Below are 56216 nucleotides of genomic sequence, written 5' to 3'. Positions count from 1 at the left end.
CGATCCAGAACGTCTACCAGCAGGAAGCCTTCAAGGTCAGCGACACGGAATACGACCTGCGCACCGTCAGCACCGTGCTGACCGCGCATCAGGATCCGCATGCCGCCAAGTGCAAGATGTAAACCAGCCCTGGATGCGCCGCGTGCAAGCGCGGCGCATCCGTCTTTTCGATGAGTGCCCCTAAATCATGATGCTTCTGTTCGAGCAATTCCTGAACGGCCTGCAAATCGGCCTGCTGCTGTTCCTGCTGGCCGCCGGCCTCACCCTGGTCTTCGGCATCATGGACCTGGTGAACCTGGCGCATGGCTCGCTCTATATGATGGGCGCCTATTTCGCCGCGGTCTTCACACAATGGACCGGCAACTTCTTCCTCGGCGCGCTGCTCGCCTTGCCGGCCGGCGCCCTGCTCGGCATCGCCGTCGAAGTGGTGGCGCTGCGTACGCTTTACACCCGCGACCATCTCGACCAGGTGCTGGCCACCTTCGGCCTGATCCTGTTCTTCAATGAACTGGCCCGCCTGATGTTCGGCGTCGGCGGCATGACCATCGCCCTGCCCGAATGGCTCAGCGGCCAGATCATGGTGCTGCCCGGCCTGCCCTATCCGTCCTACCGCTTCCTCATCATCGTCGTCGGCTTGCTCTGCGCCCTCTTCCTCTATGTGCTGGTTCAGCGCACGCGGCTCGGCATGCTGATCCGCGCCGGCGCCTCCAACCGCGAAATGGTCGGCGCGCTCGGCGTCGACATCAAACTGCTGTTCACCCTGGTCTTCGGCCTCGGTTCGGCGCTGGCGGCGCTGGCCGGCCTGATGGCCGGTCCGGTCACCACCGTGCAGATCGGCATGGGCGACAACATCCTGATCCTGGCCCTGGTGGTGATCGTGATCGGCGGCATCGGCTCGATCCGCGGCGCCTTCATCGCCGCCATCGCCATCGGCATCATCGACACCATAGGGCGCGCCTTCCTGCCCAATATCCTGGGCACCGTCCTCAATCCTTCGGAAGCCGGCACGCTGGCGACCGCGCTGTCCTCCATGCTGATCTACATCCTGATGGCTGCCGTTCTGGTGTTGCGTCCCGCGGGCCTGTTCCCCGCACCCGGCCGCTGAGGAGCTTTGTCCGTGTCCGTACCCGCTGCTCAGCCGAGCCCCAGCACATCGCGCAACATCACCACCCTGGTCGGCCTGATCGTCCTGGCATTCCTCGGCCTCGTGCCGGTCTTTGCCGTTGTCTTCGACGATCCCTTCCTGCTGACGCTCTTCACCCGCATCGTCATCATGGCGATCGCGGCGGTCAGCCTGAACCTGATCCTGGGCTATGGCGGCCTGGTCAGCTTCGGCCATGCCGCCTATATCGGCATCGGCGGCTATACCGTCGGCATCCTCGCCTTCCATGGCGTGCATGCCGCCTGGATCCAGTGGCCGCTGGCGATTGTCATCAGCGGCATCGCCGCGGCCCTCATCGGCCTGCTGTCGCTGCGCACCAAGGGCATCTTCTTCATCATGATCACGCTGGCGCTGGCCCAGCTGGTCTACTACATCGGCAACGGCGCCTTCGCCTATGGCGGCGACGATGGCCTGACCATTATGAAGCGCTCGGATTTCGGCGGCCTGATCGACCTCAACCACAAGCCGAGCTTCTATTATCTCTGCTGGCTGCTGCTGGCCGTCACCATCTATCTCTGCCATCGCGCGGTGAATTCGCGCTTCGGCATGGTGCTGCAGGGCGCCAAGTCGAACGACCGCCGCATGGCCACCATCGGTTTCCCGGTGCATCGCTATCGCCTCACCGCCTTCATCATCGCCGGCATGGTCTGCGGCCTCGCCGGCGTGCTGACCGCCACCTTCACCAATTTCATCAGCCCGGCGATGATGCACTGGAGCCGCTCCGGCGATCTCATTGTCATGGTGGTGCTGGGCGGCATGGGCAGCCTGTTCGGCCCGCTGTTCGGCACCGTGGCCTTCCTGTTGCTGGAAGAAATCCTCTCGAGCTGGACCGAATTCTGGAAGATCGTCTTCGGTCCGATCCTGGTGCTGGTGGTGATCTTCGCCCGCGGCGGCATCGATGGCGCCATCCTGCGCGGCCAGACCGGCAAGCTGATGGCCGGCTTGGGCCTGTTCTACATCGTCTATGGCATTCATCTGGTCTATGAGCGCGACTGGCTGGTGCCGGCGCTGATCTTTGCCGGCGCGCTCGGCCTGCTCGCCCTGTCGATCTGGTGGGAGCAGCGCCAGCGTGGCGATGCCGCGGCGGCGGAGGGCCACGGCCATGACTGAGCCCATGCTGAAAGTCCCTGTTCTCAAAGTAGATGGTCTGGTCAAGCGCTTCGGCGGATTGACCGCGACCGACAATCTTTCGCTCGATATCCGCGCTGGCGAAATCCATGCGGTGATCGGCCCCAACGGCGCCGGCAAGACCACGATGATCGGCCAGCTGATCGGCGAACTGCGACCCGATGCCGGCACCATCCATTTCATGGGCCGCGACATCACCGCGCTGCCGGTGCATCTGCGCTCGGCACTCGGCATCGCCCGCTCGTTCCAGATCACCTCGATCTTCCCGAACTTCACCGCGCTCGATAACGTCGCGCTCGCCGTGCAGGCCCATGATGGCCATTCCTTCCGCTTCTGGGCCGCCGCCCGCGCCGATCGCAGTTTGCGCGACCCCGCCATGGCGGCGCTGGAGCAGGTCGGCCTGGCCCATCGCGCCGATGTCATCGCCAGCGTGCTGAGCCACGGCGAACATCGCCAGCTGGAAATCGCCATGGCGCTGGCCACGCGGCCGAAGCTGCTGCTGCTGGATGAGCCGATGGCCGGCATGGGCCCGGAGGATTCCGCCCGCATGGTCACCATGCTGGGCCGCATCAAAGGCAGCGTCACCATGCTGCTGATCGAACACGACATGGACGCCGTCTTTGCCCTGGCCGACCGCATCACCGTGCTGGTCTACGGCCATGGCATCGCCACCGGCACGCCCGACGAGATCCGCCGCAACGAACAGGTGCGCCAGGCCTATCTCGGCGACGAAGCGGAGGCTGTGTGATGACCGACCTGCTCACCGTCGACGCCATCGACACCTTCTACGGCCGCAGCCAGGTGCTGTTCGGCATGTCGCTCAGCATCAGGGCCGGCGAAGTGGTCACGCTCATGGGCCGTAACGGCATGGGCAAGTCCACCACCATCCGCTCGATCATGGGCATGACGCCGGCCGCACGCGGCCATATCCGCTTCCGCAACGACGAAATCCGCGGCCTGCCCTCCTACCGCGTCGCCAAGATCGGTGTTGGCCTGGTGCCGGAAGGCCGTCAGATTTTCCCCAACCTGTCGGTGAAAGAGAATCTGATCGCCACAGCCGCCAACCGCAGTGGCACCAGCAATCCCTGGCATTACGAGCGCGTGGTCGAGCTGTTCCCCCGTCTCGCCGAGCGGGTGAATAACATGGGCAACCAGCTCTCGGGGGGCGAGCAGCAGATGCTGGCCGTCGGCCGGGCCCTGATGACCAATCCGCATCTGCTGATCCTGGACGAGGCGACCGAAGGCCTCGCACCGCTGATCCGCCTGGAAATCTGGCATTGCCTGGAGCGCCTGAAACAGGCCGGCCAGGCCATCCTGGTTGTGGATAAGAACGTGCAGGCCCTGACCCGGCTGGCCGACCGGCATTACGTGATCGAAAAGGGCCGCGTGGTCTGGCAGGGCAATTCGGCCGAACTGAAGGCCGCCCCCGATATCCAGCACCGCTATCTCGGCATCTGAATTTCATCTTTGGCCCCATGGACACCGGGGGCCAGCCGCAGCAAAGTAGGCGCCGCGCGGGGCCGTGATCGGGGGATACCGGCCCGCCGCCCGAGGGGAGCGGTCATGTATCACGACGACCTGCATCATGCAGCGGAACTCGCCCACGCGGCGGTGACCAGCATGACGCGGTTCGGCATCGCGCCGACCCCGATCAACTTCACCATCTGGTACGAATACCACGCTGGCCGTGACCCGGCCCTGAGCCGCGCCATCGATGCGCTGCTGGCCTCCAGCAAGCCGTTCACGCCCGACACCACGCTGCAGCTCTACGAGGAATTCCTCAATCCGGCGCGCATGCTGCGGGCTTCGCGCGACACCACCGAAAAACTGCAGCAGGCGATGGAAGAACTGCGCAGCTTTGTCGGCGCCGCCGAGGAAGACACCCGCTCCTACGGCGAGAAGCTGGAAGATTTCTCCGACAAGCTCGACAGCCACGGCAACGGCCCGGCCTTCGGCTCGCTGGTCGGCGCCATGCTGCAGGAAACCCGCAGCATGCAGGAGCGCAACCAGTCGCTGGAGGACCGCCTGGCCGAGACGACGGCCGAGGTGCAGCAGCTGCGCGAGCATTTCGAGCAGGCCCGCCGCGAGGCGCTGTCGGACAGCCTCACCGGTCTGGCCAACCGCAAGAATTTCGAACAGACCCTGACGCTGTTCACCAAGGCGGCGCAGGACAGTCACGAGCCGCTCTGCCTGATGCTGCTCGATATCGATCATTTCAAGCTGTTCAACGACCGCCATGGCCACCAGACCGGCGACACCGTGCTGCAACTGGTGGCCCGCACGCTCAGCGACAATGTGAAGGGCCAGGACCTGGCCGCGCGCTATGGCGGCGAGGAATTCGCCCTGCTGCTGCCGCGCACCCGCGCCGACCAGGCCGTCAAGCTGGGCGACAATATCCGCGCGCTGATTGCCACCCGCAAACTGGTCAAGCGCGCCTCGGGCGAAGAGCTTGGCCGCATCACCATTTCGGCCGGCGTCGCCGAATACCGGGTGGGCGAAGCGCTCAGCGCCTTTGTGCAGCGCGCCGATGGCGCGCTCTACAACGCCAAGAACCACGGCCGCAACCGTGTGCTTGCCGCAACGGAAACCTCCAGTCTAACCGAGACGGTTCTCCGCTCCTGACAAATCGGCTAGCGTTGCCTCCATCAAGGGAGAGAAACGCATGGCTTGGACCACGCTCATTGTCGAGAAGGCCGATGGTATCGCCACGGTCACCCTCAACCGCCCCGAACGGCTGAACGCGCTCAGCACCGACCTGATGGTCGAACTGGGCCAGGCGCTCGCCGAGATCGAGGCCGATGCCGCGATCCGCTGCCTGCTGCTCACCGGTGCCGGCCGCGGCTTCTGCTCCGGTGCGGACTTGGCCAGCGGCGACCTCATGAAGGATGGCGGTCCGCCCGATCTGGGCCAGGCGCTGCATCAGAACTATCACCCGGTGATCCGCAAGCTCGCCGGCTTCCGCATGCCGGTGGTCTGCGCCGTCAACGGCCCGGCCGCCGGCGCCGGCATGAGCCTGGCGCTGACCGGCGATATCGTCATCGCGGCGAAATCGGCCAGCTTCCTGCAGGCGTTTGCCAATATCGGCCTGGTGCCCGATGCCGGCAGCACCTATTTCCTGCCGCGGCTGGTCGGCTCGGCCCGTGCGCTCGGCCTCACCATGCTGGGCGAACCGCTGCCGGCCGAGACGGCGGCCGCCTGGGGCCTGGTGTGGAAATGCGTCGACGATGCCGCCCTGATGGATGAAGCCCGCAAGGTGGCGCAGAAATTCGCTTCGGGCCCCACCATCGGCCTGGGCCAGATCCGTAAGCTGATCCGCCAGTCGGCCAGCAACGGCCTCGATGCGCAGCTGGAAGCCGAGCGCGAATCCCAGGTGATCGCCGGCCGCAGCCGCGACTTCATCGAGGGCGTGATGGCCTTCCTGCAGAAGCGCGCGGCCAAGTTTACCGGCAAGTGACGATGACGCCGCAGGAGCTGGCCGATGCTATCGGCAAGGTGGCGCATGAGCGCGATCTCGCGGCCCAGCGGCTCGGCGTCGAGCTGCTGGCGATGGCGCCCGGCGGCTGCACGCTGCGCATGACCGTACGGCCCGACATGGTGAACAGCCACGGCACCTGCCATGGCGGCATGATCTTCACGCTGGCGGACTCAGCCTTCGGCTATGCCTGCAATTCCTTCAACGCGGCGACGGTGGCGCAGCAATGCGACATCACCTTTTTGCGGCCGGTGCCGGTCGGCACGGTGCTGACGGCGAAGGCGGAACTGAAATCGGCCTCGGGCCGCAGCAGCATCTACGATATGACAGTGACGGATGCGGACGGCACCGTCATGGCGGTGTTCCGTGGCCTCGCCCGCATGGTGAAAGGTGAAACGCTGCCCGGCGCGGCAGCGGCAAAGGCCTAGCGCCAGCGGCGCGCGGCGCCGACGACCCGGCGCGAGGGCGGCGGCACGGCAGTCTTGGCCGCACGCGCGACTTCCAGGGCGGTCTTCGCCCACTCCACCGCCTGTTCGGCATCATCGACCAGCTCGGCCGGCATCTTCCAGTAGCTCATCTGCACCGGCTTGCCCTTGCCGTCATAGACGAAGGGCTCACAGCCCTTGTCCTGGTAGGCCTTCTGGCTCTCGGCGTCGGCCTTCAGGTAGATCGTATCGTCATCCACCAGACCGAACATCACGCCACGGCTGTATATCCCCGCCCCGCCGAACATGCGGCGGACTGCAATGCCACCCAGCGGGGCGAACAGCTCCTGGACGAACTCGATGAAGTCGGGACTCGCGCTCATGGGGCGGCAGACTAGCCAACCCGTTCGCGCCGGCCAAGAGCGCTTTGACCGCCTGCGGCACTTTTGCTAATCTCGCTGGCGATGGGGATGGAGTCCCCCGATAACCGCCGCCGGCCCACCTGAAACAACCAAGGGCCCGGTCGCTGATGGCTCCTACCGCAAGTCGATGGCGGTGGGAGTCTGTCCGGAATACCCCCCCTCCGCTCTCGATCACAAAGACCAACGCCGTCCCGTGGAGCGGCCATGACGATGGAGCGAGGAATGATCGGGTATTTCTATATTGCTGCCGGCGGCGCGCTCGGCAGCATCGCCCGTTACTGGATGACCGAAGCCGTCGACGCCCGGCTGAACGCCGATTTTCCCTGGGGCACCATCCTGGTGAATGTCAGCGGCTCGTTCGTGATCGGCGCGCTCGGCGCGCTGGCCTTTGGCGAAGGACGCTGGACGCTGAGCGATGGCGGCCGTCTGTTCCTGATGGTCGGCATCTGCGGCGGCTTCACGACATTTTCCAGCTTCAGCCTGCAGACCCTCGTGCTGCTGCGCGAGGGCCTGCTGCTGCGCGCCGGCGGCAATGTGGCGCTGTCAGTGTTCGCCTGCCTGCTGGCCACCTGGGCCGGCCTGGCGCTGATGCAGGCCCTGAAAGGCGGCGCCTGAGGTTTACTGTTCGACGAAGGCTTTCTCGATCACGTAATGGCCGGCGCCGGTGGTGCTGCCCTCTTCCCACTTCAGGCCGTCCAGCATCTCGCGCATTTCGCTCAGCATCTGCGGGCTGCCGCAGAGCATCAGGCGGTCGGTCTCGATGTTGAGCGGCGGCAGGCCCAGATCGCTGAACAGCTTGCCGCTGCGGATCAGGTCGGTGATGCGGCCCTGGTTGCGGAAATCCTCGCGCGTCACGGTCGGATAATACAGCAGCTTGGCTTTCACCTCGTCGCCGAAGAACTCGTTCTCCGGCAGCTCGCGCGTGATGTAATCCTGGTAGGCCAGTTCACCCACGGTGCGCACGCCATGCACCAGCACCACGCGGTCGTAGCGCTCGTAGGCTTCATGGTCCTTGATGATCGACATGAAGGGCGCGAGGCCGGTGCCGGTGCCCAGCAGATACAGCGTCTTGCCCGGATGCAGGTTGTCCTGCAGCAGCGTGCCGACCGACTTGCGGCCGACGATGATCTTCTCGCCCACCTTCAGATGCTGCAGCCTGGAGGTCAGCGGGCCGTCCGGCACCTTGATCGAGAAGAATTCCAGATGCTCTTCGTAATTGGCGCTCGCCATCGAATAGGCGCGCAGCAGCGGCTTGTTGTCGACGATCAGACCGATCATCGCAAACTGGCCGTTGATGAAACGGAAGGTCGGATCGCGGCTGGTGCGGAAGGTGAAGAGATTGTCGGTCCAGTGATGGACGAAGGTGACCGTCTCCTCACGCAGATTGCCGCCGGGCTTGAGCAGCGGATGCGAGGGCGTGGCAGGAACGACGGCGGCAGCAGCGGAAGATGACATGGGCTTGAAATCCGTTTGGGGGGCAGCGCGGGATACTACGGGGCTGACCAGAACTCACGGCCTAAATCATATGTACACATATAATATGGTTCCGGCCGCTTGAACAGCGCATATTTCGCATTCCACGGCCAAAATCAAGGTTTAGTCGGAATGCACAATAATGCAGTGTTTAAAAGCGCGCCTTCGTACCGGCGGCGGCACCATATTATTTTAAGTATAAAATAATTCTGAGGCCGCGCAAGCAGGTTTTAACCGCACCAGCCGCAGCTTTGCCGCCATGCAAATAGGCCTTCGCGCAAAGCGCAATGGCGGAGGGTGTCGGTTATTGTGAGGCTTCCTTACCGGCCCTTCTGCTTGCGCCAGGCTTCGAAATCCACCTTGGTCTGCGGATCGGTGGCCGGATAAAGCCCGCGGATCGAGCGGCCGCCCAGCACCTGCTCGGTGACGAAATCCTCAAACGCCGTCATCTCGACGGCTTCGGTGGCGATCTCGTCGGCGATCTCCGCCGGGATCACCATGACGCCATCGGCATCGCCGACGATCACGTCGCCGGGGAAGACCGCCGCATCGCCGCAGCCGATCGGCACGTTGATGTCGATGGCTTCATGCAGCGTCAGGTTCGTCGGCGCAGAGGGACGGCTGTGGAAGGCCGGAATCTTGAGCTGCGCGATCTCGCCGGAGTCACGGAAGCCGCCATCGGTCACCACGCCGGCCACGCCGCGCACCATCAGGCGCGAGATCAGGATCGAACCGGCCGAAGCGGCACGCGCATCCTTGCGGCTGTCCATCACCAGCACGGCGCCGGGCGGGCAGATCTCCACCGCCTTGCGCTGCGGATGCTCGGGATTCTGGAACACCGTGATCGGATTGCGGTCCTCGCGCGCCGGCATGTAGCGCAGCGTGAAGGCCTCGCCCACCATGGTCGGCAGCGACGGGTTGAGCGGCACCACATCCTGGATGAACTGGTTGCGCAGGCCGCGCTTGTAGAGCGCGGTGGCCAGCGTCGGCGTGCTGACGGTCTTCAGCTTGGCAAGGGTTTCGGCTTTGAGAGTCACGGGAAGGTCCTTCTTTTTTAAAAACTCAAGACAGCGTCGCGCCCTGGGTATCCACATACAGCGCATAGAGCGACTGGCTCGAGGCCATGAACAAGCGGTTGCGCATTTCGCCGCCGAAACACAGATTGGCGCAGCGTTCGGGCAGCGCGATGCGCCCGATCCCCTTGCCGTCGGCGTTGAACACCATCACGCCGTCCAGATCGTCGCTGCCCATGCCCCAGCCGCACCACAGATTGCCGCCGGTATCGACACGGAAACCATCGGCCGTGCCGGCACCGCAGTCGATCAGCACCTTGCGATTGGTGAGCGTCTTGCCGCCCACCACGTCATAGGCATGGATCAGGCGGTTCGGCGCGGCCAGCGACTCAACGATATAGAGCCGGCTTTCATCGGGCGAGAAGGCCAGGCCGTTCGGCCCGTTCAGGCCCTCGGCCGCCACGCTCAGATCGCCGGTCGCCGGATCGAGGCGGTAGACATGCTGCGGTAGCTCGGACTGCCCCTTGCGGCTTTCGTAATTGCTGTTGACGCCGAAGATCGGATCGGTGAACCAGACACTGCCGTCGGATTTCACCACGATGTCGTTCGGCGAGTTGAAGCGCTTGCCCTCGAAGCGGTCGGCCAGCACGGTGATGCTGCCATCGTATTCCGTGCGGGTGATGCGGCGCGTCTGGTGCTCGCAGGTGACCAGCCGGCCCTGGCGGTCGCGCGTATTGCCGTTGGCGTAATTGCTGGGCTTGCGGAAGACGCTGACCGCACCGGTCTGCTCGTCCCAGCGCAGCATCTGGTTGTTCGGGATATCGCTCCAGATCAGGCAGCGCTGGTCGCCGAACCACACCGGACCTTCGGCCCAGCGAAAGCCGGTGGCCAGCCGTTCGACCGCCGCCGTGCGCAGGCGCAGCTTCATGAAACTGTCGTCCAGCACCTGCACGGCCGGATCGGGATAACGGGCCGATGGTGTCCACATCAGAAGATGTCCGGTTCGCGCACCGGCGCACCGAAGCCGGTTTCGAGGAAGTCGAAGTCGCAGCCCTGGTCGGCCTGCTTGATATGCTTGCTGAACATCCAGCCATAGCCGCGCTCGTAGCGCACCTCGGGCTGCTGCCAGGCCGCCTTGCGTTTTTCCAGTTCAGCGTCGGACACATCCAGCGTGATGGTGCGCTTGTCGACATCGAGCGAGATGATGTCGCCATTCTTCACCAGCGCCAGCGGTCCACCGATATAGGATTCCGGCGCCACATGCAGAATGCAGGCGCCGTAAGACGTGCCGCTCATGCGCGCATCCGACAGCCGCACCATGTCGCGCACGCCCTGCTTCACCAGCTTCTTCGGGATCGGCAGCATGCCCCATTCCGGCATGCCCGGACCGCCGAGCGGACCCGCATTGCGCAGGATCAGGACGTGATCCGCCGTGACGTCGAGATTCTCGTCATCCACCGCCTTTTTCATCGACGGATAATCGTCGAACACCAGCGCCGGGCCGGAATGCTTGAGGAAACGCGGATCGCAGGCGCTCGGCTTGATCACGCAGCCATCGGGCGCCAGGTTACCCTTCAGCACCGCCAGCGCACCCTCGGCATAGATCGCCGTCTCCACCGTACGGATGACATCATCGTTATGCACGGCAGCATGGGCGATATTCTCGGCCAGGGTCTGGCCCGTCACCGTGACCGCGTCCAAGTGCAGATGATCCTTGATGCGGGTCATCAGCGCCGGCAGGCCGCCGGCATAGAAAAAGTCCTCCATCAGATAGTCTTCGCCCGAGGGACGGATATTGGCGATCACCGGAACTTTACGCGACGCGATCTCGAAATCGTCCAGCGAGATATCCTGGCCGGCGCGGCGTGCCATGGCGATCAGATGAATGATGGCGTTGGTCGAGCAGCCCATGGCCATGGCGACGGCGATGGCATTCTCGTAAGCCTTGCGGGTCTGGATCACCGTCGGCACCAGGTCTTCCCAGACCATGTCGACGATGCGGCGGCCGCAATCGCTGCTCATGCGGATGTGGTTGGCATCGGCGGCCGGAATGGAGGAGGCGCCCGGCAGGGTCATGCCGATGGCCTCGGTGATCGCCATCATGGTGGCGGCCGTGCCCATGGTCATGCAGGTGCCGTAGGAGCGCGCGATGCCGGCCTCGATGTCGTTCCATTCCTGGTTCGAGATATTGCCGGCGCGGCGCTCGTCCCAGAATTTCCAGGCATCCGAACCCGAGCCGAGGATCTTGCCCTTCCAGTTGCCGCGCAGCATCGGCCCGGCCGGCAGGTAGATCATCGGCAGGCCGGCGCTGGTGGCGCCCATCAGCAGACCCGGCGTGGACTTGTCGCAGCCGCCCATCAGCACCACGCCATCCACCGGATGGCTGCGGATCAGCTCCTCGGTCTCCATCGCCAGCATGTTGCGATAGAGCATGGTGGTGGGCTTCACAAAGCTTTCCGAGACCGAGATGGCCGGCAGTTCGATCGGCAGGCCGCCGGCCTGCAGCACGCCGCGCTTCACGTCTTCGACGCGATGCTTGAAATGCGCATGGCAGGGGTTGATGTCGGACCAGGTGTTGACGATGGCGATCAGCGGCTTGCCGGTCCATTCGACGCTGGCATAGCCCATCTGCATGATGCGCGAGCGGTGACCGAAACTGCGCAGGTCGTCCGGCGCGAACCAGCGGGCGGAACGGAGCTGGTCTGGGGTCTTCTTCTTGCTGGCCATGGTTTACTCGTCAGAAAAAGAAATAGGGCGGACATGATGTCCGCCCCGGGGACTGCCTTCAATTACTCCGGCGTGATTTTGCCGACTTCGATCACGGTCTTCCAGCGGGCGATCTCGGCCGTCAGGAAGGTCTCGAACTCCTTGCCGGTGTTGGCGACGACATCGAAACCGATATCGTTGAACTTCGCCTTCATGTCCGGCGCGGTCAGGCCGGCGATCATGTCCTTCTCCAGACGGGCGCGGACGGCCGGCGGCAGGCCCTTGGGCGCAGCCGCTGCCTGCCAGGAATAGACTTCCACATCCTTCACGCCGGCTTCGGCCATGGTCGGCACGTCCGGCAGCGCGGCATTGCGCTTGTCGGCGGTGACGGCCAGCGCCTTCAGCTTGCCGCCGCGCACATGGTTGGCGATGGCGCCCAGATTCTGGAAGGACACATTAGCATGGCCGCCGATCAGGTCGGTGATGGCCGGCCCGCCGCCCTTGTAGGGCACATGCACGCCCTTGGTGTTGGTCTTCTGCAGGAACAGTTCGGCGGTCAGATGGTCGGACGAGCCGGTGCCCGACGAGGCGAACGACACCTTGTCCGGGTTCTTCTTCAGATACTCGATCAGCTCGGCCACGGTATTGGCCGGGAAGCCCGGATAGGCGACCAGCACATTCGGGGTGCGCACGGCCACCGTGAGCAGGTCGAAGTCCTTCAGCGGATCGTATTTCAGATCCTTGAACAGCGCCGGATTGATGCCGAAGACGCCGATCGAGCCGACCAAGATGGTGTAGCCATCGGGTGCGGCCTGCTTGAGCAGCGTGGCGCCGAGCGAGCCGTTGGCGCCGGCGCGGTTATCCACCACCACGGTCTTACCCAGGCTTTCGGTCAGCTTGGACGCCAGGTTGCGGCCGGCGATGTCGGACGAACCGCCCGCCGGGAAGGGCACGATCATGGTGACGTTGCGGTCAGGATATTGCTGGGCCAGCGCGGGGCTGGCGACAGCCAGCGCGAGGGCAGCCGCCCCCATCAGGGATTTCAGGATCATGGTCTCGTTTCCTCCAAGGTTCTTTGTTTATGAGTCGGATCAGACCACTAATGCATTAGTGCGTCAATTGCCGAACCATGCTAGAAGCCTGCCATGACCGTGGTCGTCACCCCCTTCGCCCTTACCCCGCTCCGGGACAAATCCCGGCAGGCCGCCCCGCAGGTCTTCGATCACCTGCGCGACGCCATCATCAATCTGGACCTGGTGCCGGGCACGGTGCTGTCGCGCCAGGAACTGCAGCTGCGGTTCGGCCTCAGCTCCACGCCGATCCGCGATGCGCTGATGAAGCTGGCCGAGGAAGCGCTGGTCGATATCTTCCCGCAGCACGCCACCATGGTGAGCCGCATCGACCTCGATCATGCCCGCCAGGCCGCCTTCCTGCGCCGCTCGGTCGAGGTGGAAACCGTCCATACGCTGGCCAGCGCGCCCGATACAGGACTGATCGAACGCCTGCGCCAGACCCTGCGGCTGCAGCAGGCCTTCGGCGACAATGGCGACCTGGCGCAGTTCGATGCGCAGGACCGGCTGTTCCATCGCCAGATGTATGAGGCGGCCGGCGTGCCGGACCTGTGGGCGCTGGCGCGACGCAACAGCGGCCATATCGACCGCCTGCGCCGCCTGCATCTGCCCATGGCCGGCAAGGTGCACCAGATCATGCGCGACCACACCGCCATCGTCGATGCCATCGCCGCCGGCGATCCGATGGCCGCCAGCCGCGAAGTGCGCGCCCATCTGTCGCGCTCGCTGGCCTTCGTGGAAGGCATCCGCGCGCAGTATCCGGCCAGCTATTTCCGCGACTAGTTCAGCCGCGCCAGCCCCGAGGCCAGCATCGCCAGGCCGGACGCGGTCAGCAGCCCGAGCACGATGCGGCGGAAGGCCTGCTCGCTGATGCCGATATAGAGCTTTGCGCCGAGCAGGCTGGGGATCAGCATGGCCGGCAGCACCACGGCCAGCAGCGGCAGGGTCTGCCGGGTGACGATGCCGGTGGCGACATAGCTGCCGAAGGTGACGGCCAGGAGCGCCAGGTTGAACGTCTGGATCACGCTGCGCTGGGTGTCCTTAGCCATGCCGCGCAAGGTGCACCAGAGCGTCGGGATCACGCCGGAGAAGCCGCCGATCCCGCCCAGCACCCCGCCGACCAGACCGATGCCGCCATCGGCGGCCCGGGCCAGGCCGGCATGGGCGATGGCGATCCGGGGCAGCCGGGGCGCCAGCAGCATCAGCGGACAGACCACAATCAGCAGGCCGCCGAGTGTGATCTTGAAGACCTGCACATCCAGCAGCGGCAGGATCCAGACGCCGACCGGGATTCCGGCGAGGCCGCCGGCGACGAAGGGCAGTAGCAGGCGCCAGTCGAAGCCGCGCCGCAGCGTGACGGCGGCGAGCACCTGGCCGGTCAGGCCGCCGGCGACGGCAAGCGTCGCGGCGAGCTGGGGCTCCAGCCACCAGGCCCAGACCGACATGGCGACCAGGGCGAAGGCGAAGCCCGAGAGACCCTGGACGAAACCGGCGAGCGCCGCACCCAGGGCGACGACCAGGATCAGGCTGTCCACTTACATCATGTTCCGGGTGGCGGTCGGCAGGCTGACCACCAGGCCGTCGAGCGCCTCGGTGATGATGAGCTGGCAGCCGAGCCGGGAGGTCTTGGTCAGGCCGAAGGCGAGGTCGAGCATGTCTTCCTCGTCGGGCTTGGCGGCGGGCAGCTTGCCATACCAGTCCGGGTCGATGACCACATGGCAGGTCGAGCAGGCCAGCGAGCCCTCGCAGGCGCCCTCGATATCCACCCCATGCTTGTGGGCGACTTCCAGCACCGAGAGGCCGACAGGCGCATCGACTTCGACGCGGCTGCCATCGGGCTGGACAAAGGTCATCTTCGGCATCGACTGCTGATCTCCTGAAAGGCCGCCCGGATATATCGTCTGGCAGCCGAACCGGCAACCGATCCGGCCCGGGTTTTCCCGCCCGCCCTTTTCGCCTAAATCACTTCAATATGAAACATAATATCATTTATAATCATAAAGATAATATAAATATATCATGTTTTAGATTACTTCCGTTTGCGCGCCCAGAAGCCGGCCCAGATCTCGATGGCCCGCTCGATATCCTCAGGCCGGGTATCCCAGCCGAGGCTGAAGCGCACGGCCTCGCGGGCGACCTGTTCGGACAGCCCCATGGCGGTCAGCACATGGCTGGGCGCGACCTTGCCCGAGGAACAGGCCGAGCCGGCGGAGACCGCCAGGCCGGCCAGGTCGAAGGCCATCACCTGGGTCTCGGCCGGCACGCCCGGCATGCCTATGCAAAGGGTGTTGGGCAGACGCCCGAGCCGGGCATCGCCGCCATGGATGGGGGCCTCCGGGCATGCCGCCAGCAGGGCGGCCTGGAGCCGGTCGCGCAGCGCCAGCGTCGTCTTCATTTCCACCAGGCCATAGGGCGCCGCCGCCGCGGCGGCCCCGAAGCCGGCGATGCCGCCCAGGTTCTCGGTGCCGGCCCGCATGCCCTGCTCCTGGCCGCCGCCGCGGATCATCGGAGCCGGGGCCCAGTCGTCGCGCAGCACCAGGGCCCCCACCCCGGTGGGGCCGCCGAGTTTGTGGCCGGACAGGGTGAGGAAGTCGCAGCCGAGTTTCCCCAGGTCGACCTCGATCTTGCCGGCCGCCTGCACCGCGTCGCAGAGCAGCAGGCCGCCGGCCGCATGGGTCAGCCGGGTGGCCGCGGTCACCGGCTGGATCGCGCCGGTCTCGTTGTTGGCCAGCATCAGGCAGACCAGCGCCGGCTTCGGCAGGGTCGCCAGCGCCTCTTCCAGGGCGGTCTGGGCCAGCACGCCATCGGACTCGGCCGGCAGCTCGCGGCAGCTCAGATTGAAGGGGGGCAGCCCGAATTCGCGGGCGGGGCGGAGCACCGAGTCGTGCTCGATGCCGGCAACGATGACGCTTTTCACCCCAGCCTTCTCGACCGCCAGGCGCAAAGCGAGATTGTTGGCCTCGGTGCCGCCGCCGGTGAAGACCACGCGCCGGGCCTCGGCGCCGACCAGCGCTGCCACCTGGGCCCGCGCAGTATCGGCGATTCCCCGCGCCGCACGGCCGAAACGGTGCACCGAAGACGGGTTGCCCGGGGCCGCCAGCGCCGCCAGCAGCGCCGCGCGGGCCTCAGGCCGCAGGGGTGCCGTAGCGTTATAGTCCAGGTAGGTGACGTTCATTTCCTGCTTTTAAGCTTGAATTTCGCTCTGCCGAGTATGGTAAAACCCAAGGGACCGGACCCTAAGGCCCGATCAACCGATTATCCAGCGCCGGCGATGTTACGCTGCGGCGCCGGCAGCCCCAGAAGCGGCGAAAGTGACGTACCGTAATGCCTGATATCATTTTTCCTGGTCCCGACGGACGGCTGGAAGGCCGTTACCATCCGGGCCCGGAAGCCAATGCCCCGATCGCCCTGATTCTTCATCCGCACCCGCTGTATGGCGGGACGATGAATAACAAGGTGACCTACAACCTGTTCCATGTCTTCGCCAAACGCGGCTTCTCGGTGCTGCGGTTCAACTTCCGCGGCGTCGGCCGCAGCCAGGGCAGCTTCGACCAGGGCATCGGTGAACTCTCCGACGCCGCCTCGGCGCTCGACTGGCTGCAGAGCTTCAACGCCAATGCCTCGGCCGTGTGGATCGCCGGCTTTTCGTTTGGCGCCTGGATCTCGATGCAGCTTCTCATGCGCCGCCCGGAGATCGACGGTTTCATCTCGGTGGCACCGCCGGCCGGCATGTTCGACTTCGGCTTCCTCGCGCCCTGCCCGTCTTCGGGCCTGATCATCCAGGGCACCGAGGACAAGATCGTGTCGGAGAACGAAGTGTCCAAGCTGGCCCAGCGCCTGGCGCTGCAGAAGGGCATCAAGATCGACTACAAGAAGGTGGCCGGCGCCGATCACTTCTTCGAAGGCAAGCTGGACGAACTCACCGCCGCCGCCGACAAGTATGTGAAGGCCAGCTTCCTGCCGACCTCCGCCCGTGCCGGCAAGGGCGCCCAAACCGCGAGCTGATAGCTGGCGGCCAGTTAAAAGCTGGCGGCGCCATTCCCATCTTTTTTCCGTCATGCCAACGCGCCAGCGGTGGCATCCACGTCTTTGCCTGCGCGGCGACAGCCGCACCGCGACAACCACACCGGCGGCCGCACAGTCGTGGATGCCACGCCAGCGTGGCATGACGGGTAGTGGATTTCGCGATCCCCGCGCCAGGCGGCATTCACCCCGGCGGCTCGTCGGGGAAAGTGACGCCGGGCAGCGGGCGGCCGTAGATATCGGTGAGATCGACAATCGTCGGATTCGGATGCGGCGGGCGATGATCGCGCAGCGCCGCGCGCGGACGCGGCGGTGACGATGCTGCTGCAACCGGCGCCATGGCCGCCGGGACGACCTTATCCGGTGCTATTGGAGTCTTATCCGACGCTGTTTGAGTCTTATCTGGCGCTATTGGAGTCTTATCCGGCGTTATTTGAATCCTGTCTGGAGCCGGCACCGGCGCATCGGCGCGAACAGCAGACTCCGCCGGCAGCGGGTTGGCGGCGACATGGCGGGCGAGCGCCGCGCGGCTGGCCGCCACGAAGGCGTCCATTTTCACCTTCTCGGCTGCCAGACGCTGACGCAGTTTCTGACTTGGATAGCGCCCGCCCGTGGCGCGCAGCTGCTCGACCGGACCCGGCGTCGCGCCATCGCTGCCGGCGCCAGGCTTTGGTTGCTGCGGCATCACATCGGTCAGCCATTGCAGATGCGCGCCCTCGGGCGGTGCATCCTGCAGGCAGCGCTGCACGACCGCGCCCGGCAGTGCTGCGTCATACTGGATCTGCGCCAGCAGACGCCGGCGATCCATGGCGCGCTGGATATGCACGGCAAAGCGCAGGCTGTGATGCAGATGCTTCCACAGCCGCTCTTCGCTGATGCCAAGCGCGGCGGCGACCGCATCCGGACGGCCGCCCTCCACCAGCAGGGTGGCGCCCCGCTTCCAGTCGATCCGGTGCCGCCGCATTGGCTGGGGCGCGGCATCCGGGTTTGTCGCCGGTTCGAGAATTCCGCTCATGTCAGGCCTCCTTGGTCAGAGGCGGATCATGATAGCGCGGAAATCGAGAAGTTAGAACAAAAAAAGAATAAATAGGAATTAAAAGTCTTGCCCTCAACAATAGCCTTTACGTTACAGAGGCTTAGCCATTTACTGCCGGCATGTCCGTCCCGCCCCTCATCCGCCCCGCCAGTTCCGACGATGTCGCCGGCCTGAGCGCGCTGGTCCAGCGCACGGTGCGGATCAGCAATGCCGCCGATTACAGCGCGGCGACCATCGCCGCGATCTGCAGCAATTTCACGCCCGACAAGGTGCTGGAGAAGATGGGCATGCGCGACGTCTTCGTTGTGCTGCTGGACGGCACGCTCCGCGGCACCGTCAGCCTGGGCAATATCCGCGGCGAGAGCGGACAGCTGCATTCCATGTTCGTGGCGCCCGAACAACAGAAGACCGGTCTCGGCCGCGCACTGGTGCGGCATCTGGAACGGCATGCGCAAGACGAAAAGCGGCTGCGCGAGCTGTGGCTGCTGTCCTCGCTTACCGCGCGGCCCTTCTACGAGCGGCTCGGCTTCCGCATGCTGCAGGCCGAACGGCAGGGCGATATCGACATGTGGCGGATGACGAAGTCACTCGCCTGACGACTGAAACAGGCGAAAACTGCCATTTCTCCGGTTTTGACATATCCGGAAAGTTAGCTTTCTCCGCCTTGGGGTAACCGGGAAGTTCTCTGGGCAGTTTCCATATCCGGCTCATAGTGGGAGCAGGAGGAAGCGATCATGTCTGCCCTGCACCGGATGAAAAACTTTCTGTTTGGCGGCGACGAGACGGAGACCGCATCGAGCAAGGCGCCGACGGCACCCCGGCTCAAGGTGGTCTCCAGTCCCGCACGCCTGTCCGGCAAGATCCAGGCCGGCAATCTGCAGATGATCGGCCTGCAGGCGATCCGCGAGGCACTGGGCGATGAATGGCCGCAGCGCCGCGACAGCATCAACCAGATCGTCGACGGTGTGATCCGTCACCGTCTCGATGCCGGTGACGTGCATTACCATCTGGACAATGACGAATACCTGGTGCTGTTCACCCATCTCACGCATAGCCAGGCGAAAATGAAAGCGGCCGCCATCGCCGACGAGGCCGAGCGGCTGATCCTGGGCGAAGTGCCCGGCTGCGATATCCGCATCGCGTCCACCGTGGCCGAGGTCGACCGCGACTTCGTCACCAGCAAGGTCGGCTCGCTGCAGGACCTGCTGAGCCATGTCAAAGCCAACGGCAAACCGGCCCTGGCCGGTACCGACCCGGCGAACCATGCCGGCGAGGTGATGCTGTTCGACGACGAGCCGGTCTGCGCCGATCTGTATGAAAGCGCCGCTCCGTCAACCCGCGCGCCAGCCATGGGCGCCGGCCCCGACCTGGCCGATCTCGACCAGTCGCTCGACTGCCTGTTTCAGAAAAAGACCAGCGCCACCTTCCTCAAGGAATGCCAGGCCGCCTTCTATCCGAATTTCAGCACGCGGCGTCGCGCGTTTTCCTTCTACACCGTACATGTCACGCATATGCCCACTGGCCGTGCGGCCGATATCAGCGATCCGATGCTGGAAGACCCCGACGAGCTGGAATTCCTGCTGGACCGCTATCGCCTGACCACCGCGCTGCTCGGCCTGCACCGCATGGTGACCGGCGGCCACAAGGGCATGATCAGCATTCCGGTGTCGTTCCAGACCCTGGCGACGGCGCGCGCGCGCAATCTCTATCTGGCCCGTTTCAAGGACCTGCCGGCCGGCCTGTTCCGCAGCCTGTGCATCACCATCACCAATATCCCCGACGGCACGCCGGCCAGCCGCATCGCCGACGCGATCAACTATATCCAGCGCTTCTGTGCCGCCCGCGTCCTGCACATCGCGCCCGATGTGCGGCTGATCGACCTCTATGCCGGCACCGGCTGCCAGGGCTTCGTCACCGCGCTGCCGACCGGCATCACCGATACCGCGACCCGGATGCAGACCCTGTCCGCTTTCGCCAAGCGTGCCGCCTGGCACAAGATGGAAGCCATCCTGTGGAATGTGGCCCAGCCCGATGACATCAACCTGGGCACGGCTGCGGGCTTTTCCTTCCTGGTCGGCGATGCCGTGGCACCGATGCTGGCCACGCCAGGCCATCGCCAGGCCCTGCGCGCCGACCATATCCCGGACCGCGCGGCGAGCGCCCCCGCGCGCTGATAGCGAAATCGCTGGCCCGGACATGCGCGCCGCCCTATCTGGCGGTGCGCATGTTCACGCTCCCTGTCATCCGTTCCGCCACCGAGGCCGATGCGAAAGCCATCGCCGCCCTGATCCAGCGCACGCTGCGGGTCAGCAATGCCGCCGATTATTCCGTCGACGAGATCGCCGGGGTCTATGCCGGCTTCAGTGCCGGCCAGGTGCGCGAGCGCATGACGCGACAGGATGTCTTCGTCGCCGTGCTGGACGACGCGATCGTCGGCACGGTGGGTTATGGCCGCGGCCAGCTCTGGGCGCTGTTCGTGGCGCCCGAGCAGCAGCGGCTCGGGCTGGGCTCGCTGCTGGTGGCGCATATCGAGGCCCATGCGCGCGAGCGCGGCCGGCGCGAACTGGGCCTGACCGCGTCGCATACCGGCGTGAGCTTCTACGAGCAGCGCGGCTATCGCCGGCTCAGCGACCGGCCGCGCGCCGATGGCTGGCCGATGGTGAAGTCGCTGTAATCAGATGTTGTAAATCCGCCCGCCACTCACCGCCTGGCGCACGCCGGTCGTGCCCGGCAGGCTCAAGGGTAACCCGCGCACGCTGCGCGCCGCGAGATAGGCAAAGGCCTCCGCCTCCAGGCTGTCGCCGCGCCAGCCCACCGCCTCGACGGCTTCCACCGGCATGTTCAGATGCTGGGTCAGCATCTGCATCAGCGTCGCGTTATGGCGCCCGCCGCCGCAGACCAGGCAGCGCAGCGGCCGTTGCGGCAGATGGCTCAAGCCGCGCGCCACGCTGGCCGCGGTGAAGGCCGTCAGCGTCGCCGCGCCATCGGCGGCGGACAGAGGCTGCAGGACGTCCATGCCGAAGGCGTTGCGGTCGAGCGACTTCGGCGGCCTGGCTGCGAAATACGGATGCGCCATCAGCTGTGCCAGCGCGGCTGTATCGACCGCACCGCTGGCCGCCAGCGCGCCGCCGGTATCCTGCGTCCTGCCGGTATGGCGCAGCAGCCAGTCGTCGATCAGCGCATTGCCCGGGCCGGTATCGAAGGCGATCAGATCGTCGGCCTTGTCGCCGCCGATATAGGTGACATTGCCGACGCCGCCGAGATTGAGCACCAGCAGCGGCGCGGCCAGCTGCGCATGTCGGGCAAGGGCCAGATGATACAGGGGCACCAGCGGCGCGCCCTGCCCGCCCATCGCCACATCGGCGCTGCGGAAGTCGCTGACCGTGTTGATGCCGGTGAGCTTGGCCAGCATGGCGCCGTCGCCGGTCTGCCAGCTGCGGCGATGCGGCGCGTCGGGCTGATGCAGGATGGTCTGGCCGTGGAAGCCGAGCCAGGCCACATCGGCCGGCTGCAATCCGGCCAGGCTCAGCAGCGCCCGCACCGCCTCGGCATGGGCGATGGTAACCACGCGGCTGACCACCGGCACCTGCCCCGCCGCGCCGGCCGGAACGCCGAGCACGGCACGGATGCGGGCCCGGACCTCGTCCGGATAGGGCAGGGTCAGCGCCGGGCCGAATTCCGCAATGATTTCGCCATCGGTGCGCAGCAGGGCGGCGTCGACGCCATCCATCGAGGTGCCGCTCATCAGGCCGATCATCCAGGAAGTCTGCGGCAAGGCCGGGCGTCCAAAAGCTAGGCGATTCACGGCCTGTATGTTAGACCATCGCCCACCAATACCCAACCCGAGCCTTGAGTCCGATGACCGAGTTCAAATCCGAATTCCTGCGCACCATCTCGCAGCGCGGCTATCTGCACCAGTGCACCGATGGCGCGGCGCTGGACGCGCTGGCGCTGAAGCCCCAGGGCATCACCTGCTATGTCGGCTATGACTGCACCGGGCCGAGCCTGCATGTCGGCCATCTGCTCTCGATCATGATGCTGCGCCGCCTGCAGCAGGCCGGCCACAAGCCGATCGTGCTGATGGGCGGCGGCACCACCAAGGTGGGCGATCCGTCCGGCAAGGACGAGGCGCGCAAGCTGCTGACGGTGGATGGCATCCAGGCCAACATGGACAGCATCAAGACGGCGTTCAGCCGTTTCGTGACCTTCGGCGACGGGCCGTCGGATGCCATCATGGCCAACAATGCCGACTGGCTCGACCAGCTGCAGTATATCGACTTCCTGCGCGACTATGGCCGGCACTTCTCGGTCAACCGCATGCTGTCCTTCGACTCTGTGAAGCTGCGGCTCGACCGCGAGCAGCCGCTCAGCTTCCTCGAATTCAACTACATGATCCTGCAGGCCTACGACTTCGTCGAACTGGCGCGGCGCTATGACTGCAATCTGCAGATGGGCGGCTCGGACCAGTGGGGCAATATCGTCAACGGCGTCGAGCTTGGCCGCCGCAGCGCCGATCTCAGCCTGTTCGGCCTGACCTGTCCGCTGCTCACCACATCGTCGGGCCAGAAGATGGGCAAGACCGCCAATGGCGCGGTCTGGCTGAATGAAGACATGCTGTCGCATTACGATTACTGGCAGTACTGGCGCAATTGCGAAGACGCTGATGTCGGCCGCTTCCTCAAGCTGGTCACCGACCTGCCGCTGGACGAGATCGCAAAGCTGGAAGCCCTGCAGGGCGCCGAACTGAACGAGGCGAAGAAGATCCTCGCCACCGAGGCAACCGCGCTGTGTCGCGGCCGCGAAGCGGCGGAAGCCGCAGCGGACACGGCGAAGAAAGCCTTCGAGCAGGGCAGCTTCGGCGGCGACCTGCCGGTGGTGAAGATCGCGCGCGACCGGCTGAACGAGGGCATTGCTGCTTTTGCTCTGGTGCAGGAAGCCGGCTTCGCCAAGAGCGGCGGCGAGGCGCGCCGCCATATCCGCGGCAACGCCATCAAGCTGAACGATGCGGCCATTTCGGACGAGAACCTGAAGATCACGGCGGCCGATCTCGGCGCCGACGGCCAGCTGCGCCTGAGCTTCGGCAAGAAGCAACATGTGCTGATCGAGGCCGAGTAAGGCAGCATGGTTAGCCGCGGCGCAATCCTCGGCCTTGCGATTACCGCCTTCCTTGGCATGCCTGCGGCGCACGCGGCGGAAGAGATCGCTACCTCGTGTGCCCTCGCCATCAAGGCTGCTTTGACGCATTTCGAGGCTCGCGCCTTGGCAGCAAAGCCGGCTGAAAGCTTCCCCGCCGCCTTCACGGCCAAATATCGCAAGATGGTCTGCGAAGCCGATACCGGCGGTTACACGGTGGTCTTCGTTGCCGACTTTTTCATCACTGACCACGTTGTCCGCTACACCATCAACGACCGCTTCGAGGTCGTTGCGCTGAAGATTGAAGGATAGCGGCTTATGCGGTCGCGACGGACGGCTCTTGCCAATCCGCCGCCCTGTCCCATCTGATCGTCTTTCCGTCTGACCGTCCGGTGTTCCGATGATTCCGTTTTCCATGCTCGATCTGGTGCGCGTCATGCAGGGCGGCACGGTCTCCGATGCCTTCCGCAACAGCCTGGCGCTGGCGCAGAAGGCGGAAGAGATCGGCTTCACCCGCTTCTGGCTGGCCGAGCATCACAACAACCCGGGCATCGCCAGCGCCGCCACCGCCGTGGTGATCGGCCATATCGCCGGCGGCACCAAGACCCTCCGCGTCGGCTCCGGCGGCGTGATGCTGCCCAACCATGCACCATTGGTGATCGCCGAACAGTTCGGCACGCTGGAAGCACTGTTCCCCGGCCGCATCGATCTGGGGCTGGGCCGCGCACCGGGCACCGACCAGATGACGGCGCGCGCGCTGCGCCGCGACCTCGAAACCAGTTCCGAGCGCTTCCCGCAGGATGTGCAGGAGCTGCAGATGTATTTCGACACGCCGGAGCCGGGGCAGCATATCCAGGCGGTGCCCGGCGCCGGCCTGAAGGTGCCGCTGTGGATTCTCGGCTCCAGCCTGTTCGGCGCGCAGCTCGCCGCCATCCTCGGCCTGCCGTTTGCCTTCGCCTCGCATTTCGCGCCCGACCACATGATGCAGGCGCTGGACCTCTATCGGGCCAAGTTCGAGCCATCGGAACAGCTCGACAAACCCCATGCGATGCTGGCGGTCAACATCATCGCCGCCGATACCGATGCCGAGGCCCGGTATCTGTTCACGTCTTTCCAGCAGGCGGTGGCCAACCTGCTGCGCGGCCGGCCCGGCCTGACGCCGCCGCCGGTCGACGATATCGACCGGTACTGGTCGCCGGCCGAGCGCGCCGGCGCCGAACGCATGCTGGCCTGCTCGTTTGTCGGCGCGCCCAACACCGTCGAAACCGGCTTACGTCGGTTCATCGCCGCGACGCAGCCCGACGAGCTGATGATCACCACGCATATGTATGATCTGAAGGCGGCCCTGCATTCGCTGGACCTCACCGCCGGCATCCGCGCCGCGATGGCGTCTTAGCTACTGCTGCTGGAACTGCTGGAACTCGACTGCCGGCGGCGGACCCTTCTCGGCATCCTCCGGCGAGGGCGCGCGCACTTCCGGCGCCTGGAAGATGCGGCGCAGGAAGCCCGGCGCGATCACCGACAGCGGATTGATGGTGAACTGCGGATCGCTTTTCGCGCCGGAGACGGCGAAGTTGACGCCGATGATGCCGTCGCCGACCAGCAGGTCGCCGAGCAGCGGAATCTTGCCCAGCAGCGTGTTGAGCACGAAGGCCGGCACGGCAGTGCCGTTGACGCTGATGCTGTTGGCCTTGCCGTTCACCGTGCCGTCGAAGGTGATGCCGAGCTGCGGGCCGCTGAGCCGCGACGGTTTCAGCGTCAGCACGCGGTCCTTCTGCTCGAAGGGCACCTCGCCATTGTCGAACATGATGCCCTCGCCCGACAGCAGGTTGGCCAGGCCGGTGAAGCTGCCGATGCCGAGCAGCCGGGCCAGGAAGGGCGTGCGCACGGCGCGCACCGATTTCAGCGTCATGCGGCCGGCGAGCGGCTGCAGCGCCTGGGTATCGTCATAGGCGGCCGCGACATGCAGCGATCCACCCTGCATGTCGGTGATGCCGAGAAAATGCAGCACCGCACCGGCATTGTCGGAGTCCATCACCAGCCGGCGGCCGTTCAGCGCCGGCGAGATGTTGAGCGTCAGGCCGCCGGTGGTGGCGAAGCCGCCGGTGACGCTGACGCGCTCCATGCGGGTCGGCGCGCGCTGCGCCGCCACCGAGAGATTGCGCATCTCCAGGTCGTTGTCGATGCGCGCCTCGTCGAAGCGCAAGCTGAGCGTCATGCGCGGCTTGACCTCGCCCGGCGGGCTTTCGTCATTCATCACATCCTCGACGAAGCGGCGCAGGTCGTAGCGTTTGCCGCTGAGTTCGATCTGGGCGTCGCCATTGGCAGCAAAGGCGAGCCTGCCACTGGCGTCGTTCTCGCCGAATTTCAGGCTCTGCACATCGGCGCTCCAGCCGCCGTCATTCTGCAGCACGGCCCTGGCGCGCGCGCTGAGCGTCGGCCCGCTGATCTCGATCAGGTCGAACTGCACGGGCTGACCCGCCTTCGTGCGAATCTGCACCTTGCCTGCAGCGGCCTCGCCGGCGCCCTTGCCCAGATAGGCATCGGCAATGGCAATGGTCGTGTTGGTCAGGTCGAACTCGCCTCCGATCGCCACCTCGCCGCCGCGGCGCTCCTCGATATCCATCACGGCTTCGGCCGGGCCGTCGATATAAGGCGCCAGCGGATAGCCGAGCGCCTTGCGCTGCGCCTCGTCGATACGGCCTTTCAGGCTGTAGCGCGCCTGCACGGCGGCCCGCGCATTGAAGTCCTGCTTCCAGCCGATCTGCAAAGGCACGCCGTTCAGCGCCGCCTTGCCGCCGGCCTCCAGCCCTTTGGCATCCACCTTCATGGTCATGTCGCCATCGGCCAGGTCATAGCGGCCCATCAGGCCACTCATGGTCAGCGCCGTCATCGCCGCGTCGGCATTGACCTGGATATCGTCGATCTTCAGCGCCATCAGCAGCGGGAAACGGATTTTCCAGCGCACCTCGCCGGTGCCGCCCACCGTGGCCGCCTTGATGCCCATGCGCGAGGGGAAGCCGAGCGGTTTCTGGTCGATGATGGTCAGGATGTCGGCCGTCCGCCCGCGCGCCACCGAGGCGATTTCGGCATGCTGGTCGACATCCTGCAGGCCCGTGATACGCGCATGACCTTCGCCAACCAGAACCGGGCCGACCTTGCCGTTGTCGAGCGTCAGATCGAAGACATCGGCATTCAGGCTGGCGACGCCCTTCGCCTCGGTCAGCCGCGTCATCGGCGGCAGGTAGTTGACGCTGAGATTGTCGAAGGCGAAATCCAGCTTGATCGCCTGCGGCGGCAGGCGCGTCTCACCTGCCACCATCCCCGGCGTCAGCGCCGCCTCGAAGCGGCCGGTGCTGACCATGCCGCCGCTGATCCGGGTGGTGACCCAGTCGCGCGCATTCTTCGCCATGCCGGGCGGCCAGTAGCTGCTGAGCCGGTCGGTCGGCAGTTCGAAGAACTGGCCCTTGAGATCGACACCGTAGCGGTCGCCCTCGCTGCGTGTCACCATGCCGCTCATCGACAGGCGGAACTTGTCGGCAAAGGACAGGCTGGCTTCATCCAGCTTGACGATGCCTTTGGCGCCATCGGCCTGGCCGCGGAAGCGCGCCTGCTGCAGCGACAGCGGCGCCGGCAGCGTGCCGGGCACATTGATCTGGCCGGCGCCGGCGGTGAGATCGAAGGCGAGACCTAGGCGCTCGCCGCTTTCGTTCACATCCAGCGTCAGCGTGCCGTTGATCGGCGCGGCAACATAGGCGAGCGGCGCCAGCTCGGGCAGCACATCGGCGAAATCGGACGGCTCGATCTCGCTGAACCGCAGCACCACGCGGGCCGAGCGGTCGGCCGCGGTGTAATCGGCATCGAGATTGAGATCGACGCGACGGCCGCGCCAGTCGAGCGCACCGCTGGCCGAGGCGAAGACATGGCCGTCGCCGCGCTGGAAGGCGATGCGCGCCGAAGGCACGATCCAGCGCTGGTTCAGCTTCCAGTCCTCGATCACCAGGCGGTCGGCCAGGATCGAGACGTTTTCCAGCAGGCCCATCGAGTCACTGGGGTCGATCGGGCGCGACAGCATCTCGAAGATGCCGCCGAACATGCTCTGCGCCATATTGCCTTCGGGCGCGGTTTCCGCCGGCGGCGCCACCGGCGCATCGGTCACGGCATCGTCGACCGCCGGCACGCCGAAGCGGAAGCGGCCATCGGCATCGCGCACCAGCCGCGCCTCGATGCCGCTCATATGCACGAAGCGGGGCGCGATCACGCCGCGCAGCGCGGCGCGGGCGCTCAGCATCATGTCGACATTGGGCACCGTGAGGCCGACGCGATCATCGCTGCCGCGATAGCGCACATCGGTGACGCGCAGCCGGATGCCTTCGTCCTGCTCGGACCAGGCCAGTACCACATCGCCGATTTCGGCGCGGATGCCCAGTTGCGGCAGAGCCAGCGCCTCGCTGATATAGGGGGCCAGCACAGCCAGCGAAATCGGTCCCTGGGCGACCCGCCAGACCAGCAGGCCCGCCAGAAGGCATACCGTCACCACACTCGCGGTGACCGTACGCACCAGCAACCGACTCCACCGCAAAACCACCTGTCGCGCCCTCGCCGTCTCTTGTCTGCATCATGGCCGGGCCGCCGCAACAGTCCCGGTTCGACCACGGGCTTGACCCTGGCCGGAGTTTAGCCGAACTTCGACGCCACTTCGAGAGAAACGCCATGCCCGCCAATGCATTGCCGGCAAAATCGGTCAAAAAGAAGGCCGCTGCCCGGCCGCCCCGTAACGGTGCCGTGAAGACCGCCAAGAAAGCCGCGACAAAATCCGCCGCGCCGGACTGGCGCGACCTGCCCCGCCCCTACGATGCCGATGCCGCGGCGCGCGGCTTCGAGGCCTGGACCTTGATGCTGGCCGAACTACCGGACCGCGTGTTGGCCCGGCGACTGAAGACCGCCAGCGCCAAGGCCGGGCCGAAAGCCCTGCTGGCGGCGCTGTTCGGCAACAGCCCGTTCCTGAGCGACCTGGTCCTGCATGAGCCGGCCACGGTAGACCTGCTGTTCAGCGCCGGTCCCGATGCGGCGCTGGCCCAGGCCATCGCCGCGCTGAAAAAGATCGCGGCCAGGACGAAAGAGGCCGAAGCGCTGGCGGCGCCGCTGCGCATTGCCAAGCGCCAGGTGGCGCTGACCACGGCGGCCGCCGATATCGCCGGATTGTGGACGCTGGAGCAGATCACCGAGAGTCTGAGCGATTTCGCCGCGCTCAGTGTCGACAGTGCGATGGCCGCAGTGCTGCGCGAGGCGGCCGGCCGCGGCGACATCGAACTGCCATACCCGAAGGACCCCTGCCGCGAGTCAGGTTTCCTCGCGCTGGGCATGGGCAAGCTGGGGGCGCGCGAGCTGAACTATTCCAGCGATATCGACCTCATCATGCTCTACGACGCCGACACGGTGCGCTATCGCGGCCGCCGCTCGGCACTGGAATGCTATATCCGGCTGACGCAGCAGATGGTGCATCTGCTGCATGACCGCACCGAAGACGGCTATGTCTTCCGCACCGACCTGCGCCTGCGGCCCGATCCGGGCTCCTTCCCCGTCGTGGTCAATGTCGCGGAAGCGGAAAGCTATTACGAAAGCTTCGGGCAGAACTGGGAACGCGCGGCGATGATCAAGGCGCGGCCGGTGGGCGGCGACCTCGCCATGGGCGCGGCCTTCGTGAAGCATCTGACGCCTTATGTCTGGCGCAAGAATCTGGATTATGCCGCCATCGAGGACATCCAGTCGATCAAGCGGCAGATCCATGCCCATAAGGGCCATGCCGAAGTTGCCGTCGAAGGCCACAACATCAAACTCGGCCGTGGCGGCATCCGCGAGATCGAGTTCTTTGCCCAGACCCAGCAGCTGATTTCCGGCGGCCGCGACACGCGGCTGCGTGCGCCGCCCACCTGCACGGCCCTGCGCGCCCTGGTGGCGACCGAGCGCCTGAGCCAGAAGGCCTGCGACGAGCTGATCGAGGATTACCGCTTCCTGCGCCGGGTGGAGCATCGCCTGCAGATGATCCATGACGAGCAGACCCACACGCTGCCCACCGACCCGGCGACGCTGGCGCAGCTCAGCTGCTTCCTCGGCTATGACAAGCCGGCGCAGTTCCGCAAGGCCATGCTGGCCACGCTGGGCCGCGTGAAGACCTATTACGACAACCTGTTCGCCGAGGCGCCGGCGCTGGGCGCCGATGCCGGCGCGCTGGTCTTCACCGGCACCGACGACGACCCCGCCACGCTGGAAACACTGCGCGAGCTGGGCTTCAGCGATCCCTCCGAGGTGGCGGCCACCGTGCGCGGCTGGCATTTCGGCCGCTACCGCGCCATGCGCTCCGAACGGGCGCGCGAAAAACTCACCGCCATCATGCCGCAGCTGATGGAAGCGTTTTCGCGCACCGGCAGCGCCGACACGGCCTTCAAACGGTTCGACCATTTCCTCTCCAGCCTGCCGGCCGGCGTACAGCTCTTCTCGCTGCTGCAGGCCAATCCCGAGGTGCTGCATACGCTGGCCGAAGTGCTGGCGGCGGCGCCACAACTGGCCGAGGCGCTGGCGCAGAATGCCGCGCTGTTCGACAGCCTGATCGAATATGCCGACCATCCTGCTGCCTTTGAGCGCCCTGCACTAGCCAACAGCCTGAAACGCCAGATGCAGGCGGCGCGCGATTTCCAGGATGTGCTGGACTGGGCGCGGCGCTGGACCACCGAACTGAAGCTGCAGGTCGGCATCGGCCTCCTGCGCGGCAGCCTGGATGGCATGGCTGCCGGTGCGGGCTTAAGCGCGGTGGCCGATGTGGTGCTGGAAGACCTGCTGGAAAAGGTGGAAGCCGAATTCATCGCCCAGCATGGCCGCATCGCCAAATCCAGCATCGCGCTGGTCGGCTTCGGCCGGCTGGGCAGCCATGAACTGACTCTGGAATCCGATCTCGACCTGGTGCTGATCTTCGACTGCCCGGCCAAAGCGAAGGATTCCGACGGCCCGCGTCCGCTGACGCCGGGGCTGTATTTCACCCGCCTGTGCCAGCGTTTCATCAACGCCATCACTGCGATGACCGGCGAAGGCAGGTTGTATGAAATCGACATGCGCCTGCGGCCCAGCGGCGGCGCCGGGCCGATTGCGATTTCACTGGAGGCGTTTGCCGAATACCAGCGCAAGGAAGCCTGGACCTGGGAGCATATGGCGCTGACGCGCGCGCGCGTCGTCTGCGGCGAAGCGGCCCTGATGAAAAAAATCGACGCGCTGCGGCTGGATATCCTGACCACGAAGCGCGACGAGAAACGCCTGCTGGCCAATGTGGCGAGCATGCGGGCACGCATGGCGCGGCATAAGCCGGTGAACAATCCCTGGGACCTGAAGCAGCAGCGCGGCGGCCTGGTCGATCTGGAGTTCATGCTTCAGTATCTGCTGCTGCGGCATGGCAGCAGCAAACCGGCGATCCTGCAGCAGAATCCGCTGCAGGCGCTGGCGGCTTTGCGCAGCGCCAAGCTGGTCGATGCCAAAACCGCCGAGCGGCTGGAAACGGCGGCGAGACTCTATGCCACCCTGCTGGCGGTCAGCCGCATGGCCGGCCGCGACGAGGCGGCGCATCCTGAACACTGGCCGCCGCTGCTGGCCCATCGCCTGCCGGCGCTGGTGAAAAGCGCTGACATGGCGGCCCTGACGGCGCGGCTGGAAGCGATGCAGAAAAGCGTGCACAGTCTGTTCGATACCCTGGTCGCCGAGCCGGCCCGGCCTTATTTGTCGCTGGCCGATTCCGTCAACAACGACCCTTCCGAGGCAGGACAGTCCCATGGCGAAGACGACAACCAAGACCGTTAAGAAGGCCCCTAAGAAGGCCCCTGCACCGAAGAAGGCTGCCCCGAAAAAGGCGGCAGATGCCGCGCCTGGCCCGCAGGTGGGAGCCGGTCTTCAGGTAGGAGATCGGGCGCCCGCCTTCAGCCTGCCGACCGATGGCGGCGGCAAGGTGTCGCTGGCCAGCCTGAAGGGCAAAGCGGTGGTGCTGTACTTCTATCCCAAGGACGACACATCGGGTTGCACCGCCGAAGCCATCGCCTTCACCGCCGCCAAGGCGAAGTTCGACAAGGCCGGGGCGGTGGTGATCGGCTGCTCGCGCGACAGCGTCGCCGCCCACGACAAGTTCAAGACCAAGCACAAGCTGAAGCTGGTTCTGGCAGCCGACGAGTCGGGCCAGGCGACCGAGTCGTACGGGGTCTGGGGCGAGAAAAGTCTGTACGGCCGGGCCTATATGGGGATCGAGCGGGCCACCTTCCTGATCGATAGTTCGGGAAAAGTCGCGGCCGTCTGGCGCAAGGTGAAGGTACCCGGTCATGTCGAAGCTGTGCTGCAGGCGGTGCAGGCGCTGTAGAATCAAGCGCTTGCCAGCTTCATCCACACCCTGTGGATAACCCCTGAGACATACGTTAAGTATGTGTTCGCACGTGTTTTTTCGGAATTCGTAACAGATTCTTTCTTGCATTAACCAAGTTAAATAAGTCCTAATCGACCCCGCCGGAGGCCGGCAGATTTCATGACCAATCGGGGGGTTGAGTGACGCGACGCGCGAGACGGCAATGGCGGGAGTTGCGCGACCGCCTGTTCCCGGAACGGCAGATCATGTTCCGCAGCCGAGGCGACGTCCGCTACGTCGCGCTCTCGAGCCGCGGTCAGATGCTGATGGCCGTGAGCGTCGTCGCCTTCGCCGGCTGGATCGGCTACGCCTCCGTCAATGTCTTCTATCGCGACGCCATGCTGGATGCGCGCGACCGCCAGATCAGCGAACTGAAAATCGCCTACGACCGTCTGGCCACCAATTACGAAAAGGACCAGGAGAGCTTCGTCGTTGCCTCGCGCGACTTCGAGGAGCGCTATCGCCGGTTGTATGACATGGCGATGAAGCAGCGCACCCCGGCCCTGCCCGCCGATACCGCCGACGCCGCCAAGCAGGCGCCCGCCCAGACTCCGCCGGCCCAGACCGCTGCCAAGCCGCAGGTCGCGCCGAAATCCACCGAGGTTGCCAAGGCCGACCTGCCGAAGCTGCCGGAAACCAAGGCCGCCGACGCCAAGCCGGCCGAGGCCAAGATCGAGGATGTCGCCTCGGTCGAAGACCTGGAAGGCATGCTGCGCGAGTCCAAGGCCAAGCCGCCGGTGCCGGCGGTGAAGCCGCGCGACATCGAGACCCGGATTCTGAGCGTGCGCGGCCACCAGCGCGACCTGATGGACGAACTCGGCTCGCGCACCGAGAAAAGCACCACGCTGCTGGAAAAGGCGCTGCTGCGCACCGGCCTGGATATCAGCGCCATGCTGGCCCGCGCCGCCGAGGCGCGCGCCGATATCGGCGTGGGCGGTCCGCTGCGCTCGCTCAGCGATGCACCGGCAATCACGGGCGCCGTCAATGTCGCCGTCGCGTCGCTCGATCCGCTCGACCGCGAGATGAACACGCTGGAAGGCAAGCTCGGCCGCTGGGGTGAATTGCAGGCCCTGGCGCAGCGTCTGCCGCTCGACCTGCCGATGGCCGGCGAGCCGGAAATCTCCTCCACCTACGGCCGCCGGTCCGATCCCTTCACCAAGCAGCTGGCCTTCCATGCCGGCATCGATTTCATCGGCCCGAACCGCGCGCCGGTGATGGCTACCGCGCCCGGCGTGGTTGTCTTCGCCGGACGCAAAGGCCCCTATGGCCGCGCCGTGGAAATCGACCATGGCCTCGGCGTGAAAACGCGATATGCTCATCTGAGCGCGATTTCGGTCCAGGCAGGCGATACCGTCGGTTTCGGACGGCAGCTCGGTACCATGGGTTCCACCGGTCGCAGCACCGGTCAGCATCTGCATTACGAAATCCTGCTCGATGACGAGCAGATCGATCCCGGCAAATTCATCGAGGCTGGCTACCATGTTTTCAAACAGCAAGAAAACCAATCCGCCGGCCGCCGTTAAGCAGCTGCCGCCGTCCATCCTGAGCGCCGGCCTCACGGTCAACGGCGACCTCAACTCCGATGGCGAAGTGCAGATCGACTGCCTCGTCAACGGCGACGTCACTGCCGTACGCCTCGCCATCGGCGAGAATGCCAAGGTGGTCGGCGAAGTGGTGGCCGAACATGTGCTGGTGCGCGGCGAGGTGATCGGCCGCATCCGCGCCAAGTCGGTGGAACTCGACAAGACCGCCAAGGTGCGCGGCGATATCTGGCACGAGCTGCTGTCGATTGCCGCCGGCGCCAAGGTCGAAGGCCTGTGCAAGTTCGCCGAGAATCCGCGCGAAAGCGCGATTGGCGCCAAGCTGAGCGTGGTCGCCACCAGCGACATCGCCGAAGCCACCGAAAAGGCCGTGCAGAAGGCGATCAAGGCGGGCGCCAGCACGACCGACCTGCCTATGCCGGCCGCATTGCCGGGCCTCGCCCGCGCGACCAGCTGAATTCGGCGACCTGCGTTTACAGTAGCAGTCCTAGCAAACGGCAAAACGGCGACGCGTGTTCAGCGTCGCCGTTTTTGTTTGGTCTGACCGTTGCTGGGCGCTTACGCCGTCTCGCCGTTGCCGACCTTGGCCGCCAACTGCGCGGCCATGAAGGCGTCCAGATCGCCGTCGAGCACGCCTTGGGTGTCGCTGGTTTCCAGCTCGGTGCGCAGATCCTTCACCATCTGGTAGGGATGCAGCACATAGGAGCGGATCTGGTGGCCCCAGCCGATGTCGCTTTTTGAATCGAACACCGCCTGCTTCTCGGCTTCGCGCTTCTGCAACTCGCGCTCATAGAGCCTCGCCTTCAGCATCTTCATCGCCTCGTCGCGGTTGCGGTGCTGGCTCTTGTTGGTCTGGCAGGCCACGACAATCCCGGACGGCATATGCGTCATGCGCACGGCGGAATCGGTCTTGTTGACGTGCTGGCCGCCGGCGCCCGAAGCGCGGTAGGTGTCGATGCGCAGGTCCTTGTCCAGCACCTCGATCTCGATGGTGTCGTCCACCACCGGATAGACGCCGACGGACGAGAAACTGGTATGGCGGCGGGCGTTTGAATCGTAGGGCGAAATGCGCACCAGACGATGCACGCCGGTCTCGTTCTTCAGCCAGCCATAGGCATTTGGCCCGCTGACCTTGATGGTGGCCGATTTGATGCCGGCCTCCTCGCCTTCGCTCTCTTCCTGGAATTCGACCTTGTAGCCGTGCTTCTCGGCCCAGCGCACATACATGCGCAGGAGCATCGAGGCCCAGTCCTGGCTTTCGGTGCCGCCGGCGCCGGCATGCACTTCCAGGAAGCTGTCGTTCATGTCGGCTTCGCCCGACAGCAGGCTTTCCAGCCGCGCCTGGGCCACTTCCTTGCTGAGGCCCATGATCACGGCCTCGGCCTCATCGACCACGGCCTGGTCGCCCTCGGCTTCGCCCATTTCGATCAGGTCAATGCTGTCCTGCAGGGCCGATTCAAGACGGCGCTGCGTGGAGACGCCGCGGTCCAGCTTGGTGCGCTCGCGCATCAGCGCCTGCGCCTCGGCCGGCTTGTTCCACAGGCTGGGATCTTCCGAACGAGCGTTCAGTTCTTCCAGTTTCTTGACGGCATTATCCCAGTCAAAGAGACCTCCTCAGCAGCCCTAAGGACTGCTGGATCTCATCGGCCATCGCCCGAATTTCGGCGCGCATCGGTTACTTCCTGAACGGGGTTGGTTTTCGGGGCGGACCATAGGGTTTTTGCGGAGATTCGTCAAACCGGGCCGCTTATTCGTCGTCCCCGCGAAGGCGGGGACCCAGAGCCATCCGATAAATCTCACCAAGCCTCCTGGATTCCCACTTTCGCGGGAATGACGACAAAATGAGATGCACTAGCTCCGCGCGGCTTTCACCAGCTGGCGCAGGCTTTCGAGCGGGATGGCGCCGGGCACCCGCTGGTTGCCGATAATGAAGCCCGGGGTACCGTTGATGCCGAGCTTTTCCGCCAGCGCCAGATTGGCCTGGATGATCCGCTCGGTCTTGGGCGTCGCCATATCGGCCTTCAGCTTGTCCAGCTTCAGCCCGGCCTCGCCGGCCATACGCAGGACCTCGGCTTCCGGCAGCGCGCCGCGATGGGCCATCATGGCATTGTGGAAGGCGAAATACTTCGCGCCCTTGTCCTGTTCCAGAGCGGCGACAGCGGCGCGCGCGGCGACCACGCTTTCCGGCCCCAGCACCGGCAGTTCCTTCAGCACCACGCGCAGGTTCCTGTCTTCCCGGATCAGCGCATCGACGCTGGGCTGCACCTGCTTGCAATAGCCGCAGCGGTAATCGAAGAACTCGACCAGGGTGACATCGCCCTTCGGATTGCCGGCGACGAAGGACACGCCATCGTCGAGAAGCTCCTTGCGGCTGCTGGTGATGGCAGCCTGGAAATCGGCCTCCTGCTTGTGCAGCGCCTGCGCGGCTTCCGTCACGATCTCGGGGTGACGCACCAGCACTTCAAGAACTTTCGGATTCTCCATCAGCAGCTCGCGGATTTCCGCACGCATGGCATCCGAGAACGGCGGCACCTGCTGCTGGGCCTGCGCCGTACCGAAGCCGGCCAGGAGCAGTAGGACGAGAAGGCACGAGCGGAACAACGACATGATGGAATCCCTGGAAAAACGATGGCCCGGACTATGCCTGCACGACCGGCGCGGCGAAAGCCACAAGCGCGTGAAAGCCGCTCACTGGCGGCGCTGCATCCGCTTCTGGTCCTTGGCATTGGCGATGATGTCCTGGGCGCGCAGCCAGCCGGGCGAGCCCTCCTTCATCAGCCGCGCGGCGCGCTCGGCCTGGCCCTGCGCATCACGCAACACGCCCAAAACCAGGTAGCGTTCGGCCGAGGCCAGCGAGGCCATGCCGATATCGTTCTGCTTGCCATAGGCGACCGCGAGCTGCTGCCAGGCCGCCGAATTGTCGGGCTCGCGCAGGGTCACCTGCTTGAGGATGTCGACGGCCTCGCCCAGGCGGCTGGTATCCTCCAGCGCCACCAGACGCTGGCCGACACCATAAGCGAGCAGCGGCTCGCTGGGCGCCAGGCGATAGGCCTCCTGCATCGGCGGCAGCGAGTCCGCCACCTGGCCGAGGTTGAGCAGGATGTCGGCCTTCAGCTCGTGGAAATACGGATCGTTCGGATAGAGCCGGATCAGTTCGTCGGTCTCGCTCAGCGCACGCTTGAAATCGAGGCCGCGGAAATAGGCGAAGGCGCGGGCATAGCGACCATACAGCGAGGTATCGGTCTCGGGGTATTTGCGCAGGGTGGCGGGCAGGCCTTCCAGATAGCCGATCAGCTTGGCCTGCATGCGCTTGAAGCGGTCGATATTGGCCGGCGTGTCGGGCGTGTTCTTGTAGGGCGAGCGCTGCACCCGCGCCTCCAGCGCCGAGACGCGATCGAAGGACAGCGGATGGCTGCGGGCATAGGGGTCCTGACGCTCGTAGGCCAGCGCTTCCTGGTTGCCGATGATGCGCAGGAATTCCCCGAGGCCGGCGGCGCTCTGGCCGGTCTGCTCCAGCATGGTGGCGCCAGCCTGGTCGGCGGCCGATTCCTGGCTGCGGGTGAAGGCGAGGAAGTTGCGCTCGGCGATCTGCTGGCCGCCCAGGATGGCCGCCGCCGCGCCCTCGCCCGAGCCGGCCACGGCGGCGGCGGCGCCGAACAGCATGGACAGGATCATGGCGGTGGAAGCGGTGTCGATGGCATCGCCCATGCGGGCCAGATGGCCGCCGGAGATATGACCGATTTCATGGGCCAGCACGCCCAGCACCTGGGCCGGGCGTTCGGCACGGATCAGGAGGCCGGAATTGACAAAGATACGCTGGCCGCCGGCCACGAAGGCATTCAGGCTGCGGTCATTGACCAGATGCACCGTCAGGGCGTCATTGGACAATCCGGCGGTCGCGAACAGTGGCGCGGCGTAGGCGCGGATGGTATTTTCGATCTCGGCGTCGCGCACCAGGGAAATGGCGTTGCGGCGCTGGGCTTCGGCCGCGGTCGGCAGAATCGCACCGGCAGCCATCACCGCCACACAGCCGGCAGCCAAGACCCGGCGGCCGGTTTCAGCAAGACCGCAAATACCAGCACGACTGCCAAGCCCAGCAGCGACAGAGACGAGAGAACGGCGCATGGAAGATCCGCGTATGGCCATGGCGAAGCATTGTCCCAACAAAGCGGCTGCATCATGGCAGCTCCCCCTAGGTAAGCACGCCCTCCGGCTGCGTCAATGCGCCCTGCTCGCCATGGTGGCGCTGGGCGCGGCCGGTTGCGGCAAGGATAACGGCATCGAATCCCCCGCCAGCCCGGGCCAGATCGACTATCTGAAGGGCTTTGTGGGCGGCGTGGCCGCCGACGAGCCGCGCGCGGCCCTGATCGCTCGCAACATTTTGACCGCCGGCGGTTCGGCCGCCGATGCCGCCGTGGCAGCAGCGCTGGCCTATACCGTCACCTATCCGTCCGGCGCCAGCATGGGCAGCGGCGGCATGTGCGTGGCCAGCGACCCGGTGTCCAAGCGGGTGGAAACCATCGAATTCCCCTCCGTGGCGCCCAAGGATGGCGGCCCGGTGGCGATCCCCGGCCTGGTGCGCGGGCTGGGCCTGCTGCAGAGCCGCTATGGCCGGCTGCGCTGGGAAGCTGTGGTCACCCCGGCCGAGCAGTTGTCGCGCTTCGGCGAACCGACCAGCCGTGCCTTCGTGCAGGCCACGGTGGAAGTGCAGCCTTCGATCACTACCAGCCCCGGCCTGACACCGATCTATGGCACCCGCAGCGGAATGGTGCCGCAGGAAGGCGAACGGCGGGTACAACTCACGCTGGGCAATGTGCTGGCGCGCCTGCGCACCGCCGGCCCGGCCGAGCTGTATCAGGGCATGCTGGCCCACAGCCTGGTCGCCGACATGAACGCCGCCGGCAGCAAGATCACCATCGACGAACTGCGCGGCTATGTCGCCGGCGTCGGCAAGCCGATCGAGGTGCCGTTCGAGAACAGCATCACGCTCTACACCACCAACACCCCGGCGGGCGGCGCCGTTGCCGCCTGGCTGCTGGAGCAGGCCTTCGAGAGCACCTCGCTGTTCAGCAGCACCAGCGTGAAGAACGATAAATTCGCCGCCAGCCTGGGCCAGGCCTATCGCAGCGATCCCGCCACCCTGCAGATGGACGGTTTCGGTTCGGCCAGCATCGCCGTGATCGACCGCAAGGGCAGCGCCGTGGCCTGCGCCTTCAGCATGGGCACCGCCTTCGGCACACGGCAGGTGGGCCGCGAGACCGGCATCCTGTTTGCCGCGCCGCCCGGCGTGGCCGGCGACGAGACGCCGTATCTGACCGCGCTGGTCGGCTTCAACAAGCGCAACAGCCAGTCCTTCTTCGCCGCCAGCGGCAGCGGCGGCGCGCCGGCTGCGGCGGCCGTGTCCTACAGCGTGCTGCAGGCCGCCCTGAACAAGAAACAGAAAGAACCGGCCGTATCAGCCGTGGGCGAACCGCGCCTGTTCCAGGCCAGTCCGCAGTCGGTGCTGCTGGTGGAACCCAACACCAATCCGGCCCTGTACAAGGCCATGCAGGATCGCGGCGTGACGGTGAACCAGATCGGCCGGCTCGGCCGCGTCAATCTCGCCTACTGTTCGGACGGCCTGCCACGCGATCCTTCAGCCTGCAGCTTCGCCACCGATCCGCGTGGCTACGGCCTGGCCGTCGGCCGCCAGTTCTGAGCGTCATGAATAGTCCGAAGCCATCGAAACGCGGGGCCATCGACCCGTTCTTCGTCATGGAAGTGATGAAGGCGGCTGCGCTGCGCGAAGCCGCCGGCGGCGACGTGATCCATATGGAAGTGGGTCAGCCCTCGACGCCCGCGCCGCGTCGTGCGATCGAAGCGGCCACGGCCGCGGCGCAGAAGGATCCGCTGGGCTATACGCTGGCACTCGGCATTCCGCCGCTGCGCGCCGCGATCTCCAATCACTATCGCAGCTATTACGGCCTGGATGTGCCGGCCGAGCGCATCATCGTCACCACCGGATCCTCGGCGGGTTTCCAGCTCGCCTTCCTGTCGGCCTTCGATGCCGGCGACATGGTGGCGCTGGGCGAGCCGGCCTATCCGGCCTATCGCAATATCCTGAAGGCGCTCGACCTGCAGCCGGCGATGATCGTCACCGAGCCGGAGACGCGCTTCCAGCCGACGCCGGCACTGATCAACGCCCAGGCACCGCAGGCAAAAGGCGTGCTGGTGGCCAGCCCGGCCAACCCGACCGGCACGATGCTGGGCGAGCCCGAGATGAAGGCGCTGGTGGATGATTGTGCTGCGAAAGGCCGCTGGCTGATCGTCGACGAAATCTATCACGGCATCACCTACAATGGCCGCGCGCAGTCGGTGCTGGCGCTGACCGACCAGGCCATCGTGATCAACAGCTTCAGCAAATACTTCTCGATGACCGGCTGGCGGCTCGGCTGGATGGTGGTGCCGGAAAGCCTGCTGCGACCGATCGAATGCCTGACGCAGAATTTCTACATCTCGGCGCCCGGCATCAGCCAGGTGGCCGGCGTCGCCGCCATGTCGGCCTATGACGAGCTGGAAGCCAATGTCGCGCGCTATGCAAAGAACCGCGAGATTCTTCTCAATGAGTTGCCGCGCGCGGGCTTCGACAGACTGGCGCCGGCCGATGGCGCCTTCTACATCTATGCCGATATCAGCCGCTTCACCAACGACGCCAACGATTTCTGCAAGCGCATGCTGGCCGAGACCGGAATCGCGGCAACGCCCGGATTCGATTTCGACCGCGGCCGCGGCCATTACTTCATGCGCTATTCGTTTGCCGGCAGCACCGACCGCATGATCGAGGCGGCGAAGCGGCTGAAGACCTGGATGAAGTGACGATGCCTTAAAGGCAGCCTCATCCTCGGACTTGTTCCGAGGATCCATCTGCGCGTTCCGACGCTCTGGGGATTGGGATGGACCCTCGGGACAAGCCCGAGGGTGACGATCTTTCTTATAAAAAAATGGCCCGGATGAACCGGGCCATTTCACATTCTCAGAAAAACCGAAGCGTTACGCCGCCGGCAGCGTCTTGGCCATGTGGACCAACTCGCGGCCTTCGTATTGCTCCGAACCGGTTTCGGCATAGCCGAGATAGGCATAGAGGGCGCGGTTCTCGGTGAACATCGCATTGGTGTAGAGACGGATTTCGTTCAGGCCGCGCTGACGGGCCTGCTCTTCGGCGAAATCGAGCAGGCGACGGCCCAGACCCGTGCCCTGCTGGGTCGGATCGACGGCCACGCTCCAGATCAACAGATGATCCGGCGCCTGACGCAGCACCAGCGCACCGGCCAGACCGTCCTCGACGCCATCGACCACCCAGACCTCATAGGCCTGCAGCAGCCCGGCGGCGTCTTCGGCCATGGGCTGCGGCTCGGCGCCGATCCGCGGCACGTATTTCACATAGGCACGCTTCTGCAAGGCGCCGAGGCGCGCTTCATCGGCCCCGGACGCGCGACGGATCGCCGGTTCACTCACCCCCATAGTCAACGGCGCCACCACCCCTTCTTGGTCGGGGCCGCATCGGCAGGCTTGTCGGCACTGCCATCGGGCGCAATCACCACGGTCTCAAAGACCGGGCCGCTGTTCTGAACCGTGGCCTGAACCGGCACGACCAGGGGCTGCTCGACCGCCGGCGCCGGAACCGGCACAGGCGCGACCTCGACAGGCTTCAGGGCTTCGGGGGCATGGGCGGCAGGCGCCTTTGCCGGCGCCGGCTCTTCATCGTCGAACTCGAAATTCGGCACGCCATCCAGCATGGCGCCGAGCGCCGCCGGGGTCATCGCACCCTCGCTGATGCCGGCATTCATGCCGCCATCGTTGCGCGGGCGCTCCTCGCGACGCGGACGATCCTCACGCGGCGGACGTTCGCCACCGGCAGCACCATCTTCATCGCGACGACGACGACGACCGCCGCGACGACCGCGACGACGGCGACGGCCTTCGCCATCGCTGCCTTCCGCGCCGGCCTCGGCACCGGATTCGGTGCCGGACTCAGCGCCCTCGGCTGGCTCGTCACCCGGTTCGCCATCTTCGATAGCCGCATCGTCGCCTTCGCCGGACGCAGCCGCTTCGCCTTCGGCGCCGGCTTCAGCATCGTCACGCGGGGCACGTTCGCCATTGCGACCGCGACGACGACGACGACGACGGCGGCGGCGGGCTTCGCCCTCGGCCGCAGTCTCCTCGGTGCCATCGGCATTCGTCGTCTCTTCGGCCTCGCCGGCTACATCATCATCGCCGGCATCATCCTCGGGCTCGGCATAAGCCGACTCCTGGGTGATCGGACGCATGGGGTCGAGCTTGACAGGCGCTTCGGGGCGGTTCACGTCGCCCGGCTGGCGCGTCTTGCTGCGCTCGATGCGGAAGTCCGGCGGCACCAGGCTGGGATCGGCCGCCAGGATCACGCGCATCACATAGCGGCGTTCCATGTCGCCGATGCGGTCGCGCTTGTGGTTGAGCAGGTAGAGCGCCACTTCCGCCGACATCGCGACGGTGATCTCGGCCGAGCGGTCGCGGATGCCCTCTTCCTCGATGGCACGCAGCACGGTGAGCGCGGTGGACTCAATGGAGCGGACATAGCCACGGCCCTGGCAATGCGGGCAGGGCATGGTCGAGCTTTCCAGCAGGCTGGGACGCAGGCGCTGGCGCGACATCTCGAGCAGGCCGAAACCGGAGATGCGGCCGACCTGGATACGTGCGCGGTCATTACGCAGGCATTCCTTCAGCTTCTGCTCCACCTTGCGGATGTTGCGGTTCTCTTCCATGTCGATGAAATCGATCACGACGAGGCCGGCAAGATCGCGCAGACGCAGCTGGCGGGCGACTTCCTCGGCCGCCTCCAGGTTGGTCTTGTAGGCGGTCTCTTCGATATTGTGTTCGCGGGTCGACTTGCCCGAGTTCACGTCGATGGAGACCAGCGCTTCGGTCGGGTTGATGACGATGTAACCGCCCGAGCGCAGCTGCACGGTGGGCGAGAACATCGCGTCCAACTGCTGTTCGACCTGGTAGCGGGTGAACAGCGGGATCTTGTCCTGATACTGCTTCACGTTGTCGGCGTGATTGGGCATCAGCATCTGCATGAAGTCATGCGCGAAGCGGTAGCCCTCCTCGCCTTCCACGATCACTTCGTCGATCTGGTCCGAATAGAGATCGCGGATCGAACGCTTGATCAGGCCGGCCTCTTCATAGATCAGGGCCGGGGCCGAGGATTCCAGCGTGCGCTCGCGAATACTGTCCCAGCTGCGCAGCAGGTATTCGAAGTCGCGCTTGATCTCCGGCTTGGAGCGTTCCATGCCGGCGGTGCGCACGATCACGCCCATGCCGTCCTGGATATCCAGCTCCGCCGTGATCGCCTTGAGACGCTTGCGGTCGGCCTGCGACTGGATCTTGCGCGAAATGCCGCCGCCACGGGCGGTGTTGGGCATCAGCACGCAATAGCGGCCGGCCAACGACAGATAAGTGGTGAGGGCCGCGCCCTTGTTGCCGCGTTCTTCCTTGACGACCTGCACCAGCATGATCTGCCGGCGCTTGATGACTTCCTGAATCTTGTAGCGACGGAAGGCATTGGCGCGACGGCGACGACGGCTGTCGTCGGAATGATCGTCGCCCTTGCCGTTTTCCTTGGCTTCGGTTTCGTCGCCATGCTCGTCATCGCCGGGCTCTTCGCTGGCATGGAGCTCACCGCCATCGACAGGCGCCGAGATGCTCGGCACCGGCTCGGCCACATGCGGCACATTCCAGTAGGCCGGCTGGCCTTCGGCCGCGGCCGGGGCTTCGGTCGTCTCGGCCGCAGCTGGGGCTTCGGCGGATTCAGCCGGAGCAGCGGCGGCTTCCGCAGCCGGGGCAGCAGGTTCGGCAACCGGAGCGGCCGGCGCGTCTTCCGCAGCGGGCGCTTCAGCAGCAACCGGCTCGGGATCGCTGGCCTTGATCTCTTCGATGGTATCGAAATCGCCCTCAACGGTTTCGACGCCATGATCCTGATCGTCGTCGTGATCGTGATCGGCTTCGGCCGTTTCGCTGGCCTGCTGGTTGCGCGGACGGCGCGACGCCTTGCGGGCTTCCTCGGCGGCCAGTTCGGCTTCCTCGGCTTCGGCGGCGCGCGCCTCTTCCTCGGCCTGCTGCGCGAGCAGCGCCTGACGATCGGCGATCGGGATCTGGTAATAATCCGGATGGATTTCGCTGAAGGCCAGGAAGCCATGGCGGTTGCCGCCATACTCCACGAAGGCCGCCTGCAGCGAGGGCTCGACGCGGGTGACCCGCGCCAGATAGATGTTGCCCTTGTTTACCTGCTTGGTGGAGGTCTCGTAATCGAACTCTTCGAGCCGAGTACCCTTCACGACCACAACCCGGGTTTCCTCCGGATGGGTCGCATCAATCAACATACGCATGCCCATGAGGCACTATTCCTGCGGCGCAGCGCCGCCCGCGCGAATAACAGACGGCGGGGCGCCTTTGCTCTCGAAGCGGACTGCGGCCGGATCGGCCCGTTACGACTCCACAAGGGAGGGGTGACGGTAATGATCCTGATGACCAGTGAGTGGGCGCTTCATCAGCGGGTATAAACGCTGAGCGCGCCGCGGCGCCGGTCTGCCGAGCCTCCCATCCAGCCTGTGGCCGAACGGGTGCTCCGAAGGTTAAATCTCATCCGGTATGTCTTGAGCGCCGCTTTGAGGGCTCTTCCGCGCCAGGTCGCCTCCTTCGGGCTGAACTCTGGATGATTGCGGTCGGGCTCACCGTCGCTACGCCGACCCTTCCGCTCCTGCACCGGGGCCGGAAACAAGGCAAATCGCCTTGCTACACAAGCCTTTGGCTGGACGTCCGGGTCTGACTCGGATATTCGCATCTCCATGCTACGCTTTGGCAGGGCATACTCACAAGGTCTTTCTTGCCGCGGCGCGGCAGGCCGCCCTGCCTTGTTCTTTAAATTATTGATATTATTTATAATTTTATCGGCCCTTGGCACCGAATCGGCGGCGGCCGACGCGCTGCGGCTGACCCGGCTGCAGCTCGGCCTGAATGCGGGCCTCACCCGGCTGGTGATCGAGGCCTCCGGACCGCCCCAGGCGCAGCTCGCCGCCAGCCCCGACGGCCTGGGCCTGCTGCTGACTGTGGATAACATGCGCTGGGCCGCGCCGGCGCCGGCCGTCACCGCCAGCGGCCTGGTCGCCGCGCTCGGCCTGCCGGTCAGCACGCCCGCCGGCCCGCTCAGCATCGCCATCGACCTGGTGGAGCCGGCGGTGGTGGAGCGCGCCTTTCGCCTCGACCCGCAGGGCACCGCCGGGCACCGGCTGGTGATCGACCTGCGTCCGGCCGAGCCCAACGCCTTCAGCCTGGCCTTTGCCGCGCCGGTGACGCTGCCGCTGGACACCGCCGTCGATATCGCCCCGCCGCCGGCCGTAGCATCCGATCGCCGCCGCCTGATCGTGCTGGACCCCGGCCATGGCGGCCAGGATCCCGGCGCCATCAGCGCGTCTGGCCGCTATGAGAAGGAAATCACCCTGCAGGTGGCGAAGGCAGTGGCCGCGAAACTGCGCGCCACCGGCCGTTACCGCGTTCTGCTGACGCGCGAGAGCGACCGCTTCATACGGCTGCCTGAACGTGTCGCCCTGGCACGGGCCAAGGAAGCCGACCTGTTTCTCTCGATCCATGCCGACAGCCTGTCCGCCGACCGCAGCACGCGCGGCGCCAGCATCTACACCCGCGCCGATGCGGCCTCGGATACGGAAGCCGAGGCGCTGGCGCTGCGTGAGAACCGGGCCGACCAGCTGGGCGACAGCCCGCGCAGCGGCGAGGTGGACGATGTGGTGTCGATCCTGCTCGACCTCGCCTCGCGCGACACCGCCCGGCTGTCCAGCCGCTTCGCCGGCTTGCTGACAGCCGCCCTGGGCGAAAGCTCGACCCTGCGACGGAATGCTCTGCGCGCCGCCAATTTCCGGGTGCTGTCAGCGCCCGACGTGCCCTCGGCGCTGCTGGAGCTGGGCTACCTGTCCAATGCCAGCGACGAGGCCCTGCTGTTCTCGGAGGCCGGCCGCGACCGCCTGGCGACCACCGTGGTGACCGCCATCGACCGGTTTTTCGGCACGGAAGCGCGCTAAAGCGCCGCACAGGCGCCACAATCTTGTGTCTATACAGAACCGCCGTTCGGGAGTACCTGTACGGCCGAAAAACACCCTCTGGGGAAGCCTCCCGTCCATGCGTCTGCTGTCGCGCTTTTTCCTGCTGATGTTCCTGGCCGTGCTGGCCATGATCGGCGCCGGCGTCGCCGGTCTGGTCGGCCTGTGGTATTATGGCCGCGACCTGCCGGATTATCAGCAGCTGGCGAAATACGAACCGCCGGTGACGACGCGGCTGCATGCCGGCGACGGCCGCCTGATCGCCGAATACTCGCGCGAGCGCCGCCTGTTCGTGCCGATCCAGGCGATCCCCAAGCCGGTGATCCAGGCCTTCCTTTCTGCTGAAGACAAAAACTTCTATGAACATAGCGGCATCGATCCGATGGGCATCGGCCGTGCCGTGATCCAGAACGTGGCGAACCTGGCGCAGAGCCGCCGCCCGGTCGGCGCCTCCACCATCACGCAACAGGTGGCGAAGAATTTCCTGCTCGGCAATGAAGTATCGCTCGGCCGCAAGGCCAAGGAAGCCATACTCGCCTTCCGCATCGAGAAGACCTTCAGCAAAGACAAGATCCTCGAACTGTACCTCAACGAGATCTATCTCGGCTCGGGCGCCTATGGCGTCGCCGCGGCCGCGCTGGTCTATTTCGACAAGTCGCTCTACGACCTCACCCTGCCCGAAGCCGCCTATCTGGCCGCGCTGCCGAAAGCGCCGAGCAACTATCATCCGGTGCGCCACCTCGATCGCGCGAAAGCCCGGCGCGACTGGGTGATCGAGCGCCTGCAGGAAGACGGCGTCATCAATGTGGACCAGGCGCGCAGCGCCATCGCCACGCCGCTGGTGGCGCTGGCACGGCCGGAATCCGAGCTGGCGCGCGCCGACTGGTTCGCCGAAGAGGTGCGCCGCGACCTGGTGCAGAAATTTGGCGAGAAGGGCCTCTATGAAGGCGGCCTGAGCGTGCGCACCACCATGGACCCCAAGCTGCAGGCGGTTGGCGAGCGCGTACTGCGTGATGGCCTGGAAGCCTATGACCGCCGCGCCGGCGGCTGGCGCGGACCGCTGGCCAAGCTGCAGCCGGGCAGCGAATGGCGCCCACAGCTGACGGCCCTGCCGCCCTTCCCCGGCCTGCCCGTGAACTGGCGCGTGGCTGCGGTGCTGAGCCTGGAGACAGACAGCGCCAGCATCGGTTTCGCCGATGGCAACCGGGCGACGCTGCCGCAGACGGGTTTCCGCTGGGCGCGCAAAAAGATGGGCCCCGATCATTTCGGTCCGGTGCCGCGCACGGCGGCAGAAGTGCTGGCCGTCGGCGACGTGATCGCTGTCGAAGCCGCGGATACGGCCAAGCCCCAGGGCGCCTATAACCTGCGCCAGATTCCGGAAATCGGCGGCGGCCTGGTCGCCATGGATCCGCATACCGGTCGCGTGCTGGCGCTGGTCGGCGGCTTCGACTTCAAGATCAGCCAGTTCAACCGCGCCACCCAGGCCCTGCGCCAGCCCGGCTCGTCCTTCAAACCCTTCGTCTACACAGCGGCGCTGGACAGCGGCTTCACGCCCTCCTCGCTGGTGCTGGATGCGCCCTTCGTGCTCGACCAGGGCCCGGGCCTGCCGCTGTGGAAGCCGGGCAACTATTCCGACCAGTTCTACGGCCCCTCCACGCTGCGCGTCGGCATCGAGAAATCGCGCAACCTGATGACCGTGCGGCTGGCCCAGGCCATCGGCATGGAAAAGGTGGTGGAGAATGCCAAGCGCTTCGGCGTGATCGACAACATGCCGCCAGTGCTCTCCATGTCACTGGGCGCTGGCGAGACCACGCTGATGAAAATGACCACCGCTTACGCGGAGCTGGTCAACGGCGGCAAGAAGATCACGCCCACCCTGATCGACCGCGTGCAGAACCGCACCGGTGTCACCGTCTATCGCCACGACCGGCGCGAATGCACCGGCTGCCTGGCCACCGACTGGACCGGCCAGGGCGAGCCCGCCCTGCCCGATACGCGCGCGCAGGTGATCGATGCGGTTACCGCCTACCAGATGGTCTCGATGCTGGAAGGCGTGGTGCAGCGCGGCACCGGCATTCGTATCCGCGAACTGGGCAAGCCGCTGGCCGGCAAGACCGGCACCACCAACGACAGCATGGACACCTGGTTCATGGGCTTCAGCCCCGATCTCGCGGTCGGCGTCTTCATCGGCTACGACACGCCGCGCGACATGGGCAAGCGCGAGACCGGCTCGTCGGTTGCCGTGCCGGTGTTCAAGGCCTTCATGGCCGAAGCGTTGCAGGGCAAACCGAATATCCAATTCCGCGTGCCGCCCGGCGTGCGGCTGGTGCGCGTGCAGGCCGAGACCGGCGAACTGGCGCGGCCGGGCGACCGCAACGTGATCCTGGAAGCCTTCCGCCCCGGCACCGAGCCGCAGCAGGGCGAACGCAGCGCCGTGCTGGACGGTTCGATGCAGGCCGAGCGCGACAGCATCTCGGGCGTGGGCAGCAGCGCCGGCTCGGCGCCGATCTCCGGCACCGGCGGCCTTTACTGAAGACAGACTGGTTTTACGGAAAACTGGCGGGCAGCCGCTTGCCTGCCGCCCGCCATTGTCGCCTGCCGGATCGACTTACGGCAAGTCGATGACCTCGACCCAGTTCGGCTTCTTGCCGACGGGATATTCCTTGATCGCCGTCAGCGCACCGCTCTTGCCATCGATGCGATAGGCGGTCAGGGCATGCGACTGCTCACCGACCGCAAACAGATACTTGTTGCCCGGATCGATGCCGAAGCCGCGCGGCTGCTTCTGGGTCGGCACTTCGCCGATGCGGGTCAGCTTGCCGCTTGCGGCATCGACCTTGAAGCCGGTGATCGTGCTGGTGGTGCGCTCTGAACCGTAGAGGAACTTGCCGTCAGGCGTGAGGTGCAGGTCGGCCGCCCAGGGCTTAGCCCCACCCGCGGGCATCACGCTGACAGTCTGGAATTCTTTCAGCGTGCCGGCCTTAGCATTGTAGTGATAGGCGATGATGTCGCCGCTCAGCTCGGTGATCAGATAGGCGTATTTGCGGCTGGGATGGAACACGAGATGGCGCGGACCGGATTTCGCCGGCGCCACGACATTGCCAGCCTGCGTCAGCGTGCCGGTCTGGGCATCGAATTTGAACTGCAGCACCACATCGGAGCCGAGATTGGTGGCAAAGACATAGCGGTTGTCAGGGCTGGCGATGATGGCATGCGCATTCTGCCCGGTCGTGATGATCTGCTTGGGTGCCTGCACAGTGCCGGCTGGGGCGATCGGATTCACTGCGATCTTGTGGCCGCCGTATGAGGCACTGAGCAGATATTTGCCGCTACGGTCGGTCGACACATAGGCCATGCTGTCGGCCAGCGGGCCGTTCGCCGTGGGCTGCAGCTTGCCACTGGCCGCATCTATGGCGAAGCCGACCGTTGTGAACGGATCGGAGCGCACGCCGGCATAGAGGAATTTTTTGTCCGGGCTGACCGCCAGCGGCGTCGACGGCCCGGCCTTCGTGATGCCGGGGAATGGCGCGACCTGAACAGCGGTCAGATCGCCGTTCGCCTTGTTCAGTTTCAGGACATGAATGTCATTGCTGTCAGCATTGCCGACATAGACATAAGTGTCGGCTTTGGCCGCCGAGGCCAGCAGGCCGACGGCAACAGCTGTAGCCAGCAATCCGGTACGATAGATCATTGTCTACTCCCCTGTGGTTTCTTGGTTATGAACTACTCGGTCAGCGCTTCCTTGCGCTTGCGCAGGATGGCCGGCGACAGCATCGCCAGCAGCAGGATGGCAACCACGATCAGCAGGCCGGCCGAGATCGGGTGACGCAGGAAGACAGTGAAATCGCCATCGGACAGCAGCATGGCGCGGCGGAAATTCTCTTCCAGCTGCGGTCCCAGCACGAGGCCGAGCAGCAGCGGCGCCGGCTCGACACCGATCTTGATGAAGAAATAGCCGACCACGGCGCAGCCCAGCATCAGCCAGATATTGAACAGGCTGTTGGAGATGCCATAGGTGCCGATGCAACAGAACAGCACGATGGCCGGGAACAGCAGGCGGTAGGGAATCTTCAGCATCGAGACCCAGACACCGACCAGCGGCAGATTGATCACCAGCAGCATCAGGTTGCCGACCCACATGCTGGCAATCAGGCCCCAGACCAGCACCGGCTGTTCGGTCATCACCTGCGGTCCGGGCTGGATGCCCTGCATCATCAGCGCGCCGATCATCAGCGCCATCAGCGCATTTGAAGGAATGCCGAGAGTCAGCAGCGGGATGAAGCTGGTCTGCGCGCCGGCATTGTTGGCGGCTTCCGGGCTGGCCACGCCTTCGATGGCGCCCTTGCCGAAGCGCAAGGGATCCTTCGCCAGTTTCTTTTCCAGCGCATAGGCCGTGAACGGCGGCAGGGCCGCGCCGCCGCCGGGCAGCACGCCCAGCACCGAGCCGATCATCGTGCCGCGCACCATGGCGGGAAAGGCCTGTTTCATGTCGGCCCAGGTCGGAATCAGGTCACGGTAGCGCTGGCTGACCACGCGGCGGTCGGCGCCGCTGCGTTCCAGATTGGCAATGATCTCGCCCAGACCGAACAGTCCCATGGCGACCGGCACGAAATCGATGCCGTCCGACAGTTCGGTGACGCCGAAGGTCATGCGCGACACACCGGAATTCACGTCGACGCCGATCAGGCCGAGCAGCAGACCGAGCAGCACCATGGCGAGCGATTTCGAAACCGAACCATGGGCCATCACCACGGCGGCGATCAGACCGAGCACCAGCAGCGAGAAATATTCGACGGCGGTGAATTTCAGGGCCAGCGCCGACAGCGGCAGGCTGAGCAGTGCGATCACCACGGTGGCAACCGTGCCGGCGAAGAAGGACGAAATCGCGGCAGTGGCGAGCGCCGCACCGGCGCGGCCTTGCTTGGCCATTTCGTGGCCGTCGATGCAGGTGACCACAGAGGAGGTCTCGCCCGGCACATTGACCAGGATGGCGGTGGTCGAGCCGCCGTATTGCGCGCCGTAGAAGATGCCGGCCAGCATGATCATGGCGCCGGCCGGCTCCAGCCCGAAGGTGAAGGGCAACAGCAGCGCAATGGTCGGAATCGGCCCGATCCCCGGCAGCACGCCGATCGCCGTGCCGATCAGCGCGCCGATCAGGCAGAACATCAGGTTCTTGAGCTGAAAGGCCGTGCTCAGGCCGAGCATCAGGTTGTCGAGCAGTTCCATGGTCACATCACCACGAACTCAGGAACGGCGGCCAGACCGGCACCGGCAGCGCCAGCACGGTGACAAATAACAGAACCGAGGCTGCAGCCATGACGCAGCCGAAGACCAGCGCTTCCACCGGCCGCACCTCTCGGGTGGCAAAGGCGGCGATCACGATGGCGGCGACAGAAGCCAGCGCCAGGCCCGCCACTTCCACCAGCAGGGTGAAGACGGCGCCGGCGATCACGATGCCGAGCAGCGGACGCAACTGCACGCGCTCGATGCCCTGGAAACCGCGCAGCAGGCCACGGATCAGGAAAAACAGCCCGAAGCCGATCACCGCAACGGCGATGACGCGCGGCATGTAGCCAGGCCCCATATTCGCCGCCGAGCCGATGCTCAGCTTCCTGGTCGCGACAAGCGTGCCCGTCGCGACCAGCAGCAGGAACAGGCCGAACAGGAAGTCCGGCCAGTCGATCCGCTTGATCATGCGGTCAGTCGTTGGCCGGCTTGATGCCAGCTTCCTTGATGATGCCGCCCCAGGTCTTCACGCTGCTGGCCAGCCAGGTCTTGAAGTCGTCGGGCGAGCCGGCCTTCACCACGCCGCCCTGTTCGGCGATCTTGGCCTGCACATCGGGCTGAGCCAGAATCTTCTTCAGTTCGGCATTCAGGCGATTGACGGTGGCCGCCGGCGTGCCGCCGGTGGTCATCAGGCCCTGCCAGGTGCCGGCGTCCTGCGCAGGCCAGCCGGCTTCCTTGAAGGTCGGCAGGTCCTTGGCGGCCGGCAGGCGCTCCTCACCGGTCACCGCGATGCCGACCAGTTGCTTGTTGGCGACGAATGGCAGGGTCGCCGTCGTGCCATTGATGATGGTGTTGCTCTCGCCGCTGATTACAGCGCGCGAGGCGGCGGCGCCGCCCTTGTAGGGCACGTTCTTCCATTCAATGCCAAGTGCTTTTGCCATTTGCACAGCCGTGATGTGGTTCACCGCGCCGACGCCGGAATTGGCCACCGCCAGCTTGCCCGGATTGGCCTTGGCATAGGCGATCAGCTCTTTCGGATTGGTGGCGGGCACCGAGGGATGCACGGCCAGCACATAGGGGCCGAACATCACCATGCCGACGGTGGCGAGATCCTTCTCGATATTGAAGTTGAGATCGGGGAACAGGCTGGGCGCGGTGGAGAGGTTACCCACATCCATCAGCAGCAGGGTGTGGCCGTCGGGCTTGGCCTTGGCGACCGTTTCGGCGCCCAGATTGCCGGCAGCGCCGGGCTTGTTCTCGATCACCACCGACTGGCCGATGGCTTCCGACAGCTTCGGCCCGATCATGCGGGCAAGAATGTCCGACGTGCCGCCCGGCGCAAACGGCACGATGATGCGCACTGGCCCCTTGAAGTCCTGGGCCTGCGCGATGGATGGCGCGGATATGAAAGCGGCGATGGCAGCAGCCGTCAGGGCTACAGCCCGGATCATGCGGGTCTTCATCTGGCGTTCCTCCAAGAATATGTTGGCCAATGGTGTTGGCTGGACGGTCTGCGCCGCCTGCTGTCGGTCATGGTAATGGACATTCGATGCCTGAATGAGTTAATTTCAGACTAGATCAATACCTTTTTTGGATCGATGTTCGAGCTCAGCCAACTCAGATGCTTCGTTGCCGTGGCCGAGGAGCTGCATTTCGGCCGCGCGGCGCAGCGCCTGAACCTGACCCAGCCGCCGCTGAGCCGGCAGATCCAGCTGCTGGAACATGCGCTGGAGGTCAAACTGTTCGACCGCACCAGCCGTTCCGTAATGCTGACGCCGGCTGGCGCCACCTTCCTGCCGGAAGCGCGCCGTCTGCTCGGCCTGTCGGAAGCCGCCGCACTGTCGGTGAAGCGTACGGCGCGCGGCGAGGCCGGCACGGTCAGCATCGGCTTCACGGCGGTATCGGGCTATGACTTCCTGCCACGCATGATCGCCGATTTTCGCAAGGCCGCACCCGATATCGATCTGATCCTGCGCGAGATGGTTTCCGCCGATCAGCTTGAGGCGCTGGCGGGCGGGCGGATCGATATCGGCCTGATCCGCCCACCCTTCAGCCGCGTCGAACTCAATTCCAAATGCGTGGTGCGTGAGCCGCTGATGCTGGCCGTCCCGGTCGATCATCCGCTGGCCAAAACCGAGCGCGTGAGCCTGGCCGATCTCGACCGCCAGCCCTTCGTCACCTACTCACCCTATGAGGGACGGTATTTCTACGACCTGCTGGCGGCGATCTTTGCCGCAGCCGGCATCGCCCCGCAATATGTGCAGTATATCAGCCAGATTCATTCCGTCCTCGGCCTGGTGCGGGCCGGGCTTGGCCTGGCGCTGGTGCCGCAGGCGGCGACCAATCTGCGCTTCCGGGGCGTGCTGCTGCGGCCGATCGATGTCGGCGCCCATATCGTGGAACTGCATCTGGCCTGGCGGCGCGGCAACACCAATCCCTCGCTGCCGGTGCTGCTGGCCCAGGTGCCCGGTCTGGGGTGAGGCCCGCAGGGTCGGTATTTCCAGGCCTGCAGCCGAGGCTAAGCCCTTGGAACCACAGGCCGCTTGACACAATCGGGCCGCCTCTTTATACGCTCCGTTCTGGCGGGCGGTTAGCTCAGCGGTAGAGCACAGCATTCACATTGCTGGGGCCACTGGTTCAATCCCAGTACCGCCCACCATTTTCTCACAACGCTTTTCCGCATCTCCTGTCACCGCTATCGGGGTCGAATGCTTCGCCGTCAGCGTAGCGAGAACGAATCCATCGCCTCGACATCGAAGGAATACGACACCAGCGTTATCCCCGCCGGAATGCCGAGCCGCGAGTAGTGCAGCGTAGGGGACGTGATGCGACAGAGATCGGGCTGGCCGCGCCGCAGCAGTTCCGACACATGGTTGTGCAGGAAATAGCCATAGGCCCGGTCGCTGAGCGTGCGCAGGTCGCGACCGAGAATGCTGCGGTCGACATTGACCGAATGAGCCGCCGCTGCGCCGCCGCAATGGACGGTTCGAATCGAATCGTCCGCCTTGATCATGATATGCACATAGGCTAGCAGCCCCCTGTCGCCGAGCAGCTCGGGCAGCGACGTGCCGGCATTGCGGATGTCGGGCACAGCATCCAGCAGGCGGCTGGCGATCGGATTGTTGCGCGCCACGCTCATCGGCAGCGGCTGCGCCGACCATCCATGCGGCGTACGCACCTCGTCCATCAGGCCCGGAAAGCCGATGCTGGTGAAGTAATCCTCCAGCGCCTCGACTTCCTGGAACAGGATCGGATCGCGCCCCGCCCGTTTCGCCGACAGCGCGGCCGGCGTGAGGCCGACGGAACCGGCGACATCCTCGATCTTCACCTGGGCCTTCTCGGCCCGCCACAGCAGGGCCTTGTCCAGACGCTCCGCCAGCCCTGCATGAAGGGTCGGTTTCAAGGGGTGGATCTTGTCGTCCATTGTCTGGGCTATGCCTCGAGGGTAGCCCGGATTATCAGCCCGCCACCGCCGTGGTCAATGCTCGGCGATCACGGCCGCACCGCCGGCGTCTCCATCGGCATGCCGGCTGCGCGGCTGTTGAGATAGAGCTCCAGCTCCACCAGTTCGTCGGCGCCATAGGGATACGGCTCGGCACGCACGCCGGTCATGCAGTTGCGCAGGCGGCGCTGCAGCGACCCCATCGCCTGCCATTCCAGACGATAGATCGGATAGCCGGTCGGATGGGCCTGCGGAATCGGACTGCCGGCCAGCCGCTTGCCCCAGTTGTCGTCATGGCATTGCGCACAGGAGAAACTGAGCTGCCCCATGGGCGTGCCGAACAGCGTCTGGCCGCGCGCGCGCGCCGGCTGCAGCCGCGCATCATCAGGCGGCGCGACGGCCATGCCTTTCGACTGCTGCCCGATATAGGCGGCGAGACCCAGCAAGGCCCGGCTTTCGGGTTCATGGGCCGGCTGCTGCTGATGGGTCTGGCGGCAGGCATTGATGCGCTGCTGCAGGTCGACGGGCTTCTGTGTGCGCTCATCGAAGGCCGGGTAGCGCGCGGCGACACCGCGCATCGTCACCGTGGCATCGCCGTGGCAGGCCGCGCAGGATTTGGCCGCAGCTCCCGGCGCTTCGCTCCACAGCGCTTCGCCTTCCGCCACCCAGAGCATGGCGGGGTTGAGCGTGTCGTCCTGCTGCATCGCCTGGGTATCGCGGGTCATGAAGTCGAAGCCGGACCTGCGCTCGGCCAGCGGAATATCCGCGGCCATGGCGATGCCACCCAGCATGACGACCAATAGCAGCAGGACAGACCGGATCATGTCGCAGCGATCATGTGACCGTGATCGTCGCGGTTTCAGTCTGCGAGAAACCGTTGTCGCCGTCCCAGGTGAAACTGAGCGTGCCGCTCTGGGTTGCGACCGTGCTGAAACTGATGAAGGGGTTGGCGGCGACCGCCTGATGCAGGTCGGCGCTGAACACCTCTTCCCCGGCATAGCGGCAGGTGAAACGCCGCAGGATGTCGCGCGGCACCACCTTGCCATCGGCACCAGGCCGGTAGCCGGTTTCCATCACATGCGAGATCAGCGTCTTGATCTCGATGATCTCGCCTTTCTTCGCGGTCTTGGGCAGGCTGATCAATGCGCGCGCCATGGCGATCACTCCACACAGGCGGCAAGGGTCACGATCACCTCGACCTGATCGGACCAGAACGTGCCATCGCTGAATCCCGCCACGGCAATCACTTTCTGCGAGGTGGCGAGCCGCATGCGGGTCGTCACGGATGCCCGTCCGGCCCGCGGGCCGAAGCGGAAGACCGCCACATTGGGCTGCGGATTCTGCTCGGTGAAGATGGCGATGGCGCGCACATGGTTGTCCGGCGTCATCGGGCTGTCGGCCTTCACGGTCACCGAGACCGAATTGCCGTTCTCCACCAGCGGCGGCAGGTCCAGTTTGATGCGCCCGCGCTGCGGCGAAACATTGCCGGTGAATTCGGCAATCGCACCGGCCAGTTCGGCCGGTGTGGCAAAGGCATCGGGACGCAGCACCAGCAGGCCGGTCAGGCCCATGCCGCCGATCAAGGCCGTCCGTCGCGTCACCGCTCGCCCGTCCATGCGTTACTCCTGCAAGGTCTTCAGAAACGCCACCACATCCTCGATCTCCTGCGCCGTCAGCACCGTGGCATTCTGCCAGGCCGCACCGACGCGATTGAGACCATCGACACGATAGTAAGGCGGCATGATGGTTTCCGCATTCACCCGTCGTGAATCAACGATCCGCAAACGCAACTGTCCTTCCGACCAGCGCGAACCGGCGCCGGCCAGCGAGGGCGCAAGATTGCCCTGGAAGCGCTCCTCGGCAAACGGTCCGCTATGGCAGAGCAGGCAAAGCCCCTTCTGCCGGCTGACCACGATGCCGCGCCCGCGTCCCGCATCGCCGGTGCGCCCGGCGAGCGGTTGCGGGATCGCATCGCCGGCAGCCGTATAGGCGACCGGCGGTTCGGCATGAACCGAACCGCCCGTAAGCGCCGCCAGCATACCCAGCGCAATCGCCAGCCGAAGCCCCACTCAGTCCGCGCCCGTCAGGCCGACTTCAGATCGTGGTTCTTGAGCGGCAGGTCGCGGATGCGCTTGCCGGTGGCCGCAAAGATCGCGTTCAACACCGCTGGCGCCGCCACGGCGATGGTGGGTTCGCCCACACCGCCCCAGAAGCCGCCCGACGGCACGATCACGGTCTCCACCTTCGGCATCTCGTCGATGCGCATCATCGTGTAGGTATCGAAATTCTCCTGCTCGATGCGGCCCTTCGCCACGGTGCACTCGCCATAGAAAGCTGCCGTGAGGCCGTAGACGAAGGAGCCTTCCACCTGGGCCGCGATCT

53 protein-coding genes, 1 tRNA gene and 1 riboswitch (2 of these 55 running past the window's edge) are annotated in these 56216 nt (G+C 65.5%); of the genes, 27 read left to right on the top strand and 27 right to left on the bottom strand.

Features of this window, described 5'->3' with window-relative positions:
- The 8 genes from AC1ROB_RS11075 to paaI all read left to right on the top strand — a co-directional run.
- Positions 1 to 122, top strand: the 3' end of a protein-coding gene (locus tag AC1ROB_RS11075) for an ABC transporter substrate-binding protein (protein WP_492971115.1). Its footprint begins 1069 nt before the window's first position; the window shows 122 of its 1191 coding nt (coding positions 1070-1191); the start codon falls outside the window, past its left edge; the stop codon is at positions 120 to 122.
- A 65-nt stretch (positions 123 to 187) separates the two neighbouring features.
- Positions 188 to 1105: a branched-chain amino acid ABC transporter permease gene (locus tag AC1ROB_RS11070; RefSeq protein WP_492971116.1), complete on the top strand. Its 918-nt coding sequence runs from the start codon at positions 188 to 190 to the stop codon at positions 1103 to 1105.
- 12 nt (positions 1106 to 1117) lie between these two features.
- Positions 1118 to 2272: a branched-chain amino acid ABC transporter permease gene (locus AC1ROB_RS11065; RefSeq protein WP_492971117.1), complete on the top strand. Its 1155-nt coding sequence runs from the start codon at positions 1118 to 1120 to the stop codon at positions 2270 to 2272.
- On the top strand, positions 2265 to 3038 hold the full coding sequence (locus tag AC1ROB_RS11060) for an ABC transporter ATP-binding protein (protein ID WP_492971118.1): 774 nt from the start codon (positions 2265 to 2267) through the stop codon (positions 3036 to 3038). Before AC1ROB_RS11065 ends, AC1ROB_RS11060 begins: the two co-directional genes overlap by 8 nt.
- Positions 3038 to 3748 carry an ABC transporter ATP-binding protein gene (locus AC1ROB_RS11055; protein WP_492971119.1) on the top strand — a complete coding sequence of 237 codons (711 nt, stop codon included), beginning with the start codon at positions 3038 to 3040 and terminating at the stop codon, positions 3746 to 3748. The genes AC1ROB_RS11060 and AC1ROB_RS11055 overlap by 1 nt, the downstream gene beginning before the upstream one ends.
- A gap of 105 nt (positions 3749 to 3853) precedes the next feature.
- A complete protein-coding gene (locus AC1ROB_RS11050) occupies positions 3854 to 4912 on the top strand; it encodes a diguanylate cyclase (RefSeq protein WP_492971120.1) in 1059 nt (352 codons plus the stop codon).
- Positions 4913 to 4952: 40 nt separating this feature from the next.
- A complete protein-coding gene (locus AC1ROB_RS11045; protein WP_492971121.1) occupies positions 4953 to 5744 on the top strand; it encodes an enoyl-CoA hydratase-related protein in 792 nt (263 codons plus the stop codon).
- Positions 5745 to 5746: 2 nt separating this feature from the next.
- Positions 5747 to 6190: a hydroxyphenylacetyl-CoA thioesterase PaaI gene (gene paaI / locus AC1ROB_RS11040; RefSeq protein ID WP_492971122.1), complete on the top strand. Its 444-nt coding sequence runs from the start codon at positions 5747 to 5749 to the stop codon at positions 6188 to 6190.
- Here paaI and AC1ROB_RS11035 read toward each other — a convergent pair.
- Positions 6187 to 6570 (bottom strand): TfoX/Sxy family protein, encoded by a 384-nt coding sequence (locus AC1ROB_RS11035; RefSeq protein ID WP_492971123.1) that lies wholly within the window; start codon positions 6568 to 6570, stop codon positions 6187 to 6189. The genes paaI and AC1ROB_RS11035 overlap by 4 nt on opposite strands.
- Before the next feature lie 74 nt (positions 6571 to 6644).
- Positions 6645 to 6733, top strand: a riboswitch (Fluoride riboswitch).
- A 101-nt stretch (positions 6734 to 6834) separates the two neighbouring features.
- Between AC1ROB_RS11035 and crcB the strand changes: the two genes are divergently transcribed.
- Positions 6835 to 7224: a fluoride efflux transporter CrcB gene (gene crcB, locus AC1ROB_RS11030; protein WP_492972203.1), complete on the top strand. Its 390-nt coding sequence runs from the start codon at positions 6835 to 6837 to the stop codon at positions 7222 to 7224.
- Positions 7225 to 7227: 3 nt separating this feature from the next.
- Here crcB and AC1ROB_RS11025 read toward each other — a convergent pair whose 3' ends face one another.
- From AC1ROB_RS11025 to AC1ROB_RS11005, 5 genes are all read right to left on the bottom strand, one after another.
- On the bottom strand, positions 7228 to 8064 hold the full coding sequence (locus AC1ROB_RS11025) for a ferredoxin--NADP reductase (RefSeq protein ID WP_492971124.1): 837 nt from the start codon (positions 8062 to 8064) through the stop codon (positions 7228 to 7230).
- A 338-nt stretch (positions 8065 to 8402) separates the two neighbouring features.
- A complete protein-coding gene (locus AC1ROB_RS11020; RefSeq protein WP_492971125.1) occupies positions 8403 to 9119 on the bottom strand; it encodes a ribonuclease activity regulator RraA in 717 nt (238 codons plus the stop codon).
- A 25-nt stretch (positions 9120 to 9144) separates the two neighbouring features.
- Entirely contained in the window at positions 9145 to 10083 is a 939-nt protein-coding gene (locus tag AC1ROB_RS11015; protein ID WP_492971126.1) for an SMP-30/gluconolactonase/LRE family protein, read from the bottom strand.
- The gene (araD, locus tag AC1ROB_RS11010; RefSeq protein WP_492971127.1) at positions 10083 to 11822 is read right to left on the bottom strand and encodes an L-arabinonate dehydratase; all 1740 of its coding nucleotides are present in this window, start codon (positions 11820 to 11822) and stop codon (positions 10083 to 10085) included. Before araD ends, AC1ROB_RS11015 begins: the two co-directional genes overlap by 1 nt.
- Before the next feature lie 62 nt (positions 11823 to 11884).
- Positions 11885 to 12853 carry a Bug family tripartite tricarboxylate transporter substrate binding protein gene (locus AC1ROB_RS11005; RefSeq protein WP_492971128.1) on the bottom strand — a complete coding sequence of 323 codons (969 nt, stop codon included), beginning with the start codon at positions 12851 to 12853 and terminating at the stop codon, positions 11885 to 11887.
- Positions 12854 to 12946: 93 nt separating this feature from the next.
- Here AC1ROB_RS11005 and AC1ROB_RS11000 point away from each other — a divergent pair, with 93 nt between their 5' ends.
- Positions 12947 to 13654 carry a GntR family transcriptional regulator gene (locus tag AC1ROB_RS11000; RefSeq protein WP_492971129.1) on the top strand — a complete coding sequence of 236 codons (708 nt, stop codon included), beginning with the start codon at positions 12947 to 12949 and terminating at the stop codon, positions 13652 to 13654.
- Here AC1ROB_RS11000 and AC1ROB_RS10995 read toward each other — a convergent pair.
- The 3 genes from AC1ROB_RS10995 to AC1ROB_RS10985 form a co-directional block, all read right to left on the bottom strand.
- A complete protein-coding gene (locus tag AC1ROB_RS10995) occupies positions 13651 to 14406 on the bottom strand; it encodes a sulfite exporter TauE/SafE family protein (protein WP_492971130.1) in 756 nt (251 codons plus the stop codon). The two genes, AC1ROB_RS11000 and AC1ROB_RS10995, sit on opposite strands and share 4 nt — an antisense overlap.
- Complete coding sequence (locus AC1ROB_RS10990; RefSeq protein ID WP_492971131.1) at positions 14407 to 14733, bottom strand: ferredoxin family 2Fe-2S iron-sulfur cluster binding protein; 327 nt, start codon at positions 14731 to 14733, stop codon at positions 14407 to 14409. It lies immediately after the preceding gene.
- A 167-nt stretch (positions 14734 to 14900) separates the two neighbouring features.
- Positions 14901 to 16046 carry a cysteine desulfurase family protein gene (locus AC1ROB_RS10985; RefSeq protein ID WP_492971132.1) on the bottom strand — a complete coding sequence of 382 codons (1146 nt, stop codon included), beginning with the start codon at positions 16044 to 16046 and terminating at the stop codon, positions 14901 to 14903.
- Between the two features lie 149 nt (positions 16047 to 16195).
- Here AC1ROB_RS10985 and AC1ROB_RS10980 point away from each other — a divergent pair, with 149 nt between their 5' ends.
- Positions 16196 to 16876: an alpha/beta hydrolase gene (locus AC1ROB_RS10980; protein ID WP_492971133.1), complete on the top strand. Its 681-nt coding sequence runs from the start codon at positions 16196 to 16198 to the stop codon at positions 16874 to 16876.
- Between the two features lie 202 nt (positions 16877 to 17078).
- Here AC1ROB_RS10980 and AC1ROB_RS10975 read toward each other — a convergent pair whose 3' ends face one another.
- Entirely contained in the window at positions 17079 to 17909 is an 831-nt protein-coding gene (locus tag AC1ROB_RS10975) for a hypothetical protein (protein ID WP_492971134.1), read from the bottom strand.
- 140 nt (positions 17910 to 18049) lie between these two features.
- Here AC1ROB_RS10975 and AC1ROB_RS10970 point away from each other — a divergent pair, with 140 nt between their 5' ends.
- From AC1ROB_RS10970 to AC1ROB_RS10960, 3 genes are all read left to right on the top strand, one after another.
- A complete protein-coding gene (locus AC1ROB_RS10970) occupies positions 18050 to 18526 on the top strand; it encodes a GNAT family N-acetyltransferase (protein WP_492971135.1) in 477 nt (158 codons plus the stop codon).
- Between the two features lie 138 nt (positions 18527 to 18664).
- Entirely contained in the window at positions 18665 to 20104 is a 1440-nt protein-coding gene (locus tag AC1ROB_RS10965) for a hypothetical protein (protein WP_492971136.1), read from the top strand.
- 50 nt (positions 20105 to 20154) lie between these two features.
- On the top strand, positions 20155 to 20604 hold the full coding sequence (locus AC1ROB_RS10960) for a GNAT family N-acetyltransferase (protein ID WP_492971137.1): 450 nt from the start codon (positions 20155 to 20157) through the stop codon (positions 20602 to 20604).
- Here the strand turns inward: AC1ROB_RS10960 and AC1ROB_RS10955 are convergent, their stop codons facing one another.
- Entirely contained in the window at positions 20605 to 21687 is a 1083-nt protein-coding gene (locus AC1ROB_RS10955; protein WP_492972204.1) for an anhydro-N-acetylmuramic acid kinase, read from the bottom strand. It lies immediately after the preceding gene.
- Positions 21688 to 21788: 101 nt separating this feature from the next.
- Between AC1ROB_RS10955 and tyrS the strand changes: the two genes are divergently transcribed.
- The 3 genes from tyrS to AC1ROB_RS10940 all read left to right on the top strand — a co-directional run bounded on the left by tyrS (position 21789) and on the right by AC1ROB_RS10940 (position 24459).
- On the top strand, positions 21789 to 23045 hold the full coding sequence (gene tyrS / locus AC1ROB_RS10950) for a tyrosine--tRNA ligase (protein ID WP_492971138.1): 1257 nt from the start codon (positions 21789 to 21791) through the stop codon (positions 23043 to 23045).
- 6 nt (positions 23046 to 23051) lie between these two features.
- Complete coding sequence (locus AC1ROB_RS10945; RefSeq protein ID WP_492971139.1) at positions 23052 to 23375, top strand: hypothetical protein; 324 nt, start codon at positions 23052 to 23054, stop codon at positions 23373 to 23375.
- 88 nt (positions 23376 to 23463) lie between these two features.
- Positions 23464 to 24459, top strand: coding sequence for an LLM class flavin-dependent oxidoreductase (locus AC1ROB_RS10940; protein ID WP_492971140.1), 996 nt, complete (start codon positions 23464 to 23466; stop codon positions 24457 to 24459).
- Here AC1ROB_RS10940 and AC1ROB_RS10935 read toward each other — a convergent pair whose 3' ends face one another.
- Positions 24460 to 27624: a YhdP family protein gene (locus tag AC1ROB_RS10935; protein WP_492971141.1), complete on the bottom strand. Its 3165-nt coding sequence runs from the start codon at positions 27622 to 27624 to the stop codon at positions 24460 to 24462.
- A gap of 152 nt (positions 27625 to 27776) precedes the next feature.
- Between AC1ROB_RS10935 and AC1ROB_RS10930 the strand changes: the two genes are divergently transcribed.
- The 4 genes from AC1ROB_RS10930 (at position 27777) to AC1ROB_RS10915 (ending at position 33495) form a co-directional block, all read left to right on the top strand.
- On the top strand, positions 27777 to 30908 hold the full coding sequence (locus AC1ROB_RS10930) for a bifunctional [glutamine synthetase] adenylyltransferase/[glutamine synthetase]-adenylyl-L-tyrosine phosphorylase (protein WP_492971142.1): 3132 nt from the start codon (positions 27777 to 27779) through the stop codon (positions 30906 to 30908).
- Complete coding sequence (bcp, locus tag AC1ROB_RS10925) at positions 30880 to 31455, top strand: thioredoxin-dependent thiol peroxidase (RefSeq protein WP_492971143.1); 576 nt, start codon at positions 30880 to 30882, stop codon at positions 31453 to 31455. Before AC1ROB_RS10930 ends, bcp begins: the two co-directional genes overlap by 29 nt.
- Before the next feature lie 248 nt (positions 31456 to 31703).
- Positions 31704 to 33020, top strand: a complete 1317-nt coding sequence (locus tag AC1ROB_RS10920; RefSeq protein WP_492971144.1) for a M23 family metallopeptidase — start codon at positions 31704 to 31706, stop codon at positions 33018 to 33020.
- Positions 32977 to 33495, top strand: a complete 519-nt coding sequence (locus tag AC1ROB_RS10915) for a bactofilin family protein (RefSeq protein WP_492971145.1) — start codon at positions 32977 to 32979, stop codon at positions 33493 to 33495. The genes AC1ROB_RS10920 and AC1ROB_RS10915 overlap by 44 nt, the downstream gene beginning before the upstream one ends.
- A gap of 101 nt (positions 33496 to 33596) precedes the next feature.
- On the opposite strand, the gene prfB is transcribed toward AC1ROB_RS10915, so the two are convergent.
- The 3 genes from prfB to AC1ROB_RS10900 form a co-directional block, all read right to left on the bottom strand.
- Positions 33597 to 34710 (bottom strand): peptide chain release factor 2 gene (gene prfB, locus AC1ROB_RS10910; protein WP_492971146.1). Its coding sequence is split into 2 segments (ribosomal slippage): positions 33597 to 34643 and positions 34645 to 34710, totalling 1113 coding nucleotides; the frame shifts between segments, so codons are not numbered across the junction.
- 179 nt (positions 34711 to 34889) lie between these two features.
- Positions 34890 to 35645, bottom strand: a complete 756-nt coding sequence (locus tag AC1ROB_RS10905; protein ID WP_492971147.1) for a DsbA family protein — start codon at positions 35643 to 35645, stop codon at positions 34890 to 34892.
- Positions 35646 to 35726: 81 nt separating this feature from the next.
- Positions 35727 to 37163 (bottom strand): M48 family metalloprotease, encoded by a 1437-nt coding sequence (locus AC1ROB_RS10900; RefSeq protein WP_492971148.1) that lies wholly within the window; start codon positions 37161 to 37163, stop codon positions 35727 to 35729.
- Here AC1ROB_RS10900 and AC1ROB_RS10895 point away from each other — a divergent pair.
- On the top strand, positions 37162 to 38736 hold the full coding sequence (locus AC1ROB_RS10895; RefSeq protein WP_492971150.1) for a gamma-glutamyltransferase: 1575 nt from the start codon (positions 37162 to 37164) through the stop codon (positions 38734 to 38736). The two genes, AC1ROB_RS10900 and AC1ROB_RS10895, sit on opposite strands and share 2 nt — an antisense overlap.
- Positions 38737 to 38741: 5 nt before the next feature.
- The gene (locus AC1ROB_RS10890) at positions 38742 to 39893 is read left to right on the top strand and encodes a pyridoxal phosphate-dependent aminotransferase (RefSeq protein WP_492971151.1); all 1152 of its coding nucleotides are present in this window, start codon (positions 38742 to 38744) and stop codon (positions 39891 to 39893) included.
- Positions 39894 to 40067: 174 nt separating this feature from the next.
- Here AC1ROB_RS10890 and AC1ROB_RS10885 read toward each other — a convergent pair whose 3' ends face one another.
- The gene (locus tag AC1ROB_RS10885; protein ID WP_492971152.1) at positions 40068 to 40553 is read right to left on the bottom strand and encodes a GNAT family N-acetyltransferase; all 486 of its coding nucleotides are present in this window, start codon (positions 40551 to 40553) and stop codon (positions 40068 to 40070) included.
- Positions 40541 to 43447, bottom strand: coding sequence for an Rne/Rng family ribonuclease (locus AC1ROB_RS10880; protein WP_492971153.1), 2907 nt, complete (start codon positions 43445 to 43447; stop codon positions 40541 to 40543). Before AC1ROB_RS10880 ends, AC1ROB_RS10885 begins: the two co-directional genes overlap by 13 nt.
- Before the next feature lie 534 nt (positions 43448 to 43981).
- On the opposite strand from AC1ROB_RS10880, the gene AC1ROB_RS10875 reads away from it, so the two are divergent.
- Both AC1ROB_RS10875 and AC1ROB_RS10870 read left to right on the top strand, forming a co-directional pair.
- A complete protein-coding gene (locus AC1ROB_RS10875) occupies positions 43982 to 45148 on the top strand; it encodes an N-acetylmuramoyl-L-alanine amidase family protein (RefSeq protein WP_493031420.1) in 1167 nt (388 codons plus the stop codon).
- Positions 45149 to 45245: 97 nt separating this feature from the next.
- On the top strand, positions 45246 to 47699 hold the full coding sequence (locus tag AC1ROB_RS10870) for a penicillin-binding protein 1A (protein ID WP_492971156.1): 2454 nt from the start codon (positions 45246 to 45248) through the stop codon (positions 47697 to 47699).
- Positions 47700 to 47774: 75 nt separating this feature from the next.
- Here the strand turns inward: AC1ROB_RS10870 and AC1ROB_RS10865 are convergent, their stop codons facing one another.
- From AC1ROB_RS10865 to AC1ROB_RS10850, 4 genes are read right to left on the bottom strand one after another with little or no spacing between them, the layout of a single operon-like run.
- On the bottom strand, positions 47775 to 48857 hold the full coding sequence (locus tag AC1ROB_RS10865) for a lactonase family protein (RefSeq protein WP_492971157.1): 1083 nt from the start codon (positions 48855 to 48857) through the stop codon (positions 47775 to 47777).
- Between the two features lie 32 nt (positions 48858 to 48889).
- Complete coding sequence (locus AC1ROB_RS10860) at positions 48890 to 50392, bottom strand: tripartite tricarboxylate transporter permease (RefSeq protein ID WP_492971158.1); 1503 nt, start codon at positions 50390 to 50392, stop codon at positions 48890 to 48892.
- 7 nt (positions 50393 to 50399) lie between these two features.
- A complete protein-coding gene (locus tag AC1ROB_RS10855; protein ID WP_492971159.1) occupies positions 50400 to 50861 on the bottom strand; it encodes a tripartite tricarboxylate transporter TctB family protein in 462 nt (153 codons plus the stop codon).
- A 4-nt stretch (positions 50862 to 50865) separates the two neighbouring features.
- Positions 50866 to 51855, bottom strand: coding sequence for a Bug family tripartite tricarboxylate transporter substrate binding protein (locus AC1ROB_RS10850; protein WP_492971160.1), 990 nt, complete (start codon positions 51853 to 51855; stop codon positions 50866 to 50868).
- A gap of 135 nt (positions 51856 to 51990) precedes the next feature.
- On the opposite strand from AC1ROB_RS10850, the gene AC1ROB_RS10845 reads away from it, so the two are divergent.
- Complete coding sequence (locus AC1ROB_RS10845) at positions 51991 to 52872, top strand: LysR family transcriptional regulator (RefSeq protein ID WP_492971161.1); 882 nt, start codon at positions 51991 to 51993, stop codon at positions 52870 to 52872.
- A 104-nt stretch (positions 52873 to 52976) separates the two neighbouring features.
- Positions 52977 to 53051 (top strand) — tRNA-Val (locus AC1ROB_RS10840).
- Between the two features lie 60 nt (positions 53052 to 53111).
- Here AC1ROB_RS10840 and AC1ROB_RS10835 read toward each other — a convergent pair.
- From AC1ROB_RS10835 to AC1ROB_RS10810, 6 genes are all read right to left on the bottom strand, one after another.
- Positions 53112 to 53795 (bottom strand): hypothetical protein, encoded by a 684-nt coding sequence (locus AC1ROB_RS10835; protein ID WP_492971162.1) that lies wholly within the window; start codon positions 53793 to 53795, stop codon positions 53112 to 53114.
- Between the two features lie 89 nt (positions 53796 to 53884).
- A complete protein-coding gene (soxA, locus tag AC1ROB_RS10830; protein ID WP_492971163.1) occupies positions 53885 to 54658 on the bottom strand; it encodes a sulfur oxidation c-type cytochrome SoxA in 774 nt (257 codons plus the stop codon).
- Positions 54659 to 54668: 10 nt separating this feature from the next.
- A complete protein-coding gene (gene soxZ / locus AC1ROB_RS10825; RefSeq protein WP_492971164.1) occupies positions 54669 to 54989 on the bottom strand; it encodes a thiosulfate oxidation carrier complex protein SoxZ in 321 nt (106 codons plus the stop codon).
- A gap of 5 nt (positions 54990 to 54994) precedes the next feature.
- Complete coding sequence (locus AC1ROB_RS10820; protein ID WP_492971165.1) at positions 54995 to 55450, bottom strand: SoxY-related AACIE arm protein; 456 nt, start codon at positions 55448 to 55450, stop codon at positions 54995 to 54997.
- Positions 55451 to 55453: 3 nt separating this feature from the next.
- Complete coding sequence (gene soxX / locus AC1ROB_RS10815) at positions 55454 to 55903, bottom strand: sulfur oxidation c-type cytochrome SoxX (RefSeq protein ID WP_492971166.1); 450 nt, start codon at positions 55901 to 55903, stop codon at positions 55454 to 55456.
- Between the two features lie 14 nt (positions 55904 to 55917).
- Positions 55918 to 56216 carry the 3' portion of a xanthine dehydrogenase family protein molybdopterin-binding subunit gene (locus tag AC1ROB_RS10810; protein WP_492971167.1) on the bottom strand. It continues 1891 nt past the right edge of the window, so 299 of the gene's 2190 nt are visible here — the last part of the coding sequence; its start codon lies beyond the right edge, outside the window; the stop codon is at positions 55918 to 55920.

The organism is Ferrovibrio sp. GW821-FHT12F09 (assembly GCF_058806775.1).
The sequence above is the reverse complement of the archived record's forward strand: the minus strand, read 5'-3'. Positions and strand labels throughout refer to the sequence as shown.

Excerpts from the sequence above, each read along its gene's own strand:
- AC1ROB_RS11070 (WP_492971116.1), top strand. The coding sequence starts at position 188 with ATGATGCTTCTGTTCGAGCAATTCCTGAACGGCCTGCAAATCGGCCTG.
- AC1ROB_RS11060 (WP_492971118.1), top strand. The coding sequence starts at position 2,265 with ATGACTGAGCCCATGCTGAAAGTCCCTGTTCTCAAAGTAGATGGTCTG.
- AC1ROB_RS11055 (WP_492971119.1), top strand. The coding sequence starts at position 3,038 with ATGACCGACCTGCTCACCGTCGACGCCATCGACACCTTCTACGGCCGC.
- AC1ROB_RS11050 (WP_492971120.1), top strand. The coding sequence starts at position 3,854 with ATGTATCACGACGACCTGCATCATGCAGCGGAACTCGCCCACGCGGCG.
- AC1ROB_RS11045 (WP_492971121.1), top strand. The coding sequence starts at position 4,953 with ATGGCTTGGACCACGCTCATTGTCGAGAAGGCCGATGGTATCGCCACG.
- paaI (WP_492971122.1), top strand. The coding sequence starts at position 5,747 with ATGACGCCGCAGGAGCTGGCCGATGCTATCGGCAAGGTGGCGCATGAG.
- AC1ROB_RS11035 (WP_492971123.1), bottom strand. The coding sequence starts at position 6,570 with ATGAGCGCGAGTCCCGACTTCATCGAGTTCGTCCAGGAGCTGTTCGCC.
- AC1ROB_RS11025 (WP_492971124.1), bottom strand. The coding sequence starts at position 8,064 with ATGTCATCTTCCGCTGCTGCCGCCGTCGTTCCTGCCACGCCCTCGCAT.
- AC1ROB_RS11015 (WP_492971126.1), bottom strand. The coding sequence starts at position 10,083 with ATGTGGACACCATCGGCCCGTTATCCCGATCCGGCCGTGCAGGTGCTG.
- araD (WP_492971127.1), bottom strand. The coding sequence starts at position 11,822 with ATGGCCAGCAAGAAGAAGACCCCAGACCAGCTCCGTTCCGCCCGCTGG.
- AC1ROB_RS11005 (WP_492971128.1), bottom strand. The coding sequence starts at position 12,853 with ATGATCCTGAAATCCCTGATGGGGGCGGCTGCCCTCGCGCTGGCTGTC.
- AC1ROB_RS11000 (WP_492971129.1), top strand. The coding sequence starts at position 12,947 with ATGACCGTGGTCGTCACCCCCTTCGCCCTTACCCCGCTCCGGGACAAA.
- AC1ROB_RS10990 (WP_492971131.1), bottom strand. The coding sequence starts at position 14,733 with ATGCCGAAGATGACCTTTGTCCAGCCCGATGGCAGCCGCGTCGAAGTC.
- AC1ROB_RS10985 (WP_492971132.1), bottom strand. The coding sequence starts at position 16,046 with ATGAACGTCACCTACCTGGACTATAACGCTACGGCACCCCTGCGGCCT.
- AC1ROB_RS10980 (WP_492971133.1), top strand. The coding sequence starts at position 16,196 with ATGCCTGATATCATTTTTCCTGGTCCCGACGGACGGCTGGAAGGCCGT.
- AC1ROB_RS10975 (WP_492971134.1), bottom strand. The coding sequence starts at position 17,909 with ATGAGCGGAATTCTCGAACCGGCGACAAACCCGGATGCCGCGCCCCAG.
- AC1ROB_RS10970 (WP_492971135.1), top strand. The coding sequence starts at position 18,050 with ATGTCCGTCCCGCCCCTCATCCGCCCCGCCAGTTCCGACGATGTCGCC.
- AC1ROB_RS10965 (WP_492971136.1), top strand. The coding sequence starts at position 18,665 with ATGTCTGCCCTGCACCGGATGAAAAACTTTCTGTTTGGCGGCGACGAG.
- AC1ROB_RS10960 (WP_492971137.1), top strand. The coding sequence starts at position 20,155 with ATGTTCACGCTCCCTGTCATCCGTTCCGCCACCGAGGCCGATGCGAAA.
- AC1ROB_RS10955 (WP_492972204.1), bottom strand. The coding sequence starts at position 21,687 with ATGATCGGCCTGATGAGCGGCACCTCGATGGATGGCGTCGACGCCGCC.
- tyrS (WP_492971138.1), top strand. The coding sequence starts at position 21,789 with ATGACCGAGTTCAAATCCGAATTCCTGCGCACCATCTCGCAGCGCGGC.
- AC1ROB_RS10945 (WP_492971139.1), top strand. The coding sequence starts at position 23,052 with ATGGTTAGCCGCGGCGCAATCCTCGGCCTTGCGATTACCGCCTTCCTT.
- AC1ROB_RS10940 (WP_492971140.1), top strand. The coding sequence starts at position 23,464 with ATGATTCCGTTTTCCATGCTCGATCTGGTGCGCGTCATGCAGGGCGGC.
- AC1ROB_RS10930 (WP_492971142.1), top strand. The coding sequence starts at position 27,777 with ATGCCCGCCAATGCATTGCCGGCAAAATCGGTCAAAAAGAAGGCCGCT.
- bcp (WP_492971143.1), top strand. The coding sequence starts at position 30,880 with ATGGCGAAGACGACAACCAAGACCGTTAAGAAGGCCCCTAAGAAGGCC.
- AC1ROB_RS10920 (WP_492971144.1), top strand. The coding sequence starts at position 31,704 with ATGTTCCGCAGCCGAGGCGACGTCCGCTACGTCGCGCTCTCGAGCCGC.
- AC1ROB_RS10915 (WP_492971145.1), top strand. The coding sequence starts at position 32,977 with ATGTTTTCAAACAGCAAGAAAACCAATCCGCCGGCCGCCGTTAAGCAG.
- AC1ROB_RS10905 (WP_492971147.1), bottom strand. The coding sequence starts at position 35,645 with ATGTCGTTGTTCCGCTCGTGCCTTCTCGTCCTACTGCTCCTGGCCGGC.
- AC1ROB_RS10895 (WP_492971150.1), top strand. The coding sequence starts at position 37,162 with ATGGAAGATCCGCGTATGGCCATGGCGAAGCATTGTCCCAACAAAGCG.
- AC1ROB_RS10900 (WP_492971148.1), bottom strand. The coding sequence starts at position 37,163 with ATGCGCCGTTCTCTCGTCTCTGTCGCTGCTGGGCTTGGCAGTCGTGCT.
- AC1ROB_RS10890 (WP_492971151.1), top strand. The coding sequence starts at position 38,742 with ATGAATAGTCCGAAGCCATCGAAACGCGGGGCCATCGACCCGTTCTTC.
- AC1ROB_RS10880 (WP_492971153.1), bottom strand. The coding sequence starts at position 43,447 with ATGGGCATGCGTATGTTGATTGATGCGACCCATCCGGAGGAAACCCGG.
- AC1ROB_RS10870 (WP_492971156.1), top strand. The coding sequence starts at position 45,246 with ATGCGTCTGCTGTCGCGCTTTTTCCTGCTGATGTTCCTGGCCGTGCTG.
- AC1ROB_RS10865 (WP_492971157.1), bottom strand. The coding sequence starts at position 48,857 with ATGATCTATCGTACCGGATTGCTGGCTACAGCTGTTGCCGTCGGCCTG.
- AC1ROB_RS10860 (WP_492971158.1), bottom strand. The coding sequence starts at position 50,392 with ATGGAACTGCTCGACAACCTGATGCTCGGCCTGAGCACGGCCTTTCAG.
- AC1ROB_RS10855 (WP_492971159.1), bottom strand. The coding sequence starts at position 50,861 with ATGATCAAGCGGATCGACTGGCCGGACTTCCTGTTCGGCCTGTTCCTG.
- AC1ROB_RS10850 (WP_492971160.1), bottom strand. The coding sequence starts at position 51,855 with ATGAAGACCCGCATGATCCGGGCTGTAGCCCTGACGGCTGCTGCCATC.
- AC1ROB_RS10845 (WP_492971161.1), top strand. The coding sequence starts at position 51,991 with ATGTTCGAGCTCAGCCAACTCAGATGCTTCGTTGCCGTGGCCGAGGAG.
- soxA (WP_492971163.1), bottom strand. The coding sequence starts at position 54,658 with ATGATCCGGTCTGTCCTGCTGCTATTGGTCGTCATGCTGGGTGGCATC.
- soxZ (WP_492971164.1), bottom strand. The coding sequence starts at position 54,989 with ATGGCGCGCGCATTGATCAGCCTGCCCAAGACCGCGAAGAAAGGCGAG.
- AC1ROB_RS10820 (WP_492971165.1), bottom strand. The coding sequence starts at position 55,450 with ATGGACGGGCGAGCGGTGACGCGACGGACGGCCTTGATCGGCGGCATG.